The sequence below is a fragment of the Arsukibacterium sp. UBA5043 genome, assembly GCA_002415085.1.
Lineage (GTDB): Bacteria > Pseudomonadota > Gammaproteobacteria > Enterobacterales > Alteromonadaceae > Alishewanella.
Genome location: DIBV01000018.1, coordinates 1 through 54,277 on the forward strand (window position 1 = coordinate 1; position 54,277 = coordinate 54,277).

Consider the following 54,277-nt stretch of genomic DNA (forward strand, 5'->3'; position numbering starts at 1 on the left):
AAAATTAGATTGCCGTTGACATTATTTTAGCCAAAGTCGTATGGCTCCAACTTTCCGGCTTCTTTTTCCGCCTTCGATATAATCACTTGTTTTACAAATTCATAAGGTAAGTCCGGGTTATCTTCCATCATTTCACCAATTTTTGCCCAATGCTCTATCTGCTTAGGCATTGTGCGGTTCAATGCTTTCCCCATAATGGTCGCTTTTTCTACCAGATCCTGGTCTAGCCTTACACTTGCAGTTGCCATAATATCTCTCCTGTAAAAACAGGCCAATTGTAGCAATGCGCTACAATCGTAGCAAGTTGCGTCAACAAACGGATTTACCACTCACTGCGCGCGCTGTTGCCCTTAGGGTCAGCAGTCAGCGGATGTAAAAATACCGGATACAACGCTCTTCCTCACTCGCCGGCTCTTTCAAAAGAGGTTCTATCCTCTACTAATCTTAGTTGTACCCATAAGTTATTGTAAATAAGCCAAAACAGATGTAACTTCATCCACATCGAATTTACAAAGGCGGAAAAGTTCGTTTTTAATTACGGGCCTTTGCGTCCAAAAATTAATGTGACACAAGGAACGTAAATGTCAGTATTTCTCAAGTTTCGACTGCTCATTTTAGCTTGCTTAAGTTTTATTCTTTCGGGCTGTGTTACTTTGCCTGGGCATAGGCAAACTATTGATGAAGAAAATTTTTTCTTGCGTATCAGTGCCCCCAATCTTGCGATAAAAAACGAGATTCGTTTCAACGCAGAAAAAACAGAACTTTTATTTTTACCTGAAAATGCTCAGATTGAGTTAGTTGTTGCAGATAAAACCGGCAAGCATCAGCTCATGATGAAAAAACACCAGGAATCCGTTGTTTATATCTACAGGTTAAATGGTCGTAAAACGATGTTTGGAGTCAAAGAAAAAGAGTGGCTTGCATCGCAAATCCCTATAATCATTGATAAAGCTGGCCGTTAAATCCGCTGGCGTGACTTTTCGGCTGAAGCTGGTTGCGTTACATTTTTTTGCAAACAACCAGTTTTTTTTTAAAAAAGGATTTGTAACACATGAAGTTCATAAAGGTTACAACACTCATCTTGAGCGTTGCCATCATCGTAGCAATACTGTCATACCAGAAAATTATCTCAAATATATTGTTACCGCAGTATATTGACTGGGCGTTTGAAACTGATAACAAAGGTTTGGAGTCTGGAGTAGCTTTAAATGCACAAGAGCTGTCATTAGCAACCGATATAGGGATTCAAAACCCTGAAAAAGTAAGGATTGTTTATGTGGATGAAATTCCGTTCCCGTACGAAAACTTTGCGCTGAAAACACTAGGTGAAGCACTCGGATTCATTGGTGAAGGTATCACCAACAACGCTCAGGTGTTCGGATACTCAATTTATGTTCGTAATGGTTATGAACTAAACAGGCCAAAGTTAGCTCATGAATTGGTGCACGTACTTCAAATTGAACGAACCAGTCTCGACCATATAATAACTAAGCACTTCTCGGATTTGGCAGAGTATGGGTACGACAAAGCACCCTTAGAAGTCGAAGCTTTTAAAGCGAATAAAGACTATGCGGCCGATTGGCGTCTTTGATAACAGCTTTGCGGCTGTGGAGTTTCGTTAAAACACCAGCGACGCCTGGGCACCAATGGTAGTGCGGCTAAAGCGGCGGCTTTCACCATTAGGTTGATAGTCAATAGGTGTAATTGAGATGTGACGTGTCTGGTAACGTATGTTGTACCAATTGCCATACAGTTCAAGCCGGATATGATCAGTTGCTTTAAACTCCAGGCCGGCTCTGGCCATAGCATTGCAACAGGACTGTTCTGTGTTATCAAACCATTGCCGAACACTACCGTTCAGATCTATGCCGGCTTGAAAATAAGGACTTAGCTGCCAGTCCATGCCCAGGCGGCCATATAAAAACAGCGGTCTGATCCGGCCTTCAGTATAGTCAACCGGCTGCTGTTTTAACCTGATCCGCTGATAGCTCAAGCCTGCCTGAACGTAGAAATCACTGCGCTCAACTTTGCGTAAGCCAATAGAAAAGCCGCTGGTTTCTGCCTTATCACCCTGCTCTGTAAATACAGCAAATACTTTCTGACTATCACTCCATACCGCCTGGGCACTTGGTACAATTAACATCCCTGACAGGGCAACGCCCGCAACCACATTTCTAAACATCCGTAATCCCATACTAAAAATTAACATCAGCAACAAAGGGCGCAGATAGTAGCCTAAACGCAAATCGGCCGCCAGCATTGAGTAAATCTTCTGGCTCTGCAACAATGCAACAGTTACCAGTTTGCAGCGGAATTTTTTGTGTCTTGCATTACTTTTTTTAAACATGTTGCTGCCAGTACTCTGGCATTTCTATTTCTGTTGGCCCTGCCCGCTCAGGCCCAGTGGCAGCGCCTGCCCTTTCAGACCATGGGCACCCAGGCTTATGTCGAGCTGTGGGCGGAAGATGACAAGCTGGGTAAAGACTTGCTGCTTGCCGTGCAACATGAATTTGAGCGGATTAACCAGCTGATGAGTCCCTATATCGACAGCAGTGAACTGAGCCTGCTTAACCGGGATGCAGCCAGCCGGCCTGTTACCATAAGTAACGAGCTGTACCAGTTGCTGCAGCAGGCAGAGCAGTTGGCGAAACTCAGTGATGGCGCTTTTGATATCAGCTTTGCTTCGGTAGGCTTTAGCTATGATTACCGCCAGCATATTAAACCCAGTGCAGCAGAGCTGGAGGCGCAACGGTCATTAATTAATTACCGGCATATTCAGTTACTGGCAGATAATCAGGTGAAATTTAGCCTGCCCGGGCTGAAAATTGATTTGGGCGGTATCGCCAAAGGCTATGCGGTTGAACAGGCCATTGGCCTGCTGGCAACAGCCGGTATTAAGCATGCGCTGGTGACTGCCGGTGGTGATACCCGTTTACTGGGCGATAAACGGGGCCGGCCCTGGCAGGTGGCCATTAAGCACCCGCGTAAAGAAGACGGTATTGTGGCGCAGCTGCCGTTAACCGACAGTGCCATCAGCACCTCTGGTGATTATGAGCGGTTTTTTATTGAAGATGGCGTGCGCTATCATCATATTCTCGACCCGAAAAGCGGCCAGAGCCCGTCCGGTTTAATGAGTGTAACGGTACTCGGGCCTGACAGCACCCGCACCGATGCGATGTCGACCACCTTATTTGTGATGGGGCTTAAGCGGGGTATAGCCTTTATTGAACAGCAGAGCGAATTTGAAGCGATATTTATCAGCAGTGAGCATCAATTGTATTTCACCTCTGGCCTGGCACAGTAAATAACGAGTAAAATTAGCTATTTCCAGTTAGGACAAAGCGCTTTATACTGGCTTGTCTGTTTAAAGTTTATACAAAACTATCTGACGCAGGCGTGACTAAATAATAATAATTTAACTGGAAACCCGATGCGCACAAAGGCGACACAGATTATTATTTTAATCAGTATGCTGACAGCACTGGGCCAGGCCCGGGTTTTCGCGTGCACATTGCGCCTGGGGGTGGAAACCCATTTTCCACCGCATATTATCAAAACTGACACGGGCTGGAGCGGCCTCAGTGTTGAGCTGGCAGAGCGGCTTGCCCGCGAAATTGACTGCACCATTATTCTGGTGGAAAGCCCGTGGTTAAGAGCCATGCGCATGATTGATAAAGGTGAGCTGGACCTGGTCAGCCACCTGACCTACAGCGCGCAGCGACAACAGCATTTTGCCTTTATCGGGCCACACCATCTGGAACAAATTTATCTGGTGGCCGATCCTGCGGCTATTCCGGCATTAACCACCATTGAACAACTGACCGAAGAAGTAGACCTTACCGCTATCGCGATGCTGGAAGGGGCATACTACGGTGAAGCGTTTGCCAGATTGCAACGCCAGCCCGGTTTAAAACGACAACTGGTGTATATTGCTAACAATCTCGACAAAATCGCCTTGTTAAATGCCGGCAGAGTGAATGCCGTGCTGGAGGACATCTCTGTGCTGCGCTACTGGCAGAGTGAACACAGCAGCACAGCGATGCGTTATCAACCGCTGCTGGCCATTCATAAAGGCCCGGTTTATTTTGGCTTTAATAGAAAAACGTTGTCAGAAGAACAGCTAAACAAGCTTAATACCGCCTGGCAAAACCTGCATAGCAACGGCGAACTGGCGGCCATTGTGGCGCATTATCAGCAACGTGATAATGCGCTTGCCGTGCCGCCGCCCCAACCGCGCTTTTAACGCGGTTCTACTCTGGCAAAACTCTTCAGACAATAGGCGCGAATGCGGTCAACCGGTCCTGACTGGCGGCATTACCCAGGCCATGAAACGGTGCCACTTCAGTTAAGCGGCCCTGCTCGCCATGTAACGCCAGATAATTGAGCATTACGGTTTGCACCAGTAAGTTAACGTTATTGGCAGCCATTGACGAGCCAGTCTCTACTGAGGCATCCGGTCGCATAAAGCCAATTTGCTGATGGCGGGCTTGCTCTGCCGGGCTGCCACCGAGCAATGCTGGCCGGCCGTGGGGGTTATACACCAGAATTGCAGAAGCTGCTGTGGAGGAATTATCGCCGGTCCATTCACCCTTGCCCCGGCCATTGACACTGTCATCAATCCGGCCATTACTGGCCACCGAGCCATCAGAGTATAAGTAAATCATCAGCGGCTGGTTGCGCCTGGCCGCATACTCCAGGCAAGCACCGATACAGCGGCCGGCCCGTAAATCACGCAGCTCGCCGGTGCCGCGCTCGCCGGTATGATAATCATAGCCGCCAATGGTTACGGTGCCGGCGCCGGCAAAACCATTTACCACCAGCTTCATCACTGACGCGGTTTTTCGAAACTCGGCATCGCTGTTAAATTCAGCAGTGCTGAAAATACCGCCATCACCCACAATATCCGGATCAGCCGCCGGATCAAGCGTGGCTGGATTACCAAAACGGTCTGCCAGATCGGCACTTTTTACATAACCACAACTCACCAGATCTTTAATCACCGCATCACGGCTGATACCGGTGCTAACTTTATTCAGCTTGTTATCGCTCAGGCGTTGAATAGATTCCATTACTGCTACCGCATCATTTTGATCCAGCAAGCCGAATAAGTCCCCGACATCCACCAGGCCGGTGACATCACTGGGGCGGTCAATTTTGGTTGGCCGCCACTCCGGATTATAAAATTCGGCAGGGGTCATTGAATTTGCACCCGACTCAGAATTACGCGAGCCAATCAGCGGCATTAACGAACCATTGGCACCCGCTCTGGCAATGGCATACATCGGGTTATGCGGATTATTGCCGGTATCATTTTCAGAGCGGGAAGGCATCACCGCGCCATTGGTCATGGCCTGGGTGGCCATAGTGGTACGCTCCAGAATACCAGCGAGCATTTGTGAATCGCTATGAAAAGCCAGCCCCAGCTGATCGTTAACAAAACCAGCGGCCGGATTAGCGGCATTCACTGCAGTCGGCACCATATCGGCCGGCAACCCCAGCTTGCTGTAACCCTGGGTAGATAAGAAATCGAGCTGGCCACCGGCCCCCCCTACCAGAATATTGGAACCGGCAATATTAGCGCCACCGGCCAGATCAAAACAAATAAAGGGTATTTTACCCGCACCTTCAACATTAATACCGCACTGGTTTTTCAATAGCTCCAGATCGGGCGACAGATCGGCAAAGGCCTTGGTTGGGTTGGCAAATAAGCTAAATACCGACCCCGTAGTCAGAATACCCGCGCCAACACTCAGGCCACAGGCAATAAAGTCGCGCCGGGTTACCGGCCGGCTGTGACAGGCGTGTAATAAGGGCGCATCCGGGTGTAAGGCTTTTTTCAGTTTCATCAGTTAGCTCCTTGGTTCACCAGCATTAGTAAACCAGCATCTGGGCGCTGGCCAGCACTGCAGTACAGGCGGCTTTGGCAATTGTTTGAGTACGCTGGCTGTCGCATGCACCGTTACACTGACTTAAGCGATCTATCAGGTTATTCAGTTCAGCCCGGGCATCGCTGTTCTCCAGCGCTGTTTCCGGTTGCAGCGGGGCAAACCGGTCCAGTAGCGGGCTAATCAGCGCATCGCGATTAGCAGGGCTTAGTGCCTCACTCGGGCTGGCATTGAAGTTAACGGCCGGAAACCACTGGCCTCGCAGCACGGTATTGTTAATTGCCGCATTACAATAGGCGATACCCAGTTGGGTAATGGCCATTTGCTGGGCTGAAATAAAGGTTTCAATATTGCTAAGCGCCGGCAACTGGCGGGTAATAGTCTGATAGGTATTCGCTACCGCCGGTGTTGCCACAGAGATGCCGGTCAGCTGGCTCATACTGGCATTAATCGCCGCAAAGGGCCGGATACCAATGTCACTGCTGTCGGAATTCGTCTGGCTGATTTGCTGCAGCGGGAACTGTGGCTGGGTTCGCACATTGTTAAATGAGCCTATCTGACCAAACGACAAGAAAAACTCATCGCTGGCCGCCCCGGCCTCGCTGGCAATGATCGTACCCAGCTCGGACATGACCACCGGCTCGGTCAGGCTGGTACCGCTGGCAAAAGTAAACTGTTGCCGGATCCAGGCCTGGCCCGACGTCACTTCGCGGCCATTAATCGCCAGCGCCATGTCGCTGATTAATAAATCGGCAGGCAACGCGGCACCCTCCAGATTAATCAGATACGGCTGGCTAAACAGGTAAGAGTAATTGTCAAACTGGGCCACTTCAAACACGATATAGCTCTGGGGCAAATCGATTAAATGGCCGATGGCAAACGGTAAATAGAACTTTTGCCCCACGCCAATGCTAAAGTTCTGGGCAATTTGCTCGCTCGTCAGCGCCCGGTTATGGATAGCCAGCAAGCGAATACTGCCCTGCCATTGCCGGCTGCCATCGGCTTCATTACCCAGCATCAGCGCAAAGCTGTCATCCCAGTTACTGATAGCAGCAGGCTCGCCCTGCACCCCACTGTCCTGGCCATTAACATAGATGCGCTGGCCGTTAACCGGGTCCTGGGTGATTACCACATGTTGTAAGCTGGCTTGCAATAACTCATCGGCATCGGCGGTGCTCAGTGCCGGTATCCCGGCAAAATCACTGCTGGCGCTGCGCAGTAAAAAGTCGTAATTATACTGGCTCTGGCCCAGGGTAAAATTGCGGCTGATGGCACTGCCGGCATAACTGATAATAGCGGCCGGCCCCTCTTGCACCACATTGGCTGGTATTACCCAGGCTTCTACCGTCATCTCGCCGGTGGCGCCGATCAACGACGCAAGCTTGGCACTGCTTTGGGTACTCGCTTGAGCCCGACCGCTGTTAATTTGCAGGCCCCAGCCTGTTAGCCAGGCAAAATCTCCCTGTAAGTTAAGGTTTGCTGCCGGCTCTACTCCTGAAGTATCAAACGCCTGACTGCCCTGACCTTCTTTAAACTGATAAAAGGCGATCTGATTACTCTCGTAGCGACCACCACTGGAAGCGACTACGCCGTCTTCTAAGCGTAAGGCTTTTGAAGGCACCAGTTGCGGGTCCAGCGCTGTGACGGGCACGGCATCACTGATGGCCGTTACCGCAGCCAGCATAACCGCCGCATCACTGGCACAATCTGACCAGCAGTTATGAAACTCGCCACCCAGACGGGCTACCAGACGTGATAACTCAGGACGGTCCAGGTTGATTAAATTGCGACTGGCCTGATAGGCCGCATCGATATCGCTGGCAGCAAAAAATGGCGCCTGGGCAACAGAAGCGTCCGGCGCATGACAATTAACGCAGTATTGGCGCACCAATGGATACACTTCAGTGGCGAATAATGCCGGGCTTTCCGGCAAAGCTTTACTGGCGCCTGGATCGCGGATCACCGGTGCTACCAGGGTAACAGCAGCCTGCTCAGCATCGGTGGTATTACCCCAGTTCCGTAGCCACTGGGTAATGGTATCGGCACATGCCGTATTACTGCTTAGCCAACAGTTATGGCCACCGGCCACTTTCTGCACCATCAAAGACTGCGCCGGATCGGCTAAATTGACCAGCGGTAATACCGCATTGTACGCCAGGTTAATGTCGTCACGACGGACAAAAAACGGCGAGGTATTACCTTGCTGATGACAACTGCCACAGCGATTGTCGGCCACCAGGTTATCCCACAGATTTAACTTAAATTGTTGAATATCGGCCGTTTGTGGTGCCGGGCCATTATAATTATTACTATTATCCTGTACTGGCGGCGGCGGATTCTGCTCAACCTCAGCGCCACCGCAACCTATTAACAAGATACTAAGCACAACCAGAAGCGAAGATCTCATGGTTACTCTCCCATACAGTAAGTGGCAGTGTCGGTGAACACTTGTTTTAAGTTATATCCGCTCTGGCTGAACCGCTCGCTGGTTTGCTGAATAAGATTGACGTCTGCCAGGGTTTCCGGCGGTCGCAGGCAGGTAGTTTCAAAGGCTTTCTTGACCTGACACTGGGCAAACGCGACCGAATGCGCCAGTTCCTGGCCCAAACTTTTAGCGCCATTGCCTTCACCCGGCAAACTGCTGTCCCAGCCCAGCGCCTGATTACGCCCTTGCCGCCAGTAGTTCTGCCAGTGATCATCCTCGGTCTTATAACCAAACGGAAAATTACCGGCATTAATATGGTACTTGGGCTGAACCCGGCTACCGGTCTGGCTGTTATTGCTGCCGGCTTGCTGATAAAACAACCGGCCATTGTCGCCATTTTCATCAGTAAACTGGTAGTCATAATAGGCAAAGGCCTGCGCCAACGGGTCCATACCGGCATGACAACCAATGCAACGGTTATGAAAAATCCGGCTGTCGCCACCAGGGCTGCGACTGACATCCTGACGGATCCTGTCGGCTGCCGTGCTGGTATCTTTTAACGGCTCTAAATCGGTACAAAGCTGGCTCATCAGGGTAAAACGCAACATGGCCCGGTTGGTTCCCAGGTAGAAAAACGCTTTGGCGCCGGCGCGGCTGGTCATGACCCCGGCACTGGCCTCGGCCGGGATACCGAGCAAACTGCTTTGAGCGCGCGGTTCCAGATGTTGTTGCAAATCTATGCCCTGCTGATCCAGCGCCTGATAATGGGCGTTGTTATCAGCGGCATAAGGGGGCAAACCTAAACTGTCAGCGCCAACATATAACACGTCGGTTTGTAATATTTGCCGAAAATCAGCATTGTCCCGTACCAGGCCAATAATGGTGGCGCTGTAATCGTTTAGCGGTTCGAAAATATCCTGATCGCGGTTGGTGGCGGGGGTGGCAAACAACTTTAACGTTGTACGATAAAAATCGGGATGTTGCATCGCCAGCTCTGCTGCGCCCCCGGCATTGCCCTGCTCAATCATCTGGCTCATTTGTTGCAAAGTCACGGCATCAGCCGGCACACCGGCTAGCCGGTCATGCAGCCGCTTTGCTTGTTCCAGTGGCCCGGCAAGCAGGGCACCACTAAACACCATGGCAAGTGCAGTAACCAGCAGGCCCGGGGCCAGTGGCTTAATATAGCTTTGCATATTTCTCTCCTGCCCGGTTAGCCGGGTAAAAACGCGATTGTCCACTTCGAACGGGTTGGCGATACATCCGCTGCCCCGAAATTCACTGCCTGCAAGCGCAGTTGTAACTGGCGCTCGAGGCGCTCATCATTTAATTCACTTTCAACGATTGTCACCTGCTGCAAGCTGCCATCGGGGTTGATGATCAACTCAAACACCACTTTACCTTTGAGTAATGGATTGGCGCGCAAAGCCCGGTTGTATAAGGTATATAAACTGCTTTTATTGGCGTCGAGAGTCTGGCGGATGCTGGCTTCAGAACGACCGCCCTGGCTGGCCGGATCATTGGTGCTGGCACTGCCGCTACTAGCAGAAGCCGGCGCCGATGCTGCCAGACCACGCAGCTCACCTTCTGCCAGGGTGGTATTCTCAGCACGATTCAGATCAGCTCTGGCGACATCAGCACTGACTGCTGCCGCTGCTTTGGCGGCGGTTTTGGCCAGTTCAGGGTTGCTGATCCGCTCCGGCTCCGCTGTCTCGGCTGCTTGCTGGCCATCACGCTGTAATTGAGGTGCCTGCTGATTAACGGTAAAGGTCTGGCGCAGCGCGGCAAGTTCATCCTGCATGGCCAGCAGCCCCGCTTGCTGCGCCTGAGTCCGGGCCTGCTCCTGAGTTACCGGACTGGCGTCTACCACCTGCTGCTCCGGTTCCGGCACCGGCTCGGGTTCAGGAACCGGTTCTGGCTCTGGCAGTTCAATCGGTTCTGGCGGAATAATTTCCCGCTCTTCCAACCTTACCCGTGCCAGCTGTGGCGGCAATTGCTCCAGCTGCTCGCGGCTGCGTTCTGGCACCTGATAAAGCGGCACGGCTATCGACAACAGCACCAACATCAGCAGGCCAGCCAGCACGACCTTGTTGAAAAACTGATCTTCATGTTGCCAGCCAGCGCCAGCGTGCCAGGTTAGCGTACTCATGGCGTCGCCTCCAGTGCACTGCTGCGCTGCTCTACCGCCAATGAAACATCTCGGTACTCGGTGGCAGCACAAATTGCCATTAACCGGCGTAACACGGCATAAGAGGTTGACGCATCTGCCAGGATCGTCACCGGCCGGCCTATGGCCTGTTGTTCCTCCGCTAACGGCGCTGCCCGGTTAGCCAGATACTGCAGTTCCTCAGTCACCGCAGCCGTTAACGGCTGCTGCCACATCTCTGGCGCCTGCTGCCAATCGCCCCGCCAGACCGGCTTGCCCTGCACTAAAATACCGTTGGCGGTTACCGTCAGTAACACTTGCTCCTGCGGCAGCTGCTCTGATATCGATTGCGGCAGACTCATGTCTTTATTACTTGGCAATACCACCACATCAGACTGATTCACCATCAGGAAAAATACCAGAATGGTAAAAATATCCATCAGCGCTACCAGGTTTAATTTAGAGCTTTGTGCCAACCGGTTATTTTGCTTTAACATCCGCTTAGCGCGAAATGACTGCTTCATTCGCTCCCCCCGGTCTGTTCCGCCGGTAACTGGCCGAGCGAAATCAACGGAAACAATTCCGCATCAACCACTGAGGCTGCGACCACCGTTTTAAACGATCGTACCGTGTCCATCGCGCTGACCAGTGTCTGATAGTCAAGCGTCTCCGGCGCCAGAATGCTGATATCCCTTTTCTCAATTTGCTGCTGTTGCCAGGTAAGTTTTAAATCCTGTAAAAACGCTGATAACGCGGCAAAGTCAGGCTGGCCCTGCTCGTTATGAGCAAACTCACGCAACAACTGGCCGGCCGGATAATTCAACCGCAACTTTTCTGGCTGCAACTCTAATTCCAGGATCTGCGGATTGTCCTGCTCTTGTTGCATTAACTGCTCAGTTTGCGCCGGTAGCTGAATATTCAGCACCCGGATTTGCGTAAATACCAGACTCAGTAACAACACCGGCACCAATACAATCATCAGATTCATAAAGGAGGTAATGTCGAGCTCAGCTTCGTTCTGGCTGACTTTATGCTTTCTGATCATCCCGGCCACCCGTAAAACGTTGTCCGATACTGTTCATCAATTTGATGCCGGCCATTTCCATGGTATCGACAATGCTGGCCGTCTTGCTCTGCAACAGCGCATGCACAAATACCAGTGGAATAGCGGTCATCAGGCCAAAGGCCGTGGTATTCATGGCGACCGAAATACTGGAAGATAACAAACTGGCTTTTTCTGAAGGATCAGCATTTGCCACTGCTGAGAAGGCAGCAATTAAGCCGACGATAGTACCAAGTAAGCCCAGCAAGGTGGCCACGTTCGCCAGGGTCGCTAAAAACGGCGTGCGTTTTTGCAGGCGCAGGCTGTACTCCAATACCACCTCCTCCATCGCGTATTCCATATCTTCGCGCCGGTGTGACGAGGTTAAGCGGTTTACCCCGCTGGCCAGCATCAGACTTAGCGGCGTTTGCTTAGCGTCTGCCTGTTGCAAAATGGCTTTGGTATCCGCTGCGGCAATGGCAGGCTGCAATTCACGATAGGCCCGCTGATTGCTGGCATATACCGAGCGCAAAAACCACCAGCGCTCGACGGTAATGGCGATACCGAGGATCAGAATAAACGCGATGGGGAATATAAAGTAACCACCTTGTTGCAAAAACCGCACTATGCTGTTGACGAATTCCATACTGTAAACCTCTTAATTATCTTTTGATGATGCTGTAGTAGCGCTTGGCTGTTGGAGCGACTGCGCCTCAATAAAACGTAAAAATTGCTGGCGATCGAGCGGCTGTAACGGTTGCTCGGTCACATTAATGTCGGGCGCCGGAATACGGATCTGGGCAATACTGTCCTGCCAGGGTAAAACGTATAAGGTGCGTGGCTGCTCCTGATTACCGCTAATCGTGGTACTAATATCTACCTGCACCGTGGGCGCAGATTGCTTTGCTTCTGGTTGCTGGGCGGGTTCGGTTTGCCAGGCCCAGGCCTCGCCTGGTAGCAATGTCAGGCCAAGGCTGAAGCCACACATCAGATAATAATTCATCCGTTACTCCTGTTGCTCAAGCAAACTTAGCCAGGCTTCGGCCATCGGATCGGCGGTCAGCTGCTGATATTGCTGATAGTGATAGCGAGCCTGAGCGGGTTGCGCCAGATAGAGCTCATATAAAAATCCCAGATTTTTATGGGCACTGGCAAAATCGCTTTGCTGCGCCAGGGCATCCAGCCAGTAGCGCCTGGCCTGATTAAAATTACCTTGCTGCCTGGCTATGACACCCAGTAAGTTGGCCGCCTCAACATAACCGGGCTGGCGCTCCAGCAATTGCGTCAATTGCTGCTGTGCCTGCTCAACCTGCTGCAGCTGCCAGTAACACACTGCCAGATTGTAGATAATACCGCCGGCTGCGGGGAACGCCTCGGCCAAAGGTTCTAATAAGGTGGCGGCAGCCTGATAATCCTCTGCCCGCAGCCGCTGTTTTGCTTCGGTAAACGCCTGCTGAAATTCAGCGCCCAGCTCAGGCTTCGGCTCAGCTATTGGCGCATCGCTTATGCCGGCAACACTGTTCCCGGTAGATAGCGACGGCTCAGTCTGTGGTTGCGCTGTGGCCGTTGCAGGTTCACCGGCAGCGGCCGGTTCTGACGCTGACCCACTTTGCAGCGCACTAAACTGAGCACAATGACTCAGCGAGAGCATCAGCAGCAAAGCAATCGCCAACCGTGCTGCAACGGGCATTGCACAAGGCCGCTGTATGTGATGCCATGGCTTAGTAAGCTTCATCAGCCAGCTCCAGATAAACTTCAGGTTTGCGGTATCGGGCCGGAGACAACTCCGCCAGCTTGCTCAGGCTTTTTTCTATCCAGGTGTCATATAACGGTTGCGCCACCAACGCCGCATTTTGCTGATAGATCTCAATGGCAAGCTCTTCGAACGGGTAAGCTTGTTCTTCCAGCAGCAGGTCATATTGTTCCAATGCCAGAGGGTCAAGCCCTTTGGGTCGCTCCGAATTCAGTAGCGCAGCAGCCATTTGCTGATACAAATTGGCCACCTGATATTGAGCCTGACTATAAAAATCAGCAACCTGCCAGCTCATACTGGTTTGCAGCAGCTCAATAGCAGCAGTCATATGGGTTTGTTTTTTCTTCAGATTATCCCGCAGTGGCTGTCTCAGACTGACCGCATCAAATAACATGCTGTTGTGCAGGCCCAGTTGCAGGGCAGCATCGGCGGCCAGATAACGACTGCGTTCACTGCCGGTAGCCGGCGTATTGGCAAGTTGCTGCTCAGCAGTCACCAGCCGCTGGTACCAGAAGTTACGGCGGCTCAGATCATTTTGTGCCTGATACAATTGCACCAGTCTGGCGCGGGCTTCCTGGGCTGGCAGATGCGGCTGAGGATACTGATTAGCATAACTTCGGTAAGCCAGACGCGCCGCCTCACTGTTGTCCGCCTGCCAGTAATATCCTGCTGCTTTATATAACAGTGCTTGCTGCTCAGCTCCTGCCGGTAATTGCTCTACTTGTTTACTAATCAAATCTGCTGCACTTTGCCAGTCCTGCAGTTGCTCATAACTATTTAAGATAGCGTTGCTAATAGCCGTCTGCTGGGCACTGTCCGGATAGCGCTGCTGATAAGCCTGCATCAGCCTGATGGCTTCAGGCAGTTGTTTTTGCTCAAGGTACAGGCTGATTTGCTGATAAGCTGCACTCTGGTGATATTCCGATTCTGGTAAGTTTAGTAACCGCTCTAAATTCGCCAGCTGCCCGGCACTGCTTAAACCGGTTTGCTGTGCCTGCTGATAAACCGCCGACGCCAGTTGCTGAGTCAGCAGCTTAGTCCGGTTGCGGCCAGGCGCATTGCCCTCGGCCTGACTTTCTGCCGCCTGGTAAACCTGCAGCAGATGCTGAATGCTTTGTTCGGCTCTGGCATAATCACCCTGTGCCAGCTCGCTCTGGCTGACAATAAACAAGGCTTCATTAACCAACGGCTGCTGGCTTTGCTCTGGCTGAGGCCAGTCGGTTACCCGGCTGGCATAGCTTGCCACCTCAGCATAATTCTGCTGCTGATAAATTTCAGTCAGTTGATTTAAGGCAACCTGTTGTGCTGCGCTGTGGCCGCTGTGCCAGCGAACAAACTGATTCTGCTGTTGCCACCAGTCCTCTGCTGCCGAGGCACTGGCATTCGGATCCTTTGCCAGGGCTTCACTTAACAACAGCGCCTGGTAAGCTGCCTGCTCAGCAGTAAAACTGCGGGCATGTAACTCAGCCGTTGGGTATCCCAGTTGCTGATACACTAACAATGCAGCCTCACGCTTGCCACTACCGGCCAGCGCCTGAGCCAGCAGGTAACGAATATCATCGGGCCATAACAGGCTGTCATCCCGCTCACCTTCAGCCAACAACGGTTGCACCTGCAATAATTGCTGCCAGTATTGCACCAGATTGGCAAACACGGCAGGCTTTGTCTGTGCGCTGGCTTGTTGTGCCTGCTGGTAGACCCGTCGGCCAAAATAGTCAAGATATTGGGCCAGCCGGGGTGCCAGTTCAGCCTGCTCTTTTGGCCAGGCCTGTTGCCAGAAAGCGCTTGCCGGACCAAACCGGTTGATAAAGGCCTGCTGCGCCAGCTCTGCGTTTTCGGCCTGAGCATAATCCAGATAGTACTGCACCAGTTGCAACTGCATTCTTGCCGCCTCAATCGCGAACGGCTGGTCGGCAATAAACAAGCGGTAGCTCTGTAACGCCGCCTGATTCAGCTCTTTTTCAAATAAGAAATCAGCCAGCGCCTGGAATAAAACAGCCTGATACGCAACCGGCCGCTGCTGCGCTGGGCCATCGCGGTAGTTTGCCCGTTTTAACAGCGCCAGTAAGCTGTCAGCCTGCTGCTGATAACTCAACGAAATACTTAATATGCGCTGTAATTCCTGGCGCAGGCTTTGTTGCTCGTCTGCACTAAGACGCTGATGGTAGGTCAAATCTAATGCCTGTAAAAAGGCATCATCGGCAAAGGCGTATTGCTGCAGCTGAAAATGGCTCCAGCCTGACATATATAATGCATGCTGGCTCAGTTCCGGCCCGGCCAGGGTAAGTACCCGGCCAAACGCAACCAGGGCCTGGGCATAGCTGCTTTGGCTATAATAAATATCACCGATCCGAAACCATAACTCAGCGGCAAAGTCACTTTGCGGATACTGTTGCAGCAGCAATTGCATCTGTTGCTGTGCTGCCTGACTATTGCCCGTTAAATCAAGTGCCCGCGCCAACTGATAATGAATGAGCTCATTATTTGGATCGTCCGGAAACTGTTGCAGCAAGGCCTGGTACTCGGCGATTAACGCCGCTAATGCCTGTTGTTCCGCATCCGGGCCGAGCTCGCTTACTTCCAGAGCGCGGGTGTTTAACTGCGACAACCGGTATAACACCTTCTGCCTTACCGCGGCAGCCGGCGCTAACGCCAGCAGTTCCTGATAAACCTGCTGCAATTGCGCTGTGGTAACCTTTTCCGGCTGTGGCAACACCGCCTGATTAAACGGCGCCAATTCGCCAAGGGTGGGGCGGCGTACGATTTTATCCGGCGCGTTGCTGCATCCTGCCAGAACACTGACAGCCAGCAACGACAAGACCGTAAAGCGACTGCTTTTCTGCATGACTATTTGCATTACTGGGCCTCCTGTGAGCTCAGCAATACCTGCTCCATTACTCTGGCAATAGCTTGTGTATTAAGGCGTCGCATTTCCAGCAGCTGTTCCCGCTCCTGCAAGCGCAACTGTTGTAAACCATGATTTAACTGGCCCAGGAGTTGTTGCTGCTGCTGTGCTACTGCAGCAGTAAACTGATTTTCCTGCGTTGTCAGGGCAGTTAGCTGCTGTTGCCGGCGCAGTAAATGCTCAGTTTTTCCGTCCAGTGCGTTTAAACGATTCAGGGCAATGTCAACCGCCTTTAGTTGAGTTGTCAGCTGTTGTTGTAGTTTGCCCAGCTGCCAGTGCCGTTCGGCCCGGTTGTATTGGTAGTGCCATTGTAAAATACCGCGCAAGCGCATTAAGCGTATTTCAGCGTCACGGACATCACGCCCCGCTGCCGTCAGGGCGGTCACCCTGTCCTGTGCCCTGCTTAGCATTCGCTGCAACTGAGCATAATTTTGTTCGGTGTCGTCCAGCCACAAGTGCTGCGCCATCGGCTGTTGTTGTGTCTCACTAATCCTGGCGGCCAGTTGCCCTGCCTGCTCCTGTAATGCCTGTTGTTTCGCTGTTAAATCCGGCACCGAGCGGATCAGTAATTGTTGTTGTTGGTCCAGTTTAATTTGTACCACCTCAGCAAGGCGTACCATCTTGTCCTGGCGCTGCTGTTGCAGCTGCTGCAACTGCTGCAGGGCTCTTAACTGGTTATTCAGCTGAAACAACGGGGCATGCTGGCGCAGCTGATACTGCTGCCAACCGCTAAGCGTTTCAGGTTGTGCCAGTTGCGGCAGCTGCACGGCGCGGGCATATTCGCTGTTGGCCGCCAGTTGCTGCTGGTAAAACTGATCGGCCCAGCGATAGGCTGCCAGCGCATCTTGCTGTTGCAGAGCACGTTCAAACTGATTACCCAGCTGGTGGGCAGCCAGCCAACTGGCTGGCGCATAAGGATAGCGATCAATAAGCTGTTGTAGCACCGCTAGCAGGGTTGGGATTTGGCGGTTCTCAGTCAGCACGTCCCGGTACAGCATCATGGCCGATAAGGTCAGCACGCTATTGCTGGCAAATTCGCTCAGCACCTGTTGCGCATCGGCCCACTGTAGCTGGTCGACCAATAACCCCGCTTGCAGTAACTGCAGATAATCGGCCAGCGCCTGACGCTCATCGGCGTTGTTAAGTAATGGCGTTGCCTCGCCCCAGCTAAATAACCGTTGCCAGAAACCTGACTGCGGCCCGGCTTGCAATTGACTGCGTAGCTGAGCTAATAACGCCAGGGCCGGTCCGGGTTGCTGTTGCTGGCGCAATGCCAGGATCTGATTAATCACCACATAAGGTAATTCACGTTGACCTGCCAGCCGGTTAAATACCTGACGATCAGCGACGTTAGTTGCCGGCCAGCTCAGCAATTGCTGCAACAGCTCTGCCTGGCCGGCCAAGTCCTCCAAGGGCGCAGTCAGCTGATTAAGGTAGTGACGGGCCTGTTCATTATGTTGCTGTTCATATTGATAACGACTGAATTGCAGTAAGGCAATGTTCCGCAACTGACGCGGCAACTCACCACTGAGTGTCTGATCATCCAATAACTTTTTTAATAAACTGGCGGTAGCCTCTGGCATATCCAGTTGCAGCAACAAACCCGCCTGTAACAAGCTGGCTTTTGCCGCCTTTTGTGGTGTCATCGACAAACGCAATAACGCCTGATAATAATCATCCTGGTAAAAATGCCACGCCGCCAGTCGGTATTGCTTTTCGCTTTGCATTAATGGCTCGGCGGCAACAGGCAGCAGCACGCCTGACACCAGCAGCGCCATCAGCAGACGTTTTATTAATTTGGGGATCAGTTGCCGGACCATACTTCTACACTGAAATCAGGTTGGTAATCAGCGCTGCTGTCGGAGATTTTCAACTCCAGCAGCATCGCATCGTCGGCTTTAGTAAAGCGGTGACTGATGGCCCGCCGATAATCGCGGTCTTGCGGGCCTTTACCGACAAACACGGCGGTAAGCGTGTGCTCACCCGCGCGGATATTGCCTTTGTACAACGGCTGAATGGCGCCGCGCTGCAAGCCGTCCAGCTCGCTGGCAGTATACAGATGGGCATCAATTGACTCGTCATTCAGCTTCAGTTGAATGCTGTCCAGCCGGAAAAAGCTACCGGCATCAACCGAGACAAACACCGCCAGCTGGGTTTGCGGCGGAAACAATAATTCCTCTTCCAGTATAAACAGTTCACGATTCAAGGCTATCGCCTGCTGTTTTAACTGTTCCAGTTGCTGCTGGGCCGACGTTTCGGTGCTATCGGCGGCAGATACTGACAGTGCTGGCCATGCCAGCATCAGAACGCTAAGCAAAGCCGTGTTAACAAACTGAAATTTCATGGTGCAACCCCACTAAAAATAAACACTGAAAAAGGCCCGATACACGTTTGCAGTTAACCGGTACAAAGGCTCGGCACCTGCCTCGGTGTCGGCGACAGTGACGTTACGGAAATTATTGTAATTAAACCGGATATGATCCCACTCCAGATTAAGCTCTGGTTTGGCTGCCGGCCACCACGACCAGCTGGCAAAACGATAGCTGACACCAAAGCCAATATTCAGGTTATTAAAATCACTGAGCTCTTTATCCCTGGCCATAAAGTTTTGCTGATTAGCAAATTGAAATAAGTCAGCATAGAAAGATGCCTGGCCTTGCTGATACCAGCGCACATGACTATCAAATACCCAACGCTCACCAAACGGATGCACATACTCCAGTTCAGCATCAAAGGCCTGAATATCCCAACTGTCCTGATAATGGCGCAACGAGCCAGTCAGTGCCGCCCGGTACGGTAAATAAAATTTATTCACCAGCCCCAGCGCAAAGCTGTTGCGGGTATTGGGGTATCTTTCAAACTGATAGCCATAGCCAAGCTCTGCTAGCGGATCCAGGTACCGCACGCTGCGATAGGGATTATTTAAAAAACCCTGCTCCATATCCACTTCAGCATTCAGAGCGCTGATCCAACGGGTGGTCAATACCTGAGTTATGCCCAGGCTATAACTGTATCGGCGTAATTCTTCACTGAAACTTTCATCACCGTTTCGACCAATTTCATCGTTACCTGCCGCCGCATTTAAGCTCAGGGTCGTCATGCCACCGAAAGAATCGTGCGCCACCCCAAAGGATATGGATTTCGCATTGTAATCATCCTCATCGCTTTGTGCATAATTCAGTGACAAGATGCTGTTACCGGTGAGATAGTCCAGGCCTACCCGGCTTTCTATCCGGGTTTCAGTGTAAGCTGACGCCGTGGCAATCACATCAATTGAGGCGCCGGATACTGTATCCACATAGTAAAAGCCGGAAACCGACACCTGCTCCCCTATTTTGCTGCGAAGCATCAGCGCCGGGCCATCAATAGATACCCCGCCGCCCTGATAACTATGGTGCATCAGGTCAACCCGGTTGTCAGGCAGAACGGCCGCCTGCAATGCGCCACAAAGCAGCAACAGCGTCAGCAATGGCCACTTAGTTACAACCACAACCGCCTCCACCACTGCCATCAGCACCTTTTGCTGCCTCACGCGAATCGCGCACATGCGCACTGTGCTGCAACGCAATCGGATGGCGGCCAAAGGCCATAATCGGATCAGCAAGTTCTGCTCTCTCATATGGCTTTACCCAGGGTTCTATGCTGGCACAGCCAGCCAGAGCCCCTAGCATCAGGGCTGCAACCAGCAGCTTAGTTGCGCAGCAGCGTCTTGATGTCATTTTCATACTTTTGCTCATAGCCCGGTTTGTAACCACGGTGCACACTGTGCACATCACCGTCTTTGTTAATAATTACCGTGGTCGGCATAGCCTGCACCTGATAGCTTGCCGACACACTGTTTTCTGTATCAAACAGAATAGGAAAATCGACCCGGGTTTTACTCAGATACTTCTGGGCGGCACTGCTATCTGCCTCGACATTCACTCCCCATACCTGCACCCCCAGTGGCTGATATTTGCTGGCCAGCTTATCCAGCTCCGGCATTTCCTGAATACAGGGGCCACACCAACTGGCCCAGAAATTCAGCACGATAATATCGCCGCGCTGCTCCGCCAGCCGCAGATTAACGCCGCTTAACGCTTTCAGGGTAAAATCAGGGGCTACTGCACGCTGATCGGCACTCGTATTGTTACTGGTACTGGCACTTTGGGCACTTAATGGCAGCACGGTTAACAGCAAACCTAATAACAGTGTTTTCATACAACTTTCCCATTAGTTAAAAATAGACGGCAAGACCCAACGCCACATTGAGGTTATGAGTCGTTTTACTTTCCGCTAAAATAGTGGTTTCAAACACATAGTCGGTTACCACTAAATCTAACGCCAGCCAGTCGGTCATATACACCCGAAACTGGCTACCGAGTTTAAACGCAAATACTTTGTCTCCGGCAAAATCGACATTGCCGGCACCGGCAAATAACGACCACCCGGTATTCACGGCATAATGACGGCCCAGGTATACCTGGCCAGGCAGCAACACATAGCCGAGTTCCGCACCGTAATAAAGCCATTCCCGCTCGCTGTCAGTTAATAAAGGCGCTGCGCCACTTAACCGCTCATACGACGTCAGGCCGGCTTTGGCCATCGCATATTCGGCACTGATATATAAATCTTCATTAATATGATAACTCAGCTGCATGGCGGCCAGGCCACTGCTGCCAAAGTCCTCTATAGCTAAAATGCCGCCCCGTAAGGCAACCACAAAATTTTCGGTATCCAGCCGCGCCGGGATCACGTCTGATTGCGCTATTTGCGGTTCAATCCTGGTAGTGCTGTCGCTCCCTTGCTGCGCAACAGCCAGCGGGGATAACAACAATAAAGCGCTGACTAAAACGCCAGACGTAATCCTATTAACCATGTATTCGTCTCTTCGTTAATATCGCGGTCGGTACTGACCAGCGTTCTGCGATAGCGCAGGTTTGCCTGTGCCCGCTCGGTCAGCGGATAGTTCAAACCAAATTCCATTGTCGCCAGCGGGCTGCGACGTTCTTCTGTTTGCACCAGCACGGTACGCGGTCGGGTTAACAGCACACCACCGCCTAATGCCACATAAGGCGACACCTGCCAATGCGGCCATGGGCTGACACTCAGTTGCAGCAAATATTGCTGGCTGCTGGCTTGCTGACCGCTACCCTGGCCAGCACTCAGTTCAACAGCCACAACGTCAGAAAACAAATAACTGCCACTAAGCTGGTAATAGCTGGTGCCGGCAAAATCTCCTGCTGCTAATCCAAGCTGCCACTGCCGCTGGTTTTGCTCAGCCTGCCACAGCGCAGTGATACTCTGCTCAGCGCCAGGCGGGTATAAATAATTCAGATCTGCCGCTGCCAGCCATAACTGCTGCTGGCGAAACTGCACTTTTACCCAGCCTGTGCGCTGCATCAGCAATTGCAGACTGTCGTCTTTTAATGCCACCTCAACCACCGGATAACCGCGACCAGGACCGGTGCGCAAATCTACATAGTCTTTTTGCACTACAACCTGTTGGGCCAGCGCCGGTGCCACTAACACAAAAATCATTATCAAGCCGAACCAGCGCATTTAGTCGGGCTCCACGGCAAATGGCGAGTTGTAATACTGCGCGCCCATATCCAGCCAATGGCTTAGTAGTCGTAGCTCTGCTGCGGATAAATACCCCAGATGGCTGCCGTCCTGGGAAAATTGCTGAAAAAATCGCTGACTGGCCCGGGCGCCACCGGCCCGCATGCTTGCCGGTACGTTTACCGTCACCATTACCGGGATTGGATCGCCGTTTTCATCCAGGATTAGTTCGCCATCAGCATCTCGTAAAAATACCGGATTGCCATTAGCGTCTACCGCTTGCACTAAACGATCGACCAGCACACCACCAATTAGCTCTTGCTCATTATCGTTGCTAAGCAACTCGCGATAACTGGCAAACTGCTCAGCCTGAATATCTGAGGCCTGATCTGTCAGCTCCAGTTGCACGGCAGGCACCGTGGCATTGCCCGCTGCATCGGTCCGGCTATGACAGCTGACACAGGTGTTATCCCGTACTAATTCATTGGTTACCGGATCAAACTGCCGGCGATCGCGTTGCCACAATGGCTGAATATGGCTCGGATAATCGATCCGTAACCGGCAGGCGGCCTGCCAGCTATCAAAACAATCGAGGCCAATCGGTGCGTTAGTCTCAAGATCAGTAAACTGATTCAGTTCAGCCGGATCTGGCTGACGCAGCGCCGGATCGGTCCAGATATCTTCAAAAATCAAACCGGCACTGAGCGTTGGCTCACCTAACAGGCGGGCCATGGTCTGAGCCATCGTTTCGCCTGGGTTTGGGGGTAATAGTGGATTGGCGTTAGGGAAAGAACCTGTCGCACTAGCCGGGCCGGGATTAATACTGGGCCATTCACCGCTTTGCCTGCCATGTGGCCGGGTATTATTGGCCGCATGGCAACCGTTACAACTTAACGTTTCGCCGGCCGCCAGGGTAATCCACTGCTGATGTTGGGGGGATACTGCCTGGCCCTCACTGTTGAGCAAACTCAGCGCCAATGGCACATTCGCCGGCACTTTAACCCTAACCGAGCCGTCCGGTTGCACCGGGGTGATGCCAACAAGCTCACGCATCAACTGCCGCCGGTTTACGCCAAACGCAAAGTTGGGTACTTCGCGCACGTCTTCCGGCGGAATAGGTACGCCCCGAACCAGACTCAGATAACGCACCGGCCTTTGCGCAGCATTGGTTTGCATCGGATCGGCCAACTGGGCAACCGGCAGTGTCGCTTCGCCACCAATGTCGTAGACACTGCGAATATCTAAAATAGCTTCGCCATTTGCCGCTAACTGAGCATCGGCGTCAGGATTGGCCGGTAAAAATACCGGCCGGGTGTATTGCTGCAATACCACGGCTTCAGTCAGTAATTGCTGTTCAGTGCCAAGCTTAACCGGCACCTGGGTTTGCTTCACTAAATCAAATAACCATAAACCAAATAACGGGCTTGCTGCAGGGTAAGCTGCTGGATCATCCAGTTGATTACAACTGGTAATCGCCTCATCTACCACTACCCTGCATGGTGACCAACTCACCAGAAACCTTTCAGAGCCATCTCGCAAGGCAAAAACATCCTGAACCAGACCCGCAGCTTCCGGCCGGCTTGAATTATCAAAATTCCACGGTAACAACGGCGTTTGCGCGGGTAAGTTCAGGACTTCCTGATACAGCGGTTGCTCGTTGTCACTGGCCAGTGCCAGCGCTATTTGCACCGGCATGGTATTTAAGCGCTCCTGGCCACGATTGCGCAGCAAAGCCGCAACCTCACCATTGGCTAATACCCGCGGCTTTGCAAAATCAACCTGGCTGTTTCCCGGCCCGGTTTGATGGGAATGCCAGCCATATACCAGCTGATTAGCCGAACCATCAGGCCGCATCTGATACCAGTTAAACATGTTGCGATCGCTTTGATTGTCCCAGCGACTATATAAAATATGACCATCAGCCAGCACCACCGGATACAGGTCGTGACTCAGGTTGAAACTAATTTGTTCAATGTCAGAACCGTCGGCATTCATCACATGCAGGTTAAACGCCGGGCCTTGTAAATCTTCATGCAAGCCGCTGTATTGCGGCTTAAATTCGTCCAGCAGAATTTGGCGGGCTTTCTGTTGCCGGGTCGAGCTGAACACAATCCGGCCGTCGGCCAGAAATCCCGGGCTGATATCATGGCCCTGCTCGGCCAGCAGCGGGTCAGCAATCACCGGTGCAACGGTATTGGTACTGCGCGTGTAGCGCCACAGGCTCCAGCTCGGTTGCAGTTCTTCGGCTACGTCTTCAAGTTCTGGCGGGCGCAGTGCAAACAATACGGTGTCGCCATCGGGTGATAACGCCAGATCTTTGACATCGTAAGGTGCATCGGCAAATAAGTCTGCCAGTAACTCACGCTCTGCTGACTGGGCAAAAGCATTTTGTTTAATGAACAGCTGTGCGCCGGGATTAAATGCCTCTGGGGCAACCAGATCAGGTTGATATGGTTCCCCCTGCTGGTCCAGCAATGGCCGGGCAACAAATGCTAATGGATATTCCTGTGCCACCGGATCGTTAGGTTCGTCTTGTACGCTGATATCGGCATTACAACCCACCAGACAGGATAAACAGGCCAGTAACAGAAAAGTGTGTTTAATCATTATGAGTAGTACCGGCCACCTACAGCGATGACAACAATGTTAAAAAAAAACGTTTTTAAGTAAAAAACAGGCTTATCAGATTACCGTTGGCTATACGACAGGGCAAGATAAAATTTTACAGTTCAGGGGGCTGGCAACTTCACTGTGACGTTTATCACCACCATAACCGTTTGGCTGTTTTCGGGTTTAACTGCAGTCTCAACCATTTATAACAGGATAACGCCACATTTACCTGTTCTGTGCTGGCGTTTTTTCAACGGCAAAAAAGCAAAAAAGCCAGCAAAAATGCTGGCTTTTTTATAGTATAAAAGTATTACATATCTGCTTCAAACTCGGCCGGTATCGCTTCTTCGATCACTTTCTCGCCCGGTTTCAGTAACAAACGGCTGCGCAGTTCTTTTTCAATTTCATCGGCTATTGCCGGATTCTCAATCAGGAACTTCATGGCATTGGCTTTACCCTGACCAATTTTATTGCCCTGATAGGCATACCAGGCGCCTGACTTATCTACCAATCCCTGCGCCACGCCTAAATCAATCAGTTCACCGTTTTTGTTAATACCCGCGCCATACTGAATAATAAACTCAGCCTGTTTAAACGGCGGTGCCACTTTGTTTTTCACTACTTTTACCCGGGTCTCGTTACCGGTAATTTCATCACCTTCTTTTACCGAACCAATCCGCCGAATATCCAGGCGTACTGAAGCATAGAATTTCAGAGCATTACCGCCAGTGGTCGTTTCCGGGTTACCAAACATTACCCCGATTTTCATCCGGATCTGGTTAATAAAAATACATAAGGTATTCGAACGTTTAATATTACCGGTAAGCTTACGCAGAGCCTGTGACATTAAACGGGCTTGCAGACCCATATGGCTGTCGCCCATGTCACCTTCAATTTCCGCTTTTGGTGTCAACGCGGCCACTGAGTCAACTACTACGATATCCACCGCAGCAGAACGTACCAGCATGTCACAGATTTCCAGCGCCTGCTCACCGGTGTCCGGTTGTGAAACCAGCAAATCTTCGACTTTTACGCCCAGTTTTTTGGCATACACCGGGTCCAACGCATGTTCGGCATCGATAAAAGCACAGGTTTTACCGGCTTTCTGGGCTTCCGCAATAACCTGCAGGGTTAACGTGGTTTTACCGGACGACTCAGGCCCATAAATTTCGACAATCCGGCCATACGGCAAACCGCCTATGCCAAGCGCAATATCCAACCCCAACGAGCCGGTTGAAACCGAGGCAATGTCCAGCGCCGTGCTGTCGCCCAGACGCATAATAGAACCTTTACCAAACTGGCGTTCGATTTGAGTAAGGGCTGCACCCAGGGCTTTTTGTTTATTGTCGTCCATCGTTCACTCCAAAAATTCGGTTTGCACAAACACTGTATGCTCGTACAGTAGTCTAGTTTGACAAAGCTGTCAATAATAAGATGCTGTGTTTAAGCGCATAATCGATGGCCTGCAGCCGCACCTGCTCGCGGCTGCCGCTAAAATGTTGCAGCTGACTGCTAAGCTGGCCATTGAGCCAGAAACTAAACCAGACGGTGCCCACCGGTTTAACAACCGAGCCGCCGCCGGGTCCGGCAATACCAGATACGGCAATCGCCAGCTGGGCCTTTGCTGCAGCAGCGGCCCCACTGGCCATTTCTTTGACTGTTTCATCGCTTACCGCGCCAAATTGTAATAAAGTAGCACTGCGCACGCCCAATAGCTGCTGTTTAGCTTTATTACTATAAGTAACAAAGCTTCGATCTACATAGCCAGAGCTGCCGGCAACCGCGGTTAAATAGTACGCAATACCACCGCCAGTGCAGGATTCAGCAGTGGTGACAAACCACTTTTTTCGTAATAATAACGCACCCAGCTCTGCAGCCAGCTGCTCAGTTTCGGTTGCAAGTGCCATAGCCAGTCCAACAGGGAAATCAGAGTTACATTATGCCGTCAGACCAGAAACCGGAGCAAGCCCTAAGCAGTCACACCCCAATGATGCAGCAGTATCTTGGCTTAAAAAGTGAGCATCCTGATATTTTGCTGTTTTACCGGATGGGTGACTTTTACGAGTTATTTTTTGATGATGCCAAAAAGGCCGCGGCGCTGCTGGACATCTCTTTAACCAAACGCGGCCAGAGTGCCGGCCAACCTATCCCGATGGCGGGCGTTCCCTATCATGCTATCGAAGGGTATCTGGCGCGGTTGGTTCAGCTGGGTGAGTCCATTGCGATTTGTGAGCAAATTGGCGACCCCGCGACCAGTAAAGGCCCGGTTGAGCGCAAAGTGGTGCGTATCGTTACCCCGGGTACCGTAACCGACGAGGCACTGTTACACGAACGCCAGGATAATTTACTCTGTGCAATCTGTGAGCAACGTGGCCAGTATGGTCTGGCCCAGCTGGATTTAAGTGCCGGCCGCTTCTTAGTGAATCAGGTGGCCAATAGCAGTGATTTAGCGGCGCTGTTGCAACGGCTTAATCCGGCTGAAATCCTTTATCCTGAACTGTTTGCCGAGCCAGAGCTGTGTCAGCAGCGCAAAGGCGCCCGTCGCCGGCCAGAGTGGGAATTTGAGCTGGCAACCGCCAGGCGGCTGCTATGTCAGCAATTTGGCACCAAAGATTTAATCAGTTTTGGCGTTGAGGAGGCTCCGGTTGCGTTGATGGCCGCGGGCTGTCTGATGCAATACGTGAAAGATACCCAACGCGCCAGCCTGCCGCATATCCGGACAATGGCGCTGGAGCGTGCTGAAGACTATATCGTGCTCGATGCTGCTACCCGGCGCAATTTAGAGCTGACTCACAATCTCAGCGGCGGCGTTGAAAACACCCTGGCTGCGGTACTTGATCGCAATCAGACTGCGATGGGTTCGCGCTTACTAAAGCGTTGGGTGCATGCGCCACTGCGCGATCAAGCCAAGGTTAATGCCCGGCTGGATACCGTTGGCGAACTAACCGATGATGTTGAGAGTTTACAACCGACCTTAAAAAATATTGGCGATATTGAGCGGGTTATTGCCCGCCTGGCGCTACGCACTGCCCGGCCGCGTGACTTTGCCAGGCTGCGTCAGGCATTGGCTCAGCTACCCGTCTTGCAGCAGGATTTAAGCTTTGCTAATACTGCATTACTGCAACAAATAGGTCGCGATAGCCAGCCGCTGCCCGAGCTGTTGCACCTGTTAACCGCGGCAATTGTCGAGGCGCCTCCGGTATTGATCCGTGATGGCGGCGTGATTGCCGGGGGTTACAACAGTGAACTGGATCACTGGCGGGCATTGGCGACCGGCGCCACCGATTATTTAACCCAACTGGAGCTACGCGAGCGCGAACGCACCGGTATTGCCTCACTTAAAGTGGGTTTTAACCGGGTGCACGGCTACTACATCGAAACCGGTCGCAGCGCCGACACTAAAGTGCCGCCGGAGTATGTGCGCCGCCAGACCCTGAAAAACAACGAACGTTATATTATTCCCGAGTTAAAGGAATATGAAGATAAGGTGCTGGGTAGTCAAAGCCAGGCGCTGGCGCTGGAAAAGCAGTTATATGAGCAGTTATTTGATCGGGTCAGCCCGTTCTTAAGCCGGTTGCAGCAACTGGCTCAGGCCCTGGCCGAGCTGGATGTATTGTGTACCTTTGCCGAGCGGGCATCCAGCCTGAGCTATTGCCGGCCGGTGCTACGTAGCCAGAGCGGTATTGAACTGGAACAAGGCCGCCATCCGGTGGTAGAGCAGGTGCTGAGTGAGCCCTTTATCGCTAACCCGCTCAGTCTGAATGCCAACCGGCGAATGCTGATGGTGACCGGACCGAATATGGGCGGTAAATCGACTTATATGCGCCAGACAGCGCTGATTACCCTGATGGCGTATATTGGTTGTTTTGTGCCCGCCGCTACAGCCATCTTAGGGCCGGTTGATCGGATTTTCACCCGGATTGGAGCCTCTGATGATTTAGCCTCAGGCCGCTCAACTTTTATGGTGGAAATGAGCGAAACAGCGACAATTTTGCACCACGCCACTGAGCATAGTCTGGTGCTGATGGATGAGATTGGTCGCGGTACCAGCACTTATGATGGCTTGAGCCTGGCTTGGGCCTGTGCTGATTATTTAGCCACCCGAATTAAAGCCCTGACCTTATTTGCCACACACTACTTTGAACTGACCGAACTTGCCAGCACCCTGGATGGCGTGGTGAATGTTCACTTAGATGCGGTAGAGCATGGTGATGATATTGTGTTTATGCACCATGTGCAGGACGGCGCTGCCAGTAAAAGCTTTGGCTTGCAGGTCGCCCAGCTGGCCGGGGTACCCAAAACCGTCATTACTCAGGCGAAACAAAAACTTAGCCAGTTAGAGCAGCAAGGCCGGGCCCAGTTAGCACCGCAGCAGTTAACTACGCCAGGTGGTGAGCAGCAGCCTTTGCCGCTAATGCCAGCCCTGCATCCGTTGTTACATCAGCTCGCAGCCGTTAACCCTGATGAACTCAGCGCCCGTCAGGCGCTGGATTTACTGTACCAGCTAAGCAGTGATGCAAAGAAAGCCAAGGAAGCCTGATGTTAGTTAAAGATCTGAGTCTGTCAGCAGTTGTCGCCGGCTTTGTCGCAGTGCTCGTTGGCTTTGCCAGCTCAGTGGCAATCGTGTTTCAGGCGGCCAGCGCGGCCGGTGCCAGTAACGAGGTGATGGCTTCCTGGTTGCTGGCACTGGGTATTGGTATGGCGGCCACCTGTATTGGCCTGTCCTGGTATTACAAAGCCCCGGTGATCACCGCCTGGTCTACCCCGGGCGCCGCTTTGCTGGCCACCAGTTTACAGGGCCTTACCATTGAGCAGGCTACCGGGGTGTTTATCTTTACCGCTGCATTGGGGCTGATTATCGGCATTAGCGGCTGGTTTGAAAAACTCACTAAGCTTATCCCGCTACCGCTGGCCAGTGCCATGTTAGCCGGTATTTTACTGCAGTTCGGTTTTGCCATATTCAGTTCAATGCAAAGCCAGTGGCTGCTGGTTGGCAGCATGTGTCTGGTGTATTTAACCGCTAAAGTGTTTCTGCCGCGCTATGCCATTTTACTGGTGCTGCTTAGCGGCGTTATCACCGTGGTACTCGGTGGTAGTCTTAATTTATCAAATGTCACTCTGAGCCTGGCGCAGCCGGTATGGGTAACGCCGGAGTTTTCGGTAAGTGCGCTAATTGGTGTCGGCCTGCCGCTGTTACTGGTGACCATGGCGTCGCAAAATATTCCCGGGGTCGCCGTGCTCAGAGCCAGCGGTTATCAGACACCGGTATCTCCGCTTATCAGCAGCACCGCGCTTAGCACCCTGTTGCTGGCGCCCTGGGGTGCCTTTTCGATTAATCTGGCAGCGATAACTGCTGCCATTTGTACCGGCACAGAGGCGCATCCCAGGCCCGAAAAACGCTATATTGCCGGCATTGCCGCCGGGGTGTGTTATCTGCTGGCCGGCTTAGCCGGTGCTACCGTCGTCGCCCTGTTTGCCGCCTTCCCCAAAGAAATGGTGGCAGCACTGGCTGGCCTGGCGCTGATTAGCACTATAGCCGCTAACCTGGCCACCACCACCAGCGAGCCAAAGTACCGCGACGCAGCAGTAATTACTTTACTGGTTACCGCCTCCGGTGCCAGTTTCTTTGGCCTGGCCTCGGCATTCTGGGGTTTAATCGCTGGCGCCGTTACGGTACTTATTCAAAAACGAGACAGCGCCAGCGGCTAGCTGGCGCCGCCCGACGCCTTTTAGCTAGCGCAGTGGGTTGGCATGCGCTGCGCCACGAAATATCGCATTGATATACAGTAAGTGCATACCATCGACATAGGCCCGGAAATTGGGCTCCTGGGTAAAGCTTACCACCTGGCCTCTGCCAACTGCCTGCACCATTACTAACGGCTTATTGGCGATTTGCTGCCGGTTTTCATCCCAGACAAAGCCCGCGGCCAGTAACTGCTCCGCCGGGGCGAAGGTCACCACATTGCGCCCATCAGCAATGGTTAGCGGCTGATACACCTGATTACCAACATACAGGCTGTTTACCGTGGCGGGTACCCCGGCAGTGAGCCAGTGCTGCTGATCAACGTCGGCCCGGGCAATAAAGCCGGGCACCCAGTCGGGCTCGGCCTTTTCCGGTACCAGCCACTGTTGATATTCCTCCGGGGTTTTTATAATACTGCCGGCGACTTTCATTTCTTTTTGCTGTTCACTATCGGTCTTTTTGTCTTCACCTTCGCGCACTTTATATTCACGCTTGCTGCTAAGTAACGGGCTTTCGCCGGCCAGCAATATATCGGTGGCATTACCCAGAGCAATTAACACCCCGCCGCGCTCAACAAAGCTGCGCAACGTGGCCAGGCCTGTCTCGCCCAGTGCTTGCTGATAACTGCCACCACTGCTCGCCGGTACCACTAACACCTGGTAATGACTTAAATCAGCCCCGGTTAACTGCGCCGGCCGGATTGCCGTTACCGGATAATTTAAATTGCGCTCCACGATAAAGCGGGCGCTGCCGGCACTTAACGGGTTAGTCGGTTCATCCCACAACATAGCAATATTAGGTTTATGCAGGGTTTTAACATTAAAAGAGCCAAAATTGGGGCCATCGGTTACCCAGCTGCTGTTGATGCCCGTCACTGTTGCCCCGCTCATGGTTGCAAGCTGTTGCACCTGCTCAGCCAGTTGCGCGCTGTTATCGGCCTTGCTGACAATCAGGCTTCCAGCAGGGTAACGCTGGCCATTCTGATGGGTAAACGGCAAATCGCTGCTTTTCAATATTAAGCCCTGCTGCAATGCGGCACTGGCAAAGCGGGCCGCGGCCATATCGCCCCAGGGTACGATATAACCGTATTCTGGGGAATCAGTATCCGCCGGCGGATTGACTACGTTACCCGCCAGGATCCGCTCACTGTTCACCGCAGTGGTGGCCGCACTCACTGCCCGGTTGCAGCTATCTACCGGCAGGTTATACATCAGTGGCAGTGACCAGGCCGTCACATCGTATATCTGATCCGGCAGATTATTAGCCCGGCGCTGCTCTTGCCTGGCGATAAAATCCTTGTCCATCGGCACGGTATCGTCCAGCAAGGTACGGATTAAATGATAGGTCGGCTGCGCCGTGTTAATCACATAGCTGCCCGCCTGATAACTTGCGCCACAGGCTTTAAACGCTTCCGTTGCCCGGCCCACAGTGATGCCATGCTCGGTAAGAATAGCGCTTAATTTGCTGTGGCCAGCCGCATCACGCTCTGCCGGAAAAATAAAACTGCGCACCGGGCCGGTACTGCCCTGTTTAATGGCATCTTTGCGGTACTGGTAAAAGTTTTTCAGTAGCTCGGGCGCCCGCTGACTGGCCGTTTCAATAGTCGCCATAAAGGCAACAAAATTACGCTGCACACCATCAGCAAAGGTTAAGATCTCACCGTCAGCTTTACGATACTTGTGGCCCCGGGCCGACGCCATCTCGTAGGTCATGGCGATACTGCCCTGATACAACGGCCAGCTGGCACCATAACCCGGATAAAAAGCGTCGAATATTTCCCGGGTGAAATAATCATAACCAAACTTATCGAACCAGCGGGCGTTATTCTGGCCCAGCCACTGCAGGCTCTGCCGTTGATGTGCCTGAATATGCGGATTAAACGGCTCGGCTTCCGGGCTGAAGTAATAACCCATATCGCCGCCCATTTCATGCGAGTCAACAAATACCAGCGGATATACCTGCTGCAGTGCCTGAACCCGGCCACGGGTTTCCGGCTGGGTTAATGAAATCCAGTCACGGTTCATATCAAATAAATAGTGATTCGTCCGGCCATTTGGCCACGGTTCGTTGTGTTCAGCCGACAACCGGTCTGCCGAATGTTCCAAGCCCGCCGTCGCGTAATAACGACTGACAAAGCGGCTGCGGCCATCGGGGTTTTGTAACGGGTCAATGTACACTACGGTATTGCTGAGCAGGTTAGCTGTTTGCGCACTATTATCCGCAAGCAAGTGATAAGCCAGCGCCATGGCTGATTCTGGCGGGCTAATTTCATTGCCGTGCAAGCTACCGCCAATCCAGACACTGGCAGGCAGCTTATCAATCAGCTGCTGTGCCTCGCGCTCATCCATATTTTGCGGGTTGGCCAGTTGCTGCATCTGCTGCTGAATATCCGCCAGCCTGCTGATATTTTGCTCGCTGCCAATCACCACATAAAATAACGGCCGGCCCTGCCAGCTTTTGGCATAAGGTATCAGTTTAATCCGGCTCGGGTGTGCTGCTGCCAGCTGTTCAAAATACTGCTTAATCGCCGCAGGCTCTGAAACGCGGCTGGCCAGAGGATAACCCAGTACCTGCTCGACAGAAGCAACGGTGTTGCGATAGTCACTGTCCGGAAATACCGGCACTGCCTGACTGGCCATCGCGCTCAGCCCGAATAACGTCGTCAGGACAGAGAAATTTAGTAACGACATGAAAAGCCTCATTCTATTTTTGGCAAAAGATAATTACCCTACGCTAAGCGGCCTTTGTCAAAGTTGCAATAAAAAATGCCTCTTGTTGCGACCAACTGTGCCGACCCTACGCCAGACGTGACATGATCCTGATATTTACTGATCGGGATATTGATAGTTATAAGGGGGTTGCAAACAAAAAAAAACAGGCGCCTGGGCGCCTGCTTCTTTCATGACACCAGTGTTTAATCCTGAAACAGGGTTTCAATATTTAACCCCTGATGGGTAACAATTTCTTTTAAGCGGCGCAGTGCTTCTACCTGAATTTGCCGCACCCGTTCCCGGGTTAAGCCAATTTCATGGCCGACATCTTCCAGAGTTGAGGGTTCATAGCCAAGCAGGCCAAAACGCCGGGCCAGCACTTCCCGTTGCTTGGGGTTTAATTCGTCCAGCCACAACACCAGGTGATGGCGGATATCTTCATCCTGCAGTTCGCCTTCCGGTCCCTGCTCTTTTTCATCCGCAATCACATCCAGCAACTGCTTTTCAGAAGAACCGGCAACCGGCATATCAACTGAAGTTATTTTTTCGTTAAGTTTCAACATTTTGCGCACTTCAGCCACCGGCCGATCCAGCGCTTCGGCAATTTCTTCCGGGGTAGGCTCGTGGTCAAGCTTTTGTGATAACTCCCGGGCGGCGCGCAGATAAATATTAAGTTCTTTAACCACATGGATCGGCAGCCGGATAGTCCGGGTCTGGTTCATAATGGCACGCTCTATGGTCTGGCGGATCCACCAGGTGGCATAGGTTGAAAAACGAAAACCGCGCTCCGGATCAAACTTCTCAACCGCCCGGATCAGCCCTAAATTACCTTCTTCTATTAAATCCAGTAATGCCAGGCCACGGTTAATATAACGACGGGCTATTTTCACCACCAACCGTAAGTTACTTTCAATCATCCTTTTGCGGGCAGCGGCATCGCCTTTTAACGATAAACGTGAAAAATAAACTTCTTCTTCAGCGCTCAGTAGCGGAGAAAAACCAATTTCACCCAGGTAAATTTGGGTGGCATCCATGGTTTTGTGACTATCATCCTTGGCAAACACATCATCGGGTATCACTTCTTCACCCGCTAATTCTGCAACATCTGGCTCCATCTCTTCGTCCAGGGTTGCTACTTCCTCTGTCAGCTCGTCCTCTTTCACTTCTGCTTCTGACACTACAACTTTAACACTCTTAAGTCCCATATCCTTTCTCCCACGTCTGCCGGGTGTCGGGCCTGACTAAGCTACCTTTCTGCCTGCATACTTGTGTTCAAACGCTAACCTTGCTGGTTAGTCTCATTGTCACGGTATCTCTGTTTATTACGACAACGTTATTAGGGCAGCTTATTGTTACACTCTGTCGATTTCAGGGTAAGTATCGTATCGGGTCAACTGACTTACCCCGGAAACGTATTTCGAAATGTAACCGGCTATCCGTCGCATCGGTCGTCCCCATTTCAGCGATTTGCTGCCCTGCGGCAACCTGTTGTCGCTCTGCGACCAAAATACGTTTGTTATGTGCATAAGCACTTAAATAATCGTCGTTATGTTTTATGATAATCAAATTACCATAACCGCGTAAGGCACTACCGGCGTAAACCACCAGGCCCTCTGCAGCGGCATTTATCCTACTGCCTTCCCGTCCCGCGATATCGATCCCTTTGTTACCGTGCTCCCGGGTGGAAAATTGAGAAACTATCTTACCTTTTACTGGCCAATGCCATTGCACCTTGTTTCCAGCTGAGGTATTATCCGCGGTTTTTTGGCCGCTTTTAGATGGTGTAGTCTGAACATAACGTGTTTGATTTGCCGAAGCAACAGGTTTAGCTGCTTTTGCTGAACTATTTGATTTTGCTTGGGTTGACTTCGTAGCGCGCGCCGTCTGTGTGCTGGTAGCAGGTTTTGCAGGCGTGGGCTGGCGACGGGTCGCTGGAGCAGGCGATGAGGCGGCGGTGTTCTTTTTAATCGCGACCGCCGTGGTAACGTCAAGCTGGATAACCTGACCAGGGTAAATAGTATAAGGGCTCTTTATATTATTGCCGCTGGCTAACGTGCGCACATCGAGCCCGGCCCGAAAAGCGATGGCATATAAGGTATCACCACGTTGCACTACATACTGACGTGCGGCCAGGGTACCGCGGTTGCGCTCACGATAAGGGTTTTCTCTGAGCTCCAGCGTGGTAACCGGTGCCGGACCAGAGCTGGAGGTGCAACCAGTCAGTGCTGTCACCAGCACGCCCGGTAGTATTGCAATCAGCCACAGGCCGGTGATCCGGATAATGTGCTACTCCTTAGCCTTTCCCGCTTCAGCGTTATTAAACAACCGCTCTAAATTCATTAACAGGGTAATCATTATCATGCCCGCAAGCACTGAACCTACTGCCAGCCAAAGATCATGGCTGCCAACCTGGTGTTGATATTGCCACGGACTGATCATTTGCTGTTCATGCTGCCATGGCCATATCCGGTATAGCGCGCCGATAACGACCCCGATTAACAAGGCCAGCGTTGCGTCATGCAGATGTTGCAACAGCCAGTTCAGCAGTTTTGAGAAGCTCAGTAAACCTACCAGGCAGCCACTGGCAAACAAGAGAATAATACCCAGCTGTAGCTCGGTTACCGCCAGCATTACCGGACCATACATGCCCAGGATCAGTAAAATAAAAGCACCGGAAATACCGGGTAAAATCATGGCACAAATTGCCAGTGCGCCGGCCAGGAAAAACATATAGGGGGCCGGGTTTAGCTGCACCGGTGCCAGCATGCCAATAGCCACTGCAAACAACACGCCTGCCCCACACAGCGTCAGGCGCAGAGCCGACCAGCGGACACTTCGAAGCAATACCGGTAACGACGCCAGAATCAAACCATTAAAAAATGCCCATAGCGGCACCGGCCGATACTCCAGCAAATAACCAATAACATTTGCCAGAGAAAAAACACTCAGCAAAATTCCGGTTAACAGGCATAGCAGGAAAGTGCCATCGACATGCCGCCATACCTGAGCAAAACGGCCGTGCAACAGTAGGTTTACGGCGGTCATATTTACCGCACTGATCGCCGCCAGCAACCGACTGTAAATACCCAGAATAAAAGCCAGAGTGCCACCTGAAACACCCGGCACAACATCAGCTGCCCCCATAGCAAGGCCTTTAATAATCCATTGTAGATAGTTTTTCATGGTTGGTTTTACTACCTTAATACTTATTCTTAACCCAACTCACCGGGTATCAAGGGTACAAAGCGAACGGCTTCAATATCGGTACTGCTGAACGTATCTTCGTTCCGCTGATACACCCGAAGTACCTGGTCCTTTATGCCAACCGGGATCACCAGCCTGCCGCCTTCACTCAATTGCTGCAATAAAGCAGCAGGTACTTCAGTCGGAGCAGCCGTGACAATAATGCTATCAAAAGGTGCTTTGCTGGGCCAACCTAACCAACCGTCACCATGTTTCATTGAAACATTATGTAAATCCAGTTGTTGCAGCCGACGCTTCGCCTGAAACTGCAGTGCTTTGATCCGCTCAACAGAACAGACATGCTTGAATAAATGCGCCAGAATTGCCGTTTGATAACCTGAACCTGTGCCTATTTCCAGTACTTTGCCCGGTGCTTTGCCCTGCAGCAAAAGCTCGGTCATTCTGGCCACGATATAGGGTTGGGAAATCGTCTGGCCCTGACCAATCGGCAGGGCGGTATTTTCATAGGCTTTATGCGCTAATACTGCTTCGACAAACAGATGACGGGGCACCTGAGAGACGGCTTGCAATACCTCATGGTCGCTGATGCCTTCAGTTCGCAATTTTTGTGCTAATACCGCGGCACTTCGCGCTGTTGCTACTGCCATATTACAACTTGATCCCCGCTAACCAATCTTTCAATGTATCCATACTTTTGTATGCTGACATATCGACATGCAGCGGCGTAACAGAAGCATAACCATTTGCTATGGCATAAAAGTCAGTGCCTTCACCGGCATCAAGTTCAGGCCCTAATGACCCATACCAATATATTTTCCGTCCCCACGGGTCGGTATCACTGCTCATGGTTTCTGCTTTGTGGCGTCGCCCCAGCCTGGTGACCATAATGCCTTTTAATTCATCAAGGGCAATAGCCGGTACATTAATATTCAGAATTTGATCCGCTGGCAACGGATGCGACTTCAGCTTTTTTATCACCTCTACCGTAACATGAGCCGCAGTCAGAAAATGCTGCTCTTCACGCCCGGCCAGTGACACCGCAATCGCCGGCAACCCCAGATGGCGGCCCTCGGTTGCGGCAGCAACAGTGCCTGAATAAAGCACGTCATCGCCCAGGTTAGCGCCATGATTAATGCCTGCAACTACTAAATCAGGGGTAAAATCCAGCAGCTGACTAATCGCCAGATGGACGCAATCCGTTGGCGTACCATTAACGGCAATAAAACCGTTATCTAAGGTTTGAGTACGCAGCGGATTAAGTAGCGTTAATGAATTACTGGCACCACTGCAATTTCGATCCGGGCCGACGGTGGTAACCTCGGCAATGTCGGATAATGCCTGTTGCAACACCTGAATGCCTTTAGCATAAACGCCGTCGTCATTACTTAGTAAAATTCGCATCTTTACTCCATTCAAAGCCGGGGTTACGCCATATCGCTCAGTGGCCGACTGCCATCACGATAACACGCTAATTCTCGCAGCACACTGGTCGCAAAACAACCGGCCGGCAAGGCAAAATTCAGGGTAACACTGTCGCCGGTTACTGCTGCACTGAGTTGTTGCGGCACTAACCGGATACTGCGCCGTGCCCCTTGCAGCCGGTATTCTGTCAGGCCCTGACACCACTGCTGATGCGCCGCCAGCGCTTGCTGTTCCAGCGCTGCTGCCTGCTGGCTTACCACAGCGCCATCCATTCCCACTAACGGTGCGGTGGGATGCACATCACCATCGCGCAGCCGTTGTTGTAAGATGTCATCAGCATGTTCTACCTGAAAAATTGAACCGGTACCATCTAACTGCAGAATATCACCGTCCAGCACCTGATTAAATAAACCTTGTTCAAGCCGTGCAGACAATACCGTATTAAATAAAAAAGAGCGGCTGGCGGACAATGCCAGCCCGCGGATTTGCCGATCTGCTATCCGCTCACCGGCAAACAAATCATTGGCCAGGGTCAGATTACCACCGCCGCGACCAAAACGTTGTTCACCATAATAATTAGGCACGCCGGCTGCAATCAGCTGCATACGGGCGACCAGCGCTTCTGGCTCGCTAACCTCGGTAAGGGTTATTTGAAAATGATTGGCTTTTAAGGCACCTAAGCGCAATTTGCGATAATGACGCACCGCTTGCAATATCCTGCTATCTTCAAGCTGCCACTGCTGCCAGGCCAGCTCTTGTTTTATTGGCCATTTAAAACAAAACCACTGCCGGGTCACGGCATGGCGATCCTTTAAACCGGCATAGCTGATATCTCGCATCCGTAAACCGGTTAGCCGGGCTAACTGCCTGGCAATGTATTGCGTATTCTGGCCCCGCTTTTCAATCTGTAACAGCAAATGTTCACCGCTGCCGCTGGGCTGAAAATTCAGCTGCTCATCAACAATAAAATGTTCCGGCGTACTGCGGATAGTGGCAGTGATAGCAGGTTTACCATACAAATACTGCCACTGTGGTAAGGTAGGTGCGGGTAATTCGCTCATTGCTGCTTAACCAACAGCACAACCGCTTCTGCTGCAATACCTTCTTTACGACCAACAAAACCCAACTGCTCGGTAGTCGTCGCTTTAACATTTATCTGCTGCACTTCAGCGGCTAAATCGCTGGCCAGACACTGGCGCATTGCGTTGATATGGGGAGCAATTTTAGGAGCCTGCGCCATTATCGTTATATCCAGATTATTTAATTGATAACCCGCGTTGGTTGCCGCAGTAAATACCTGCCGAAGCAGAATACGGCTATCAATCCCTTGATAGCTGGCATCGTTATCCGGGAAATGATGACCAATGTCACCCAACCCCAGCGCGCCCAGTATCGCATCTGCCACTGCGTGCAAGACGACATCACCGTCAGAGTGTGCCACTAAGCCTTTTGCATAATCAATTTTAACGCCCGATAGTATTACCGGGCCGGGGCCACCAAATGCATGGACATCAAAACCATGACCTATCCGAAAATTCATGTTGTTGGGTACTCCAGATGTTGTGGTGCCAGCTGCGGTGCTGCTAAATCGTGTTGCTCCAGATCTTGTTGCTTTAAAAAATATGCCGCCAGGGTTAAATCAGCCGGGCGGGTTATTTTAATATTGTCGGCCATGCCCTCTACTAACAACACCCTCTGGCCCGCCCATTCCATTGCAGAAGCTTCGTCAGTCAGAGTAACGCCCGCGGCAAGCGCGCCTGTTATTGCCTCACGCAATAGCGCGGTGGGAAACAATTGCGGGGTCAGCGCATGCCATAATTGTTCACGTTCAACGGTTGCAACAACAAGGGTATCAGCAGGTCCCGCATTACCGCGCTTCATGGTATCACGCACCGGACTGGCCAGAATGCCGCCGTGGCCGGCGTGGTAGCAACACGCAATCAGCTTGCTGATATCAACCTGTCGCACCAGAGGCCTGGCGGCATCATGCACTAATACCCAGGGGTAGCGGACAGCGTCAATTTGCGCGAGGGCATTACGTACCGAGTGCACCCGCTCGCTGCCGCCTGAAACCCGGTTAATCGCGCTATCAGCTACCGGGGTGGTGTCAAAGTACGGGTCCGCACTATCAAGCGCCAGCCACAACGCGCTAATCTGGGGGTGACGGCTTATCCGCTCGACACTATGTTGCAGAATCGTTTTATCATTGAGGGTTAAATATTGTTTGGGGATGTTCGTCTGCATCCTTTTGCCAACGCCGGCGGCGGGTATTACGGCGGCAATGGCCATTTCAGGCAACGCGCTCATGGCTTACCCTTTGTCGTATCCTGTTGTCCTTCGGTTTGCACTATCCGGAAAAACACTTCATGTTCGCCAATCAACCCTAATTCGTTGCGGGCCCGCTCTTCTATTGCTTCTAACCCTTGCTGTAAATCTGTCACATCCGCCAGCAACATCCGGTTGCGCTTTTGCAGTTCCTGATTGCTGGCACGCTGGGTGGCAATTTCGTCCAGCCGTTGCAAATAGTCGGTCACACTATACTGACCAAACCATAAACGGTATTGCAGCAGGCAAAAAAGGATCAGCAATATTCCAATAAGCAGTCGCATAAGCCAGTTTCTGGTGAAGTAATAGCTTTATTATGCTGGCTTGCACCGGCGCTGCAAAGCCCTAATTGCTGCCATGGTAACAATTATTATGCATTGCAGGGTTATTTCAGGCCGCGGACCGCCTGATAAGGTTTGGCAAAATTTTGCCAGTTTAAACGACTGGTTAACAATAATTCTCGTAAACTCAATACTCTGGGTGCTTTTTTGGCATTATTTAACCACTGATGACCACAGCTGGCGGCAGTTATAATCGCTTTGTTTGGCTTGAGTAAAAATTTACTGACGTTGTCATGTTGCAGCGGCGTGCCGTTAAAACTAAACCAGCCATGCTCGTTACAATGTAAGCGCTCACCTACGCTATCCACCTCATCCACGCTATCAAGCACAATCTGCTCCAGGGTCAGCTGCTCATTATACACCGGCACGATCAAGCCGGGTTTAGCCGCTTTCTGGTAAAAGTTAGCGATAGGATCGGCCTGTTGCTTGCGCGCCGGACAGCGACCGAGCTGTTTGTGAAACCAGGATGCATTCTGGCTATCGAGCTGTAATTCACTGCGATAGGTTACAATGTTGGCCGCAGCACGGCGGATATAAAACGGCAACGCGGCCAGCCTCTTTTGCAACAACGGCAGCTGATCCGGGTTCATATTCGCCAGGCGTAATAGCTCGCGTTCGTATAAAGCGTTACATAGCTCGGTATACGTCTGGTTATCGCTGGACACCTGCCAGAAATGGGGCTGGTTGCTGTAAGGCTCTATCATTCGCTGATGTTAGCCAATCAGCTGGCGCTTGTAAAAGCAAAAGTGGCGCTCAGCGCACAAAAAATGCTAGTTTACCGTTTTAAAAAATGAGTTATAACGCTAGCTTATGAAACGCCGTCAATTTATAAAAGCCAGCCTGCTGACACCTGTCGCGTTAGTGCTGGGCGCTAAGCTGGTCGCCACCCTGCGACCTTATCCGCTATCAGACATTCTGGTGCAATTAAAAGCGCTGCCAGCAGATCGCCTAACGAGCAGTGGTAACTGGAACCCCAGCCAGGTTTTGCAGCATTGCGCCCAAAGCGTCAGCTATTCTATTTATGGTTATCCCGAGGCCCACTCGCCCTTTTTTCAATACACTGCAGGTAAATTGGCGATCAATGCGTTTGCTGCAACAGGTAAACTGCACCACCCTTTGGATGAAGCTATTCCCGGTGCCCCTGCGCTGGAACCCAACCTGCCTAACGACGTTGCCCTGCGGGAACTGATCTACACTGTGCAGCAATTTATGGACTGGCAAGGCGCTCTGCAGCCGCATTTTGCCTTTGGCAGCCTGACCAAAGCGCAATATTACAGCGTACATTACCTGCATTTGCAGAGCCATTTAGCCCAAATCAGTATTGGCTGATATCAATAAGACTTAAACAACAAAGCCACCTGACGGTGGCTTTGGGTATTGTCGTCATCAGGCTCAGACGTTACTGGCCTTTAATTTCGCTGCGGCCTTTATAAGGCGCTTTAGTACCCAGCTCCTGCTCAATGCGCAGTAACTGGTTATACTTAGCTACCCGGTCTGAGCGACACAGCGAACCGGTTTTAATCTGGCCGGCGGCGGTGCCTACCGCTAAATCAGCGATAAAGGCATCTTCGGTTTCGCCACTACGGTGCGAGATAACCGCAGTAAAGCCAGCATCTTTAGCCATTTTAATTGCAGCCAGAGTTTCGGTTAACGAGCCGATCTGGTTAAACTTAATTAAAATTGAGTTAGCAATACCCTGCTCGATACCGCGGCTTAAAATTTTGGTGTTGGTAACAAACAAATCATCACCAACCAGCTGCACTTTGCTGCCAATTTTATTGGTTAAATCCTGCCAGCCGTCCCAGTCACTTTCGTCCAGGCCATCTTCAATCGACACGATAGGATAACGCTGGGTTAAACCGGCTAAATAGTCATTAAAGCCAAATGAATCAAAGCTTTTGTTCTCGCCACCTAACACGTATTTACCGTCTTTATAAAACTCAGTGGCGGCACAATCCAGTGCCAGCGTCACGTCTTTGTTCATTTCATAGCCGGCCGCTTTTACCGCTTCAACAATAACGGTCAATGCTTCTTCGTTTGATTTTAAATCCGGTGCAAAACCGCCTTCATCACCCACTGCGGTGTTCAGGCCACGCTTTTGCAGCTCTTTTTTCAGGCTATGGAAAATTTCCGCACCCATTCTAAGCGCTTCGGCAAAGGTTTTGGCGCCTACCGGCTGCACCATAAATTCCTGAATGTCTACGTTGTTATCGGCATGCTCACCACCGTTGATAATATTCATCATCGGCACGGGCATACTGTAAACACCTGGGGTGCCATTTAGCTCTGCAATATGTTGATACAATGGAATTTTTTTATCTGCTGCTGCAGCGCGGGCGACCGCTAAAGACACGGCCAGAATGGCATTGGCGCCCAGCTTGCTTTTGGTCTCGGTGCCGTCTAAATCGATCATGATCTGATCAATCTCAGCTTGCTTGTAGGCATTTTTGCCAGTTAACGCAGCTTGAATAGCGCCATCAATATTGGCGACCGCCTTGGTCACGCCTTTACCTAAGTAACGGCTTTTATCACCGTCACGCAGCTCTAACGCTTCCCGTGAACCGGTAGAGGCACCCGATGGCGCACAGCCCCGGCCCATCGCGCCGCTGGCTAAATACACATCGGCTTCAACCGTTGGGTTGCCACGCGAGTCCATAATTTCACGGGCGACAATTTTTACAATCTCAGACATGCTATAAATCCCCTGTTCTAAAACGAAAAAACCGGGTTACTCACCCGGCTTAGCAAAAGTTATACGCGTTGCTTTTTCTGAAATTTGTACGCCGCAGCGACAAATGCCTGAAACAGCGGGTGACCATCACGTGGGGTAGAGTTAAACTCCGGGTGAAACTGGCCGGCCACAAAAAACGGGTGAGACGGAATTTCTATCATTTCAACCAGTTGATTATCAGCAGACAACCCCGATACCACTAACCCAGCCTCTTCTAATTTTGGCCGTAAGTTGTTATTCACTTCGTAACGGTGACGATGCCGTTCCTGAATAACTGCTTTGCCATAAATCTCACGGGCTTTGGTGTTTTCAACAAGATTACAATTCTGGCTGCCCAGGCGCATAGTGCCGCCCAAATCAGACTCATCGCTACGGGTTTCTACTGAGCCGGCTGCATCCAGCCACTCGGTAATTAACCCCACCACCGGATATGCCGTGGCTTGATTAAATTCGGTAGAGTGCGCTCCCGCCATTCCGGCAACATTGCGGGCGTATTCGATCAACGCCACCTGCAGCCCAAGACAAATACCCAGGTAAGGAATGCCCTGTTCACGGGCATGCTGGGCGGCCACTATTTTGCCTTCAACACCACGCTCGCCAAAGCCACCTGGCACCAGAATGCCATCTAACCCGGCCAACATAGCCACGCCTTTACTTTCAACGTCTTGCGAATCAATGTATTTAATATTAACCGTTACCCGGTTTTTCAGACCGGCATGGCCTAATGCCTCATTAACTGACTTATACGCATCGGGTAACTCAACATATTTTCCCACCATACCAATGGTGATCTCGCCCATCGGGTTCGACTCCTGATACAGCACCTGCTCCCATTCCACTAAATCGGCTTCCGGAGCTTCAATATAAAAACGCCGGCAAACTAAATCGTCCAGGCTTTGCGATTTTAACAAGGCCGGGATCTGATAAATACTCGAGACGTCTTTTAAGGAAATAACCGCTTTTTCTTCTACGTTGGTAAACAGTGCGATTTTAGCACGCTCATTAGCCGGAATTGCCCGGTCAGAGCGGCAGACCAGAATATCGGGCTGGATCCCTATCGAGCGCAGCTCTTTTACTGAATGCTGGGTTGGTTTGGTTTTAATTTCACCGGCGGTGCCCAGGTAAGGCACCAGCGTCAGGTGCATATATAACGTGCGCTCGCGGCCCACTTCAGTACCCAGTTGCCGGATTGCCTCTAAAAAGGGCAGTGATTCTATATCACCGACGGTGCCACCAATTTCAACAATAGCAATATCGTAACCCTCAGCGCCGCGCACCACCCGATTTTTGATTTCGTTGGTAATGTGCGGAATAACCTGAATGGTGGCGCCTAAGTAATCACCACGGCGCTCTTTGCGCAGCACTTCGGCGTAAATACGGCCCTGGGTAAAGTTATTCAACTTGGTCATTTTAGTGCGGATAAAACGCTCGTAGTGGCCAAGGTCTAAATCAGTTTCAGCACCATCTTCGGTGACAAAGACTTCACCGTGCTGAATGGGGCTCATTGTGCCCGGATCAACGTTGATATAGGGGTCTAATTTGAGGATGGTAACCTTTAAACCACGCGCTTCCAGAATCGCGGCCAGCGACGCAGCTGCAATGCCTTTACCTAAGGAGGAAACCACGCCACCCGTCACAAAGATATATCTTGTAGTCATGAGACCCCTGAGACAATGTTAATCAATAGAAAATACCAACAATGCAACAATACCGGGCTGCCAGCGGCTAAGCACTGAGCTACTACGGGTGTGCAAGAATTGGTATCAGGACGGGCGGAAAGTATAGCAAAGGCTTGGCGGCCACTCAATGTAAAGCTGCAGACCAAGATGAATTAATCTGCTAGTAACTATTCCCTCATGCTGGTCAGCATCTTACAGCAAACTGGCGGCCAGCGTTTTATCGTGCTGTCATATTTAAAAAAGTAGCCTACGCTTAGATTGTGTGCCAAACGGAGGCAGCCATGCTGTCAGTAAGCGGCGCCCGCGTTACAGCTGCCAGGCATAGCTGAATTTTAAAAAGGCACTGCGCTCAGATGTGGTAATCCGGCTTAGCTCATCATCTTGCAAACTGCCGTCACTGTAGCCGACAAAAAACACCGTTTGCGGGTTTACTTTATACGAATAAAGCAATTGCTTATTCAGCTGACGGCTGCGGGCGTCCAGCACAGACTGCCACTGTGGCTGATAGTTTGCTAATTCGCGCTGCAGATCGGTATACAATAAAATCAGGCGCAAAGCGCTACGGTTTGAAAACTGATAGGTCAACCGCATATCGGTTAAGTTAGCGGTAAATACCCGGGCCGACTGATAATCCATCGTGGTCAGGTTATGCCTTAACGACAACTCCAGATGCCGGCTGAACGAATAACGGCCTTCCAGCTCTACCCGGTTTTGATCAGATAAACGGTTGTTGGTTAAATCAAGTGCACTGCCATGCTGCCAGAATGCGAAAAACATCATCCCGGCGGCCGGCGACACCTCAGCAAATAACGATAATCCCTGTTCATCAAAACGCTCGGTATTGCCACTGATAGCAAGCGACGTATTATCCAAGCGCAGCCCTACCCGCTCGCGCTGATACGCCCCCAGCTCCAGATAGCTGCCCAGCGGGCCGAAAATACCGGCATAGCCTTCTGTTTCGCTCTCAATAAATTCGCCCGCGGCATTATGGGTGGTGTCCCAGTCGCCGGTAATACGCACCCGGTTAAACAGGTTGTCATCCGCCAGATACCAGATGTACTCACCACCGGTGGTAAATTTGTTCCAGTCAGTTTCCGGCATAAAGCCTAAGTCGGCCCGGAACCCTTTGCTGCGAGCATCATAGCGGCCAAACCAGCGCCAGGTGCGTTCTGAATGCTGATAATTTACCCGGTACGCCTGGCCGGTTAATGGCTGCTCACTGCCATAGCGCTGCAATGCTTCACCGTGCAGCGCCAGTTGCTGGCTGTTACTCGTTTCGCTGTACAACCATTGCAGGCTTAACGTGTCCTTCGCCGTTAAGCGAATATTGGCGTCCAGCCCGGTCAGACCGTTGGAATAGTCAGCGGCTTCGCGCCAGGTAGCAATAGCACCGACGCTGATGCTGTTGTTATAGGCAAAACTGTAACGCGCCGCCAGGTTGTGGCTGGCATTGTTTACTACAGCAATATCGGAGCCCAGATTACCGGGTAATACCAGGGTGGTGCTGTCATCATCCGCTGCAAAAAAGCCAAAGGTATGCGCTCCGGTGCGGCCGGTTACCTTGGCGCCAATGTTCGGCGCGCTGATATTGCGGGTATGCACCAGATTAGTTGGCGTGGCAAAATAGTCAGCATTTTCGGTAAAAAACGGCCGGCTTTCGGCGTAAAACAACGTGAATGGATTATTGACTGATAACTGCTGTGCATCAGCTTCCACCTGGGAGAAATCGGGGTTCAGCGTCGCATTTAAGGTAATGTCAGGCGTAACCGCCCACTTCCCATCCAGGCTGAGCTCAACATTATTTTCACCCTGCCAGCTTTGTTGCTGATGAACATTACGCTGCTCGCTGCGCCCGGCCACCAGCGACGGCGCAATAATAACGTTGGTGCTGCTTTTGGCCTTGGCAAAGCCCTGATACGCCGGCATCTGACAAACCCAGCATTTATTGGCATGGCTTATTCTGGCACTGGATAACCGCAACCGCTGATCGCGTGGTATAAAGCGGACAAATTCCAGCGCCCAGGTTTTCAGGCCAGCTTGGGGTGGAAAATTCATTACCGCAAACGGAATAGCCATCTCTACCACATATCCCTTATCGGTCAGTTGGCCTGCAGCATGCCAGAATCCATCCCAGCTGGACGATTCATGGCCGGTCTGGGCGTTTTCAATTGAATCTGCCTGGCTGCCCAGCGGGTTAGCAAAAAACTGATACGCCAATTGTTTGTTGTTGTAAGGGTCAATTTTTACCCCAACCACATCATCACTCCAGATAGTGTCGCGATTACGGTAAAACGCCCGGATTAATTCAGGCTCTGGATCAGGTGCAATAAAACCGATATACAAAATTTCGCCATCATCAAACACCCATGCTTCGGTGGCAATATCCGATACGCCCTGATCAGTGGGTAAGGTATTAAAATTAATATTAATGCGGCTGGCATCCTGCCATACGCTTTCATCCAGCCGGCCGTCCACTGTCATCGCGGTAGCAGGAAGCAACGTCGGAATTTCCGCCGCCTGCGCCTGGCCAACCAAGCCTTGCAATAAACTGATAACAGATAAAATGGTAACAACGGAGGCGTAAAGAGTAGACGGCATGAACTTCCCAAACTGCTAACTGCGCTATAAACTGCGGCTTAAAAATAATGACGCGCATCATACCGGTTTATGAAAAATTAACAGCTGTCGTGCGTTAAACAGGCAATATTCAAAGGTGTACTAAAGCTGTACCCTGCTTATCCTCCTACCCGCCAATGTTATAAGCCTTAACCTGACGATACCTCATCGATCAACTGGCGCTGCACACATACTGCGGTGCTTTTAGGACGGATAGGCTTGCCTCTGCCTTCAAGGTGCGCCCGGGTAAAGGCGGCGCCGAATAACAGGATCATTGACGAATAGTTAACCCACAACAGCAATAACGCCAGCGAACCGGCAGCGCCATAAGCTGATGCCGTTGCGGTGTAAGCGAGGTAAATAGAGATCAGAGAGCGCCCTGCTGTAAATAATACCGCGGTAATAAAAGCACCAAGCAACACGTCCCGCCACGACAGCAGCACGTCGGGCAAAATTTTAAACATCGCCGCAAACAGCAAGGTGATCACCAAAAGTGACAGCACTAACTCCATGCCCACCATCATCCAGCCGGGTACCGGCAGCCAGCCCTCGGCGTAGGCCATAACACTGCGCAGCGCCACTGACAATAATAATGACACCAGCATAATAAAGCCAATCGCCAGAATGATGGTCAGCGACAGCAAACGGCTTTTAATAAAGATCCACAGGTTACTTTTCGATGGCCGAGGCGCCACATCCCAGATTTGATTCAGCGACTGCTGCATCTGGGCAAATACCGTGGTGGCCCCGACAATAGTAGCCAGGATCCCAATCAAGGCCGGCCAGATGCCACTTTGGTCAATCTGCGAGTTAACTACAGCCGTCTGCACTACACCGGCAGCTTGCGGACCAAGTGTACCCTCAAGCTGGGTAAACAATTGCTGCTGCACCGCGCTCTCGCCTATGACCAGCCCCACCAGCGCGACCACCACCACCAGAATCGGCGCAATAGAAAAAACAGTGAAAAACGCCAGCGCGGCGGCGTAAATAAAGGCCTGACTGCCCAGCCAGTAGCGGCTGGTAGCACCCAGAATACGTAACCAGTGCCGAATGCCAGCGGGAAGTTTGTTGTAGATATGTAAAACCATAGTCAAAGATACCTTTGCCTAGCTATAGCGGAAATAAAGATAGAAAAATGAGGCTAACATAAATAACAGCATGGTGCCGGCCTTACCAATTATTATCGCTTTGGTCTTTGCCATACCTTTTGGAATTAAAATTTTAGCGACAAACAAATAGCTTAATACTGCTGATATTAACGCAAATGCCGCTAAAACCAATCCAGTCTGGGTAAATGAAGCGGTAGTTTGCTCCATAACGCCCTCCATCCAGTTAGGTCTTAATACCAATCATCTATAACCCCGTCAGGCAACACTGCTGCAGGTTCACCAGGATAGGTTGATTGCGCTGCTACCACCACAGCGCACTTCAACGGTGAAAGTGATGCGCAAGCTTAGCGTTTAAACGTTGAAACCCATGGGTACTTTCCGGTAATCACCAGGCCTAACCACAGCAAACACTCTGCCAGGAAAACTTTTCCGCCATGCGCGTTCATAAACTGCATTGAGGCTTGCTGTCCTGCAACGGCACCTGCATTATAAGAATCACTAATCGTCTTTCCCGGCGCAACTTCTGCACCAGCCATACCACCGATAACCCCACCAACAATCATGTGCACTATCAGCACGGTTACTATAAACCAAAATATTGCTGCAATTACCCTGACAACCATACTACGTTTAACGCCGACCGGTTCTTTGTCGCTTAATGTTACTGAATCCATTTTTAACACGCCTTGTTTGGTTTAACTACGTGACGATTTTTTAGAAAGCTCAATTTACCACGCCACATGGCTACCCTGGCTGCAAGTAAGCAGCAGGCCAGCTTTTATTGTGCTTGTGGTTTGTCCAGAACAGCCAGCAAAAATGTTGCTATTGGCCCCAGAAAGAATGAAATGAAAAACCAGAGCAGTCCGCTTCTGTTCTTACCCTGTGCCAGGACACAGTTTATGAGGGCTAACGTTCCTAAGCCAACAAAAAATTGACCTCCAAATTGGATTATATTGTTTTCCATAATTTCTCCATGTTGTTTTTATAACAATACCTTAAGCTCCGACGCTACAACTTATTCAACAGGTCGATGGCTGCAAGTTGCGCTCAGAATATCGTGTATATTTTATTGCAACCTGAGTGTATTGTTGCAGCTGATTGTAAATCAAGTGTTTTATTGCTGCATTGCCGCGTAATCTGAACCTGAATATCTTGTTGCTTGCTTGCCGAAGGCCAAACCAAACTAAAGCAGAATACATAATGCAATTAAAGAACTGAGCAGAACGGCCGCCTGAGCAGCGAGCAACCTATTGTTACCCGAGCCGTAACGCGGCGCTCTGGTGGTGTTTGTCAGGCATCAATAGTAAGTTGGTACTTTGCTTGTCCATTTTCACCAGACTTAAAACAGCCTTTGCCAGAGATCCCTGTCAGCCCCTCTTTCCCGGATTTTGGTACAATGTTAAAATTGCTAGTCGCAACTCCTGCCTCAAATTTGCCGGTATGCTGAAGAACAAAACTGCCCGTTTTACCGTTAATTGTGCCTGAAAATGTCTCAAACCCAACAAAGATGGCAGCCCCATCAGTTTGATATGACATTAAGTATTGAATGTCACTTGAACCTTCTAAATCACCACTGTAGCGCTGGTTGATTATCGCCTGGCTTTGTTTTGAACCATCGTCATTTTCCAAGTAAGGTTTCTCATCCCACCCAGCAATTTGAAATACTCCGTTTAACGTCATTGTCATCATATTTTCCTTATACTATTAAATATTGACTTACCGCCTAAACAGCGGGCAGCTTGTTGCGAGCCGAGCGACCAACGGGCGCGTTTTTGATAGCGATTATATTTTTTGTCAGGAGATGGCACGGCTCATGTAGTAAAACCGTTCATCTTCCGTGGTTACAGCAAACCCTTGTCGCTCATACAAATGAACGGCCGGGCTATTTTTAAATACTCTGAGCTTCATCCCAATCTACAGAGTGTTGTGCATAATATGACCGCATATTCGATAGAGTAAAATTTGCTGCTTTTGCTAAATCCTTAGCGGGTCTAAATATCACCACCGTTCTCGTCTTCGAATGCCGTCCCCTTGACTGGCATTGTTATCTATATTGGTACCTCACAATTTCTCAAACTATTGCATTACTCATTTAAATTCCTAACTTTAAAGATATATCGAATTGGGTCTAAATTCATCAGCTGTTGCTTTTCACGTCGCCTTTTTCTTAAGTGAAATCCAACATTTGCTAAAGTGGCGCTAGCGCCCAGCAGAATAGCAGAACTTATTGGCGCCCCAAAAATGGTCGACGCAAAACCGGCGAGTGCCGCTGAATTTTTATGCGAAAGAATAAGCTCGATAGAAGTCTCAAACGTATCCATACCCCATTTTTTCACCGCTGCCTCATGGTTTTCTATTCGCTTGAAAAGTTGATCTTCAACATATGAAAATGGCTTGTTATTATAATCTGCAAAAACCATATTTCTAAGATCCTTTAGACTAGCCATAGCTGCAGGATCTTCTCTCAATGCAATTATTTTCTGCCATGTTAAATTTTCTACATCTACCAAACGCATTGAAGTTAAAAGTAAAGAAGGACTTTCTTCAGGCTCATATTTTGGATTAATCGTAGTTTCACCAATCGAATGAACAGAGTCTTTAAACGCTTTCTCGACAATGCCTTCGTGCATAATTTCTATTAAGATTGTAGTCAGAGCATCGGTTATATAACCAGACGTAGCAACAAATGGATTACTAGAAAAGTACTCTTTTCTGTCTAATACAGATCTTTTACCCATTAGTGATTGTAACAACAACTCACAATTAACATCCTGCTGATCATGCAATAGTGAAATTTCGTGCCACAAATTTGTGCTTGATGGACACACCACATCAAAATATAGAGCAGACTGCTTAAGATCGCTGTGGCAGAGAGCTATTGATCTGTCTCTTCTCATTACCGGCCTCCAAGCAGGACTCTATCCCGTATATTCACATAATGCTTCAGTCAGCCGACGTTTCAGCGGTCGGCTGCATTGATTTGTTAGCTTTTAAATTTGCCGTTTTAATTTCTTCCGAAGTTGAAACCTTAAGTTCGTTCAGAAGTTTGTATAACGTCGATTTGTTACCATCACTCGACATTAAAATAAATATATTTCCGGAGATGAAATCATGGTATTTAATCGTGTGGTGGCTGGGATTTGAACCATCATGTTCCCAGGAAACCAGAGAACCATTGTCATCGACCAAGAATTTGCCAAAATCAAAGTAAGCTCTGTTCGTCTGCCCCGACAAACTATCACCAGGCAATGCCTGTTTCAATTGATCTGTACTTAGCAATGAACCATTCCACAAAGCATTTTCAAACTTAAACAAGTCCAGCGGCGTTACATAAATCGTTAATCCAGTAATATTTGTAGGATAATCACCTGATACCACACCTCTTCTGTATGTTTCATCATCTTTAGTTTGGTGAAAAGCGCCCGTCATGTCCGCAACATTGAAAATAGTATCAGCGACATATTTTGCATAACGCTGTCCAGTGATACTTTCGACTATCAGCGCACGAACCACGACATTAAAATTTGTATACTTGTAGCCAGTTCCAGGTTCAAAAGCCAATGTTCCCTGCTGGATCTGCTGAATAGCATCGGCAGTATTAATCCCCCTTTTCCACTGCACATCCGGCAAACCAGAAGTATGAGTGAGTATATGCTGTATCGTTATGTTATTAGCCCATGCAGGCAATCCATCGACGTATTTTGTGATGTTGTCCTGATACTTCAGTTTGTTTTTTGCAGCAAGTTGCATGATAGAAACCGTTGTAAATTCTTTTCCGACAGAACCCGGACTGAATAAGTGACTACCGGTAAGTGGGATTGTTTTTGCCGTATCGGCATAGCCAACACTTTTCTGCAAAAAAATCTGCTCTCCACGCCCAACAATTATCGTGCCGTTGAAACCTGTTTCCGCAACAGTTCTTTTAATATTATCCCAGTAGTCGATACTCGGGGCTTCTTTTGCACATACGGGTAAAATTAGAAAAACAACATTTAACAACAGTAAAAATAATTTCATAGTAAATCCTTTTTATCAGCTAACGGTATAGTCAGCCGACGTGTCAGCAGTCGGCTTTACTGAGTTGTCAGGTGCTATTTTACAATACATTTCCAATAGCAGAGATTGCCCCCTGTGCTTAGTTCACGAGGGGTATGGTCTAATCTATCACTTTTTCATGTTCTGTTTGAGAACGAAGCACTTCAAGAAACGCCTGTACCTTGATGCTGCGATGAAGGTCGCGATGGGTAACCAGCCAGTGCTGCACCTCCCAGTCTTTGAGCGGCGGGAATAACTCCACCAGTTGAGCGTGTTTCTTAGCTTCATGTTGAAACATGAAACCTATCCCTAATGCATCAAGCAAGGCCTGTTTAATCACCTGACCATCGTTACTTTTTAGCGCAATATCTCTCTCCCTGATGTGACTCAATATCCATTTGTGTATGGGCACCCGAGGAACCAGGTCAGCAAAGCTGATAAATTTATGGCCCTCTAAATTGCCGGGCTCTGTTGGGTGTCCGTACCGCGCAAGATAATCCGTGTGTGCAAAGAGTGAAATCCGGTGAGTTGCGAAAGGGATAACGACATTGTCGGGCAAATCTGGCTTTGGGCCTGTGCGCACGGCGACATGCGCCTCACCAAATTCGAGGCGGAAGAGTTTTTCACTGGTTAAGTATTGCACCTGAACGGCGGGATGCAGCTCCTGGTAAGTTTTTAAGATAGGTATCAAGACAGATGCCAGCGGTGCCAGCGAAGTGATGATGAACTCACCGGATAAGGGTTCCGTTTTTTGCTTCAGTCTGGCGACCAGTTGGCCAATGTGGTCTTCGGTAGCACTGACTACCTGCATCAAATCTTTGCCTGCCTCGGTCGGAATATAACCTCGCGCATGGCGTTGAAACAGGTTTACCCCGAGCTCCTCCTCCAACGCATCAATATGTCGTAAGACTGTAGCTCGATGCACCCCTAGTTCGTGCGCAGTAGCACTTATAGTGCCCAATTTGGCCAAGTAATGGGCCGTTCTAACGATTTGCCATCTGTCCATATGTACGTCGCATTTCTGCGCATCTTGCGAGCGAAATCGCTCATTGATGCAATTTTATAGCAGTATTAACCTTGTTGTCATCCTGAACAAACCAATGTGAGCTGATTTAGATATGAAAATTTCGATGTTGGATCCGGACAACTGCTTAATCCTGAGCACCGTTTAACGCTCAATGAAACGCCCTATAAACGATTAATAAACGAATCGATCGCACCTTGATCCCAATCTGGAGATAGACAATGAACGACAAAATTAAACATTACGGCCTGATCCTTATCAGAGTCATCCTTGCGTTTGCCTTTTTTGCTGCTGGTAGCGCCAAATTAGCCGGCGTCGACATGATGGTTGCTACTTACGACACTATTGGTGTCGGGCAGTGGTTCCGCTACCTGACGGGCATTATCGAAATCAGTTCGGCTGTTCTTTTGTTTGCACCAGGAAAGCAAGCCTACGGTGCTGCGTTACTCGTTTGCACGATGATCGGCGCGGTGCTTGCGCACCTTTTCTTGCTCGGCCCAGGTTCATTCCCAGCCATCTTTCTGGGGGCGTTGTCTGGAGTGGTTTTGTTTGCTTACCGAAGCCAATTATCCGGGCTACGCCAACGTCGGGTTCGCCAAGCTCAATAGGCGCCGTTGCATTTAAAGTCACACATGAGAATGACAGATGAAAAAATCACAATATAGCCTGCTTAAAGTTTCTGCTGTCCTCTGAGTGAGCTGGGACTTGGTACACATGCTGGCGGCAGTCATGACAATTTCACAGGAAACTGCCGGAGCCGTCGCTGGCTATTTCCTGTTTATGGATCTTGGTGGTTTTGTCAATTTTGTCCCAGGCACTATTATGCGCCTGGTCTCAGCCAGTGCGATTCTGTTGAGCGGATGGGTATGGTTAAGCAATCGTAACGACTGAATTTGGCTACGGATTCAACCGATCGATGCAACACATTGCTGACATTGGTCGTTTTTCATGCCTAACGCAAAGCACATGGGCGGAAAAACACGTTAGCGTTTGACGTCCCAGCAGCAGTATGTCACCGGCAATGTAAAACTGA

General features: G+C 50.7%; 53 protein-coding genes. 9 read left to right on the forward strand and 44 right to left on the reverse strand.

What is annotated here, in order from left to right; translation table 11 throughout:
- Positions 1–26: 26 nt before the first annotated feature.
- Positions 27–248, reverse strand: coding sequence for a TA system antitoxin ParD family protein (locus B2Q61_RS17515; protein WP_290620980.1), 222 nt, complete (start codon positions 246–248; stop codon positions 27–29).
- A gap of 333 nt (positions 249–581) precedes the next feature.
- On the opposite strand from B2Q61_RS17515, the gene B2Q61_RS17520 reads away from it, so the two are divergent.
- Both B2Q61_RS17520 and B2Q61_RS17525 read left to right on the forward strand, forming a co-directional pair.
- A complete protein-coding gene (locus B2Q61_RS17520) occupies positions 582–962 on the forward strand; it encodes a hypothetical protein (RefSeq protein ID WP_290620978.1) in 381 nt (126 codons plus the stop codon).
- 89 nt (positions 963–1,051) lie between these two features.
- Entirely contained in the window at positions 1,052–1,591 is a 540-nt protein-coding gene (locus B2Q61_RS17525) for a hypothetical protein (protein WP_290620976.1), read from the forward strand.
- Between the two features lie 27 nt (positions 1,592–1,618).
- Here B2Q61_RS17525 and B2Q61_RS17530 read toward each other — a convergent pair whose 3' ends face one another.
- Positions 1,619–2,347, reverse strand: a complete 729-nt coding sequence (locus B2Q61_RS17530; RefSeq protein ID WP_290620974.1) for a hypothetical protein — start codon at positions 2,345–2,347, stop codon at positions 1,619–1,621.
- Between B2Q61_RS17530 and B2Q61_RS17535 the strand changes: the two genes are divergently transcribed.
- Together B2Q61_RS17535 and B2Q61_RS17540 are read left to right on the forward strand one after the other, a co-directional pair.
- Positions 2,321–3,304, forward strand: coding sequence for an FAD:protein FMN transferase (locus tag B2Q61_RS17535; RefSeq protein ID WP_290620972.1), 984 nt, complete (start codon positions 2,321–2,323; stop codon positions 3,302–3,304). The two genes, B2Q61_RS17530 and B2Q61_RS17535, sit on opposite strands and share 27 nt — an antisense overlap.
- 126 nt (positions 3,305–3,430) lie before the next feature.
- Positions 3,431–4,243, forward strand: coding sequence for a substrate-binding periplasmic protein (locus B2Q61_RS17540; RefSeq protein ID WP_290620970.1), 813 nt, complete (start codon positions 3,431–3,433; stop codon positions 4,241–4,243).
- A gap of 25 nt (positions 4,244–4,268) precedes the next feature.
- Here the strand turns inward: B2Q61_RS17540 and B2Q61_RS17545 are convergent, their stop codons facing one another.
- From B2Q61_RS17545 to B2Q61_RS17640, 20 genes are all read right to left on the reverse strand, one after another.
- Entirely contained in the window at positions 4,269–5,846 is a 1,578-nt protein-coding gene (locus B2Q61_RS17545) for a general secretion pathway protein GspF (RefSeq protein WP_290620968.1), read from the reverse strand.
- Positions 5,847–5,871: 25 nt separating this feature from the next.
- Entirely contained in the window at positions 5,872–8,292 is a 2,421-nt protein-coding gene (locus B2Q61_RS17550) for a LamG domain-containing protein (protein ID WP_290620966.1), read from the reverse strand.
- 2 nt (positions 8,293–8,294) lie between these two features.
- Positions 8,295–9,503 carry a hypothetical protein gene (locus B2Q61_RS17555; protein ID WP_290620964.1) on the reverse strand — a complete coding sequence of 403 codons (1,209 nt, stop codon included), beginning with the start codon at positions 9,501–9,503 and terminating at the stop codon, positions 8,295–8,297.
- Positions 9,504–9,520: 17 nt separating this feature from the next.
- Complete coding sequence (locus tag B2Q61_RS17560) at positions 9,521–10,456, reverse strand: AgmX/PglI C-terminal domain-containing protein (RefSeq protein ID WP_290620962.1); 936 nt, start codon at positions 10,454–10,456, stop codon at positions 9,521–9,523.
- Positions 10,453–10,977, reverse strand: a complete 525-nt coding sequence (locus B2Q61_RS17565) for an ExbD/TolR family protein (RefSeq protein WP_290620960.1) — start codon at positions 10,975–10,977, stop codon at positions 10,453–10,455. Before B2Q61_RS17565 ends, B2Q61_RS17560 begins: the two co-directional genes overlap by 4 nt.
- Positions 10,974–11,498, reverse strand: coding sequence for a biopolymer transporter ExbD (locus B2Q61_RS17570; RefSeq protein ID WP_290620957.1), 525 nt, complete (start codon positions 11,496–11,498; stop codon positions 10,974–10,976). Before B2Q61_RS17570 ends, B2Q61_RS17565 begins: the two co-directional genes overlap by 4 nt.
- Positions 11,482–12,141, reverse strand: coding sequence for a MotA/TolQ/ExbB proton channel family protein (locus B2Q61_RS17575; protein ID WP_290620955.1), 660 nt, complete (start codon positions 12,139–12,141; stop codon positions 11,482–11,484). The genes B2Q61_RS17570 and B2Q61_RS17575 overlap by 17 nt, the downstream gene beginning before the upstream one ends.
- Positions 12,142–12,153: 12 nt before the next feature.
- A complete protein-coding gene (locus B2Q61_RS17580) occupies positions 12,154–12,498 on the reverse strand; it encodes a hypothetical protein (protein WP_290620953.1) in 345 nt (114 codons plus the stop codon).
- A gap of 3 nt (positions 12,499–12,501) precedes the next feature.
- Positions 12,502–13,230, reverse strand: a complete 729-nt coding sequence (locus B2Q61_RS17585; RefSeq protein ID WP_290620951.1) for a tetratricopeptide repeat protein — start codon at positions 13,228–13,230, stop codon at positions 12,502–12,504.
- Entirely contained in the window at positions 13,217–16,105 is a 2,889-nt protein-coding gene (locus B2Q61_RS17590) for a tetratricopeptide repeat protein (RefSeq protein ID WP_290620949.1), read from the reverse strand. Before B2Q61_RS17590 ends, B2Q61_RS17585 begins: the two co-directional genes overlap by 14 nt.
- Positions 16,105–17,973, reverse strand: a complete 1,869-nt coding sequence (locus B2Q61_RS17595; protein WP_290620947.1) for a hypothetical protein — start codon at positions 17,971–17,973, stop codon at positions 16,105–16,107. The genes B2Q61_RS17590 and B2Q61_RS17595 overlap by 1 nt, the downstream gene beginning before the upstream one ends.
- Positions 17,958–18,497 carry an AraC family transcriptional regulator gene (locus B2Q61_RS17600; protein WP_290620945.1) on the reverse strand — a complete coding sequence of 180 codons (540 nt, stop codon included), beginning with the start codon at positions 18,495–18,497 and terminating at the stop codon, positions 17,958–17,960. The genes B2Q61_RS17595 and B2Q61_RS17600 overlap by 16 nt, the downstream gene beginning before the upstream one ends.
- Before the next feature lie 12 nt (positions 18,498–18,509).
- Entirely contained in the window at positions 18,510–19,643 is a 1,134-nt protein-coding gene (locus B2Q61_RS17605) for a DUF3570 domain-containing protein (protein WP_290620943.1), read from the reverse strand.
- Complete coding sequence (locus B2Q61_RS17610; protein WP_290620941.1) at positions 19,630–19,878, reverse strand: DUF4266 domain-containing protein; 249 nt, start codon at positions 19,876–19,878, stop codon at positions 19,630–19,632. The genes B2Q61_RS17605 and B2Q61_RS17610 overlap by 14 nt, the downstream gene beginning before the upstream one ends.
- Positions 19,844–20,353 carry a TlpA family protein disulfide reductase gene (locus B2Q61_RS17615; protein WP_290620939.1) on the reverse strand — a complete coding sequence of 170 codons (510 nt, stop codon included), beginning with the start codon at positions 20,351–20,353 and terminating at the stop codon, positions 19,844–19,846. The genes B2Q61_RS17610 and B2Q61_RS17615 overlap by 35 nt, the downstream gene beginning before the upstream one ends.
- 16 nt (positions 20,354–20,369) lie before the next feature.
- Positions 20,370–21,011 carry an outer membrane beta-barrel domain-containing protein gene (locus B2Q61_RS17620; RefSeq protein WP_290620937.1) on the reverse strand — a complete coding sequence of 214 codons (642 nt, stop codon included), beginning with the start codon at positions 21,009–21,011 and terminating at the stop codon, positions 20,370–20,372.
- Entirely contained in the window at positions 20,981–21,694 is a 714-nt protein-coding gene (locus B2Q61_RS17625) for a hypothetical protein (protein ID WP_290620935.1), read from the reverse strand. Before B2Q61_RS17625 ends, B2Q61_RS17620 begins: the two co-directional genes overlap by 31 nt.
- Positions 21,695–24,301 (reverse strand): hypothetical protein, encoded by a 2,607-nt coding sequence (locus B2Q61_RS17630; RefSeq protein WP_290620933.1) that lies wholly within the window; start codon positions 24,299–24,301, stop codon positions 21,695–21,697.
- Positions 24,302–24,614: 313 nt separating this feature from the next.
- Positions 24,615–25,658: a recombinase RecA gene (gene recA, locus B2Q61_RS17635; protein WP_290611357.1), complete on the reverse strand. Its 1,044-nt coding sequence runs from the start codon at positions 25,656–25,658 to the stop codon at positions 24,615–24,617.
- 52 nt (positions 25,659–25,710) lie between these two features.
- On the reverse strand, positions 25,711–26,211 hold the full coding sequence (locus B2Q61_RS17640; RefSeq protein ID WP_290620931.1) for a nicotinamide-nucleotide amidohydrolase family protein: 501 nt from the start codon (positions 26,209–26,211) through the stop codon (positions 25,711–25,713).
- 32 nt (positions 26,212–26,243) lie between these two features.
- On the opposite strand from B2Q61_RS17640, the gene mutS reads away from it, so the two are divergent.
- Both mutS and B2Q61_RS17650 read left to right on the forward strand, forming a co-directional pair.
- Entirely contained in the window at positions 26,244–28,844 is a 2,601-nt protein-coding gene (gene mutS, locus B2Q61_RS17645) for a DNA mismatch repair protein MutS (RefSeq protein WP_290620929.1), read from the forward strand.
- Positions 28,844–30,013 carry a benzoate/H(+) symporter BenE family transporter gene (locus B2Q61_RS17650; RefSeq protein ID WP_290620927.1) on the forward strand — a complete coding sequence of 390 codons (1,170 nt, stop codon included), beginning with the start codon at positions 28,844–28,846 and terminating at the stop codon, positions 30,011–30,013. Before mutS ends, B2Q61_RS17650 begins: the two co-directional genes overlap by 1 nt.
- Before the next feature lie 24 nt (positions 30,014–30,037).
- Here B2Q61_RS17650 and B2Q61_RS17655 read toward each other — a convergent pair whose 3' ends face one another.
- The 11 genes from B2Q61_RS17655 to B2Q61_RS17705 all read right to left on the reverse strand — a co-directional run bounded on the left by B2Q61_RS17655 (position 30,038) and on the right by B2Q61_RS17705 (position 40,754).
- Positions 30,038–32,737, reverse strand: coding sequence for a M14 family metallopeptidase (locus B2Q61_RS17655; protein WP_290620925.1), 2,700 nt, complete (start codon positions 32,735–32,737; stop codon positions 30,038–30,040).
- Between the two features lie 224 nt (positions 32,738–32,961).
- A complete protein-coding gene (gene rpoS, locus B2Q61_RS17660) occupies positions 32,962–33,963 on the reverse strand; it encodes an RNA polymerase sigma factor RpoS (RefSeq protein WP_290620923.1) in 1,002 nt (333 codons plus the stop codon).
- A gap of 163 nt (positions 33,964–34,126) precedes the next feature.
- A complete protein-coding gene (locus B2Q61_RS17665; RefSeq protein WP_290620921.1) occupies positions 34,127–34,990 on the reverse strand; it encodes a peptidoglycan DD-metalloendopeptidase family protein in 864 nt (287 codons plus the stop codon).
- A gap of 54 nt (positions 34,991–35,044) precedes the next feature.
- On the reverse strand, positions 35,045–35,941 hold the full coding sequence (locus tag B2Q61_RS17670) for a DUF368 domain-containing protein (protein WP_290620919.1): 897 nt from the start codon (positions 35,939–35,941) through the stop codon (positions 35,045–35,047).
- Positions 35,942–35,970: 29 nt separating this feature from the next.
- Entirely contained in the window at positions 35,971–36,609 is a 639-nt protein-coding gene (locus B2Q61_RS17675) for a protein-L-isoaspartate(D-aspartate) O-methyltransferase (RefSeq protein WP_290620918.1), read from the reverse strand.
- A gap of 1 nt (position 36,610) precedes the next feature.
- Positions 36,611–37,363, reverse strand: coding sequence for a 5'/3'-nucleotidase SurE (gene surE, locus B2Q61_RS17680; protein ID WP_290620916.1), 753 nt, complete (start codon positions 37,361–37,363; stop codon positions 36,611–36,613).
- 23 nt (positions 37,364–37,386) lie between these two features.
- The gene (gene truD / locus B2Q61_RS17685) at positions 37,387–38,445 is read right to left on the reverse strand and encodes a tRNA pseudouridine(13) synthase TruD (protein ID WP_290620914.1); all 1,059 of its coding nucleotides are present in this window, start codon (positions 38,443–38,445) and stop codon (positions 37,387–37,389) included.
- Positions 38,442–38,924: a 2-C-methyl-D-erythritol 2,4-cyclodiphosphate synthase gene (gene ispF / locus B2Q61_RS17690; RefSeq protein ID WP_290620912.1), complete on the reverse strand. Its 483-nt coding sequence runs from the start codon at positions 38,922–38,924 to the stop codon at positions 38,442–38,444. Before ispF ends, truD begins: the two co-directional genes overlap by 4 nt.
- Positions 38,921–39,691, reverse strand: coding sequence for a 2-C-methyl-D-erythritol 4-phosphate cytidylyltransferase (ispD, locus tag B2Q61_RS17695; protein WP_290620910.1), 771 nt, complete (start codon positions 39,689–39,691; stop codon positions 38,921–38,923). Before ispD ends, ispF begins: the two co-directional genes overlap by 4 nt.
- Entirely contained in the window at positions 39,688–39,993 is a 306-nt protein-coding gene (ftsB, locus tag B2Q61_RS17700) for a cell division protein FtsB (RefSeq protein ID WP_290620908.1), read from the reverse strand. Before ftsB ends, ispD begins: the two co-directional genes overlap by 4 nt.
- A gap of 101 nt (positions 39,994–40,094) precedes the next feature.
- Positions 40,095–40,754 carry a hypothetical protein gene (locus B2Q61_RS17705; protein ID WP_290620906.1) on the reverse strand — a complete coding sequence of 220 codons (660 nt, stop codon included), beginning with the start codon at positions 40,752–40,754 and terminating at the stop codon, positions 40,095–40,097.
- Between the two features lie 106 nt (positions 40,755–40,860).
- On the opposite strand from B2Q61_RS17705, the gene B2Q61_RS17710 reads away from it, so the two are divergent.
- The gene (locus B2Q61_RS17710; protein ID WP_290620904.1) at positions 40,861–41,379 is read left to right on the forward strand and encodes a DUF1569 domain-containing protein; all 519 of its coding nucleotides are present in this window, start codon (positions 40,861–40,863) and stop codon (positions 41,377–41,379) included.
- A 70-nt stretch (positions 41,380–41,449) separates the two neighbouring features.
- Here the strand turns inward: B2Q61_RS17710 and eno are convergent, their stop codons facing one another.
- The 11 genes from eno to B2Q61_RS17765 form a co-directional block, all read right to left on the reverse strand.
- Positions 41,450–42,742, reverse strand: coding sequence for a phosphopyruvate hydratase (gene eno / locus B2Q61_RS17715; protein ID WP_290620902.1), 1,293 nt, complete (start codon positions 42,740–42,742; stop codon positions 41,450–41,452).
- Positions 42,743–42,801: 59 nt separating this feature from the next.
- Positions 42,802–44,439, reverse strand: coding sequence for a CTP synthase (locus B2Q61_RS17720; protein ID WP_290620901.1), 1,638 nt, complete (start codon positions 44,437–44,439; stop codon positions 42,802–42,804).
- 327 nt (positions 44,440–44,766) lie between these two features.
- Positions 44,767–47,058: a DUF5916 domain-containing protein gene (locus B2Q61_RS17725; protein WP_290620899.1), complete on the reverse strand. Its 2,292-nt coding sequence runs from the start codon at positions 47,056–47,058 to the stop codon at positions 44,767–44,769.
- Positions 47,059–47,225: 167 nt separating this feature from the next.
- The gene (locus B2Q61_RS17730) at positions 47,226–48,164 is read right to left on the reverse strand and encodes a YihY/virulence factor BrkB family protein (protein ID WP_290620896.1); all 939 of its coding nucleotides are present in this window, start codon (positions 48,162–48,164) and stop codon (positions 47,226–47,228) included.
- 18 nt (positions 48,165–48,182) lie between these two features.
- Positions 48,183–48,392, reverse strand: coding sequence for a hypothetical protein (locus B2Q61_RS17735; RefSeq protein ID WP_290620894.1), 210 nt, complete (start codon positions 48,390–48,392; stop codon positions 48,183–48,185).
- Positions 48,393–48,529: 137 nt separating this feature from the next.
- On the reverse strand, positions 48,530–48,859 hold the full coding sequence (locus tag B2Q61_RS17740) for a hypothetical protein (protein WP_290620892.1): 330 nt from the start codon (positions 48,857–48,859) through the stop codon (positions 48,530–48,532).
- A 104-nt stretch (positions 48,860–48,963) separates the two neighbouring features.
- Positions 48,964–49,149 carry a hypothetical protein gene (locus B2Q61_RS17745; protein ID WP_290620890.1) on the reverse strand — a complete coding sequence of 62 codons (186 nt, stop codon included), beginning with the start codon at positions 49,147–49,149 and terminating at the stop codon, positions 48,964–48,966.
- A 326-nt stretch (positions 49,150–49,475) separates the two neighbouring features.
- Positions 49,476–49,874, reverse strand: coding sequence for a DUF3224 domain-containing protein (locus B2Q61_RS17750; protein ID WP_290620888.1), 399 nt, complete (start codon positions 49,872–49,874; stop codon positions 49,476–49,478).
- 395 nt (positions 49,875–50,269) lie between these two features.
- Positions 50,270–51,082: a hypothetical protein gene (locus tag B2Q61_RS17755; RefSeq protein WP_290620886.1), complete on the reverse strand. Its 813-nt coding sequence runs from the start codon at positions 51,080–51,082 to the stop codon at positions 50,270–50,272.
- 46 nt (positions 51,083–51,128) lie between these two features.
- The gene (locus B2Q61_RS17760) at positions 51,129–52,202 is read right to left on the reverse strand and encodes a serine hydrolase domain-containing protein (protein WP_290620884.1); all 1,074 of its coding nucleotides are present in this window, start codon (positions 52,200–52,202) and stop codon (positions 51,129–51,131) included.
- Between the two features lie 139 nt (positions 52,203–52,341).
- Positions 52,342–53,226 carry a LysR family transcriptional regulator gene (locus B2Q61_RS17765; RefSeq protein ID WP_290620882.1) on the reverse strand — a complete coding sequence of 295 codons (885 nt, stop codon included), beginning with the start codon at positions 53,224–53,226 and terminating at the stop codon, positions 52,342–52,344.
- A 239-nt stretch (positions 53,227–53,465) separates the two neighbouring features.
- Here B2Q61_RS17765 and B2Q61_RS17770 point away from each other — a divergent pair, with 239 nt between their 5' ends.
- Both B2Q61_RS17770 and B2Q61_RS17775 read left to right on the forward strand, forming a co-directional pair.
- Positions 53,466–53,852: a DoxX family protein gene (locus tag B2Q61_RS17770; protein ID WP_290620880.1), complete on the forward strand. Its 387-nt coding sequence runs from the start codon at positions 53,466–53,468 to the stop codon at positions 53,850–53,852.
- A gap of 121 nt (positions 53,853–53,973) precedes the next feature.
- A complete protein-coding gene (locus B2Q61_RS17775) occupies positions 53,974–54,135 on the forward strand; it encodes a hypothetical protein (RefSeq protein WP_290620878.1) in 162 nt (53 codons plus the stop codon).
- The last annotated feature ends 142 nt before the right edge of the window (positions 54,136–54,277 follow it).

What these genes read in the sequence shown, in the direction of transcription:
- B2Q61_RS17515 (WP_290620980.1), bottom strand. Translation starts at nt 248, where the DNA reads ATGGCAACTGCAAGTGTAAGGCTAGACCAGGATCTGGTAGAAAAAGCG.
- B2Q61_RS17520 (WP_290620978.1), top strand. Translation starts at nt 582, where the DNA reads ATGTCAGTATTTCTCAAGTTTCGACTGCTCATTTTAGCTTGCTTAAGT.
- B2Q61_RS17525 (WP_290620976.1), top strand. Translation starts at nt 1,052, where the DNA reads ATGAAGTTCATAAAGGTTACAACACTCATCTTGAGCGTTGCCATCATC.
- B2Q61_RS17530 (WP_290620974.1), bottom strand. Translation starts at nt 2,347, where the DNA reads ATGTTTAAAAAAAGTAATGCAAGACACAAAAAATTCCGCTGCAAACTG.
- B2Q61_RS17540 (WP_290620970.1), top strand. Translation starts at nt 3,431, where the DNA reads ATGCGCACAAAGGCGACACAGATTATTATTTTAATCAGTATGCTGACA.
- B2Q61_RS17545 (WP_290620968.1), bottom strand. Translation starts at nt 5,846, where the DNA reads ATGAAACTGAAAAAAGCCTTACACCCGGATGCGCCCTTATTACACGCC.
- B2Q61_RS17550 (WP_290620966.1), bottom strand. Translation starts at nt 8,292, where the DNA reads ATGAGATCTTCGCTTCTGGTTGTGCTTAGTATCTTGTTAATAGGTTGC.
- B2Q61_RS17555 (WP_290620964.1), bottom strand. Translation starts at nt 9,503, where the DNA reads ATGCAAAGCTATATTAAGCCACTGGCCCCGGGCCTGCTGGTTACTGCA.
- B2Q61_RS17560 (WP_290620962.1), bottom strand. Translation starts at nt 10,456, where the DNA reads ATGAGTACGCTAACCTGGCACGCTGGCGCTGGCTGGCAACATGAAGAT.
- B2Q61_RS17565 (WP_290620960.1), bottom strand. Translation starts at nt 10,977, where the DNA reads ATGAAGCAGTCATTTCGCGCTAAGCGGATGTTAAAGCAAAATAACCGG.
- B2Q61_RS17570 (WP_290620957.1), bottom strand. Translation starts at nt 11,498, where the DNA reads ATGATCAGAAAGCATAAAGTCAGCCAGAACGAAGCTGAGCTCGACATT.
- B2Q61_RS17575 (WP_290620955.1), bottom strand. Translation starts at nt 12,141, where the DNA reads ATGGAATTCGTCAACAGCATAGTGCGGTTTTTGCAACAAGGTGGTTAC.
- B2Q61_RS17580 (WP_290620953.1), bottom strand. Translation starts at nt 12,498, where the DNA reads ATGAATTATTATCTGATGTGTGGCTTCAGCCTTGGCCTGACATTGCTA.
- B2Q61_RS17585 (WP_290620951.1), bottom strand. Translation starts at nt 13,230, where the DNA reads ATGAAGCTTACTAAGCCATGGCATCACATACAGCGGCCTTGTGCAATG.
- B2Q61_RS17590 (WP_290620949.1), bottom strand. Translation starts at nt 16,105, where the DNA reads ATGCAAATAGTCATGCAGAAAAGCAGTCGCTTTACGGTCTTGTCGTTG.
- B2Q61_RS17595 (WP_290620947.1), bottom strand. Translation starts at nt 17,973, where the DNA reads ATGGTCCGGCAACTGATCCCCAAATTAATAAAACGTCTGCTGATGGCG.
- B2Q61_RS17600 (WP_290620945.1), bottom strand. Translation starts at nt 18,497, where the DNA reads ATGAAATTTCAGTTTGTTAACACGGCTTTGCTTAGCGTTCTGATGCTG.
- B2Q61_RS17610 (WP_290620941.1), bottom strand. Translation starts at nt 19,878, where the DNA reads ATGAAAATGACATCAAGACGCTGCTGCGCAACTAAGCTGCTGGTTGCA.
- B2Q61_RS17615 (WP_290620939.1), bottom strand. Translation starts at nt 20,353, where the DNA reads ATGAAAACACTGTTATTAGGTTTGCTGTTAACCGTGCTGCCATTAAGT.
- B2Q61_RS17620 (WP_290620937.1), bottom strand. Translation starts at nt 21,011, where the DNA reads ATGGTTAATAGGATTACGTCTGGCGTTTTAGTCAGCGCTTTATTGTTG.
- B2Q61_RS17625 (WP_290620935.1), bottom strand. Translation starts at nt 21,694, where the DNA reads ATGCGCTGGTTCGGCTTGATAATGATTTTTGTGTTAGTGGCACCGGCG.
- B2Q61_RS17630 (WP_290620933.1), bottom strand. Translation starts at nt 24,301, where the DNA reads ATGATTAAACACACTTTTCTGTTACTGGCCTGTTTATCCTGTCTGGTG.
- recA (WP_290611357.1), bottom strand. Translation starts at nt 25,658, where the DNA reads ATGGACGACAATAAACAAAAAGCCCTGGGTGCAGCCCTTACTCAAATC.
- B2Q61_RS17640 (WP_290620931.1), bottom strand. Translation starts at nt 26,211, where the DNA reads ATGGCACTTGCAACCGAAACTGAGCAGCTGGCTGCAGAGCTGGGTGCG.
- mutS (WP_290620929.1), top strand. Translation starts at nt 26,244, where the DNA reads ATGCCGTCAGACCAGAAACCGGAGCAAGCCCTAAGCAGTCACACCCCA.
- B2Q61_RS17650 (WP_290620927.1), top strand. Translation starts at nt 28,844, where the DNA reads ATGTTAGTTAAAGATCTGAGTCTGTCAGCAGTTGTCGCCGGCTTTGTC.
- B2Q61_RS17655 (WP_290620925.1), bottom strand. Translation starts at nt 32,737, where the DNA reads ATGTCGTTACTAAATTTCTCTGTCCTGACGACGTTATTCGGGCTGAGC.
- rpoS (WP_290620923.1), bottom strand. Translation starts at nt 33,963, where the DNA reads ATGGGACTTAAGAGTGTTAAAGTTGTAGTGTCAGAAGCAGAAGTGAAA.
- B2Q61_RS17670 (WP_290620919.1), bottom strand. Translation starts at nt 35,941, where the DNA reads ATGAAAAACTATCTACAATGGATTATTAAAGGCCTTGCTATGGGGGCA.
- B2Q61_RS17675 (WP_290620918.1), bottom strand. Translation starts at nt 36,609, where the DNA reads ATGGCAGTAGCAACAGCGCGAAGTGCCGCGGTATTAGCACAAAAATTG.
- surE (WP_290620916.1), bottom strand. Translation starts at nt 37,363, where the DNA reads ATGCGAATTTTACTAAGTAATGACGACGGCGTTTATGCTAAAGGCATT.
- truD (WP_290620914.1), bottom strand. Translation starts at nt 38,445, where the DNA reads ATGAGCGAATTACCCGCACCTACCTTACCACAGTGGCAGTATTTGTAT.
- ispF (WP_290620912.1), bottom strand. Translation starts at nt 38,924, where the DNA reads ATGAATTTTCGGATAGGTCATGGTTTTGATGTCCATGCATTTGGTGGC.
- ispD (WP_290620910.1), bottom strand. Translation starts at nt 39,691, where the DNA reads ATGAGCGCGTTGCCTGAAATGGCCATTGCCGCCGTAATACCCGCCGCC.
- ftsB (WP_290620908.1), bottom strand. Translation starts at nt 39,993, where the DNA reads ATGCGACTGCTTATTGGAATATTGCTGATCCTTTTTTGCCTGCTGCAA.
- B2Q61_RS17705 (WP_290620906.1), bottom strand. Translation starts at nt 40,754, where the DNA reads ATGATAGAGCCTTACAGCAACCAGCCCCATTTCTGGCAGGTGTCCAGC.
- B2Q61_RS17710 (WP_290620904.1), top strand. Translation starts at nt 40,861, where the DNA reads ATGAAACGCCGTCAATTTATAAAAGCCAGCCTGCTGACACCTGTCGCG.
- eno (WP_290620902.1), bottom strand. Translation starts at nt 42,742, where the DNA reads ATGTCTGAGATTGTAAAAATTGTCGCCCGTGAAATTATGGACTCGCGT.
- B2Q61_RS17720 (WP_290620901.1), bottom strand. Translation starts at nt 44,439, where the DNA reads ATGACTACAAGATATATCTTTGTGACGGGTGGCGTGGTTTCCTCCTTA.
- B2Q61_RS17725 (WP_290620899.1), bottom strand. Translation starts at nt 47,058, where the DNA reads ATGCCGTCTACTCTTTACGCCTCCGTTGTTACCATTTTATCTGTTATC.
- B2Q61_RS17730 (WP_290620896.1), bottom strand. Translation starts at nt 48,164, where the DNA reads ATGGTTTTACATATCTACAACAAACTTCCCGCTGGCATTCGGCACTGG.
- B2Q61_RS17735 (WP_290620894.1), bottom strand. Translation starts at nt 48,392, where the DNA reads ATGGAGCAAACTACCGCTTCATTTACCCAGACTGGATTGGTTTTAGCG.
- B2Q61_RS17740 (WP_290620892.1), bottom strand. Translation starts at nt 48,859, where the DNA reads ATGGATTCAGTAACATTAAGCGACAAAGAACCGGTCGGCGTTAAACGT.
- B2Q61_RS17745 (WP_290620890.1), bottom strand. Translation starts at nt 49,149, where the DNA reads ATGGAAAACAATATAATCCAATTTGGAGGTCAATTTTTTGTTGGCTTA.
- B2Q61_RS17750 (WP_290620888.1), bottom strand. Translation starts at nt 49,874, where the DNA reads ATGATGACAATGACGTTAAACGGAGTATTTCAAATTGCTGGGTGGGAT.
- B2Q61_RS17755 (WP_290620886.1), bottom strand. Translation starts at nt 51,082, where the DNA reads ATGAGAAGAGACAGATCAATAGCTCTCTGCCACAGCGATCTTAAGCAG.
- B2Q61_RS17760 (WP_290620884.1), bottom strand. Translation starts at nt 52,202, where the DNA reads ATGAAATTATTTTTACTGTTGTTAAATGTTGTTTTTCTAATTTTACCC.
- B2Q61_RS17765 (WP_290620882.1), bottom strand. Translation starts at nt 53,226, where the DNA reads ATGGACAGATGGCAAATCGTTAGAACGGCCCATTACTTGGCCAAATTG.
- B2Q61_RS17770 (WP_290620880.1), top strand. Translation starts at nt 53,466, where the DNA reads ATGAACGACAAAATTAAACATTACGGCCTGATCCTTATCAGAGTCATC.
- B2Q61_RS17775 (WP_290620878.1), top strand. Translation starts at nt 53,974, where the DNA reads ATGACAATTTCACAGGAAACTGCCGGAGCCGTCGCTGGCTATTTCCTG.